This is a genomic window from Photorhabdus sp. RM96S (genome assembly GCF_042879335.1).
Classification (GTDB): Bacteria; Pseudomonadota; Gammaproteobacteria; order Enterobacterales; family Enterobacteriaceae; genus Photorhabdus; species Photorhabdus kayaii.
Genome location: NZ_JBHFKT010000039.1, coordinates 1 through 47064 on the forward strand (window position 1 = coordinate 1; position 47064 = coordinate 47064).

The window sequence follows — 47064 nt, forward strand, 5'->3', positions numbered from 1 at the left end:
ATTAGTTTATTAGTTTATTAGTTTATTAGTTTATTAGTTTATTAGTTTATTAGTTTATTAGTTTATTAGTTTATTAGTTTATTAGTTTATTAGTTTATTAGTTTATTAGTTAAACACCTTACAAAAATCACTATATTTATGATATTCATCTTAATAATAAAATAAAAAATTCTTTATTACTGAAACATAATTAAAATTGACGAAAAATATAACGATGATTAGGTTAGTGATGAAAAAAATTCCTTTTTATTTGGATGGTTACGAAATCTCTTTTGGTCATGCACGTAGAACAAGAATTCCAATTATAAAAATAACTCATTCCAAAAATGGGATTTCCATCAAACCATTTTATAGTGTTAATAGAATAAACTTACTTGAAATAATTCAATATGAAACTGGTTTAAATGATCAATATATTGAATCTATTAATGAGCATTTTCAAGAAGTTAATTATCCTTAATAAGGAAAAATATATTATAATTATTATATGCCCTGTTTGCTGGTAAAATTGCCTAAACAATTCATCAGCAAACTAGTAAAAGGTCTTTATAGATTGCCGGTAATAATACCATTGAAATAGCCCCCCTGAAAAATGTACTTATTAGTCAAATCTACCTTGGTGAAGAATAACTTTTATGCTTACTAATTGTAACCTATTGGAGTAATATACATTTTTCTTTTATTTTTTCCGTTATTTTGCTAATAAAGGAGAAGCTTTATCAATAGATTTAGTGATAATTACCGGATGATGTGAAACATCCAGCAGAAATTAACCCTTGGTTTTGGCCTTTAACTGTTAAATAAATTAAATTTGACATATTCACCTCGTTTATTTTTTCAATACTTCGATGGATACTGTGGTAGGCAGGTCAATATTGTCAAGGGTAAATGGTCTTAAAATAGACAATTTTTTATTCCAAGTACCCAAAATGTTAATAATCGGCCTCCAATCGCAAAACAAAAAGCAGGAAAACATGTATATACCCTATGGATTTCAAGATGGATCGCGGCGGCAAGGGAGCGAATCCCCGGGAGCATAGATAACTATGTGACCGGGGTGAGTGAGTGCAGCCAACAAAGAGGCAACTTGAAAGATAACGGGTATACAATATTGATTGCAATTACCAGATTCTCTAAGATAGTAAACAACAATTGTCTCTATTTTATGGCAAAAATGTCGTCCATTCTCTGAAAAAACAAACAATTAACATCATTGGACATTGAACAACCGTGAAAAATAACAGCGAACAACCCACTTTCTACATCCACGACTACGAAACTTTTGGTCAACATCCGGCCTTAGACAGACCGGCTCAATTTGCTGGTGTTCGTACTGATATGGATTTCAATATTATTGAAGAGCCATTAGTTATTTACTGTTCACCTGCTGATGATTATCTGCCACAACCAGAAGCTGTCATGATTACAGGTATTACTCCGCAAATTGCATTAGAAAAAGGGGTCAATGAAGCGGAATTTGCCCGCCAGATTCATAATGTATTCAGTGTACCGAACAGTTGTATCCTCGGTTATAACAATATTCGGTTTGATGATGAAGTCAGCCGTAATATTTTTTACCGCAATTTTTATGATCCGTACGCTTATAGTTGGCAAAAAGGTAATTCCCGTTGGGATTTACTTGATGTATTACGTGCCTGTTATGCCTTGCGCCCCGAAGGTATTGTCTGGCCAAAGAATGAAGATGGTCTACCTAGCTTTAAGCTAGAACATCTGACTAAGGCAAATGGTGTTGAACATTCACATGCTCACGATGCGATGTCCGATGTCTATGCCACAATCGCAATGGCAAAATTACTCAAAGAAGTACAGCCAAGGATGTTTAATTATTTCTTTCAGTTAAGAAATAAGCAGAAAATTAGCGCCCTCATCGATATTCCCCAAATGAAACCGCTGGTTCATGTTTCCGGGATGTTTGGCGCTGCTCGCAGCAATCTCAGTTTGGTTGCACCTCTTGCCTGGCATCCGGTAAATCAGAATGCCGTTATTATGTGCGATTTAGCCGGAGATATTTCACCATTACTGGAATTGGATGCAGATACATTGCGTGAACGTCTATATACCCGCCATGATGAATTACAGCCAGATCAACTACCAGTCCCGATAAAACTGGTTCATATTAATAAGTGCCCAATAGTCGCCCCCGATAATACTTTGCGAACAGAAGACGCTGAGCGTATCGGTTTGGATCGTGATCATTGTGAAAGAAATCTGGCTATTCTGCGAAATAATCCACAAATTAGAGAAAAAGTTGTAGAGCTATTTGCAGAGGCTGAACCTTTCCCTGAATCTGATAATGTTGATGCTAAGCTGTATGATGGTTTTTTTAGTAGTGCCGATAAAGCAGCAATGAATATTATCCGTGAGACATTACCTCAGAATTTACCTGCACTCGATCTGACTTTTCAGGACCCACGTATTAAAACGCTGTTATTCCGCTATAGAGCCAGAAACTACCCTGCTACTCTAACTTACGATGAACAACAACACTGGTTACGTCATCGTCAAGATGTATTAACTCAAGATAAGCTGAGTGAATATTTCTTTATAATTGAACAACTCTTCACTGAATATCAAGGCAACGAAGAAAAATGCCGTCAACTTAAAGCACTCATGGAGTATGCGGCAAAACTGGTCGGATAATTAAACAGACAGTAGGTAAATATAAAACGGCGAGTCATATATACTCGCCTTTCCGACAGGATAACTCTCTCATCAATCTTTACAGATTTAAACTTTCCTAGTGACAACATGACATTGTCACTACTGAGAATATTGACATTAAGATCTTTCACCCCAATTTTTCAACTTGGATGTTTTCCCAATTCCGGGATTGAGAGTGTTAGTGGGATCAGTCATCCGATAAAAAGCCTTAAGTTGAAGTTTAGCCTGATATAGATGACCCACATTATGCTCTGCGGGATATTCCGCTCCTCGTTTATCAAGCAGCTCTATCATTCTTTCTTTCAATGCCTGTACGTCCACCCCTTTTTTCACAATGTAATCCTGATGAAACACGTAGCACATAAAATGCCCGCAATAAAGTTTGTGTACCAATACATCATCAAACTCTGGGGGTAATTGTTCAAACCATTCACGATCATTGCGGCGCAGAGCGATATCAAGTGACAGGATATTCTCTACTTCGTTACTATGCACCGCTTGATAACGGATCGCTGAACCACCGGCGGAAAAACGATGCAAGAACGCTTTAGCACCCTCCTCCGGCGTACAAGCAAAAAAATCCCCTTCCACCCGGCTAAAATATTCTTCCAACCAGCTTCTGGCCTCTTCAACCCCATCACCTGACATTTTTAATATCAAATGGTGCTCAAAACGATTACGATATTCTTTCAAACGTTTAGGCAAGTGGGAGGGAAGTAAACGACTTAACCCCTGCATAATGCGATCGATAAGATTGACAGGTAAAAATGGAATTCGGTTGAAAAGAGCGTCCATTCTCCCTTTCAAAGTAAAATAAGCCGGCATCTTATCCGTGCCAAGCTTATCAATCATGATGAAAGTATCTTTACCGTAAGTTTCCGCAATATCGAAAATATCCCGGTGCATATATTCACCCGCCACCGGTAAATTATGAAAATTTGCTAATATATGGCGACGCAATTCCGTCAATACGCCAGTTTGGTTGGTACCGATATAAAATACTTGAGACAAAGGTTCTGCCGGAAAAGTATCGAGCCGCACAGCAAACACAACCAACTTACCCGCACAACCTGAAGCTTCAAATAAACGACGCTCGTCAGAATTAAAACGAGATGGAGTATCAGCATCTACGTCACGTACTCGTTGGGCATATTCATGATCAGATGCTTTACGCTGACCCTGTTCTACATCCTGATCACTGTAACGCTGTTCTTCCAGACAAGAGAGAATCTCTTCTGGTGTTTCTCCCAAATAGATACCCAGATGATTAATCAATTCTGGCTTACCACACTCATTAACACGTCCATACAATGCCATTTCGGTATAAGCCGGCCCACGATGAACTAAAGAACCTCCTGAGTTATTACAGATGCCCCCAATCACAGAAGCGCCAATACAGGAAGAACCGATAACTGAATGTGGTTCACGTCCCAGCGGCTTGAGCGCCCGTTCAAGTTGCCATAATGTACTGCCAGGTAATGCAACTACCTGATTATACTGTTTTAAAATCTGAATTTTATTCATGCGCAGCGTGCTAATAATGACTATGTCACGATCGTAATCCTTACCATTCGGAGTAGAACCTTCAGTTATACCCGTGTTGGCCGCCTGCATTAAAATGATTTTATCTGCTTCAACGCAGACCTTAAACACACGCCACTGTTCCACCAGCGAGCCGGGAAATACAACGGCTAAAGCATCTCCCTGGCCGGAGCGAAAGCCTTTACGATAACGTTCAGTTTTATGGGGAGCAGTCAGGATATGAGATTTACCGACAATATTGGTCAGGGTAGTAATGAGTTGCTGATTTTGAGAGGTCTTTGCATCATTCATAGTCTCTTCCTTAATATACAATTACCTCTCAGAGCATAGATTGTTTTTCTTCGTTTACCGTTGAAATTTTTCTTATCTGTAAGCGACCTCGCTGTTTTTTTTCTTAAGCTCCTTTTCGTTAACTATTACGGTAAAATTAGCAACATAGTAAAAATAATGGCGCCAAATTCGGCGCCATTATTCTTTTGCTAAATATTAAACCATTTCAGAGTATTGAGGCATCGGCTGACGGAAGCGACGGGTCAGGAATACCATATAAACTAGACCAATTGCTCCCCAAGTTAGCCCCAATTCCATAGAACTTTGCTCCAGATTCATCCATAGTACGCTAACAGTACAAGCACCTATCACAGGTAATATCAAGAAATTAATGGTATCTTTTAATGTACGGTTACGACGTTCACGGATATAGAATTGAGAAATAACTGATAAGTTTACAAAGGTGAACGCTATCAACGCACCAAAGTTAATCAGAGCTGTTGCAGTAACCAGATCAAAGGTAATCGCAGATAACCCTATGGTGCCTACCAACAATACGTTGATTATCGGAGTCCGCCATTTTGGATGAACATAGCCAAATATTTTCTCAGGAAATACACCATCGCGCCCCATAACATAGAGCAAACGGGAAACCCCCGCGTGAGCCGCCATACCAGAAGCCAAAACAGTGACACAAGAGAACACCAAAATAATGGATTGGAACAGAGTACCTGCTACATACAGCATAATTTCTGGCTGAGATTCATCCGGGTTCTTGAACCGAGAAATATCCGGAAAATAGAGCTGCAAGAAATAAGAAACCGCAATGAAGATAACACCACCGATTAATACTGTCAGGAAAATCGCTTTCGGAATCACCTTACCAGCATTCGGAGTCTCTTCGGACAACGAACTAATGCCATCAAACCCTAGAAATGAGAAGCACAAAATCGTCGCCCCAGTAATCATTGGGATCAAATGGGCATCTTCAGAAACAAATGGTTTCGCATTCCATAAAGTTCCTACTCCTTCCCCGTTGTACACACCGTGGATCAGTAAACCCACAAATACGACCATAATGGCCACCTGAACAATAACAATAGCCGTGTTGAGATTAGCAACAACGTTAATGCCACGCAGGTTAAAAGCGGTCATCAGTAATGCAAAACCCACAACGAAGATCCACGGATCTACGCTAGGAAAAATGGCCTGAAGATAAATTTTCGCTAACAAGATATTAATCATCGGCATGAACATATAGTCCAATAGCGATGACCAACCCACCATAAAGCCAACATGCGGACTAATGGATTTTTGTGCATAAGTATATGCAGATCCAGCAGAAGGGAAACGTTTTACCAACTTCCCGTAGCTCACGGCGGTAAACAGAATTGCGATCAAAGCAATAGCGTAGGATGTCGCTACGTGACCGTTAGTCAAACCAGAAACAATACCGAAAGTATCAAAGATAGTCATAGGTTGCAGATAAGCAAGACCCATCATCACTACCTGAACCAAGGTCAGTGTTTTTCTGAGCTGAACGCGATTATTAGCACCAGTCTGGTTGGTACCTAGTGTGATTACAGTATTATGAGTCATGAGCAAAACCTCCCATAACTCCGATTCGTGTTATGACACTACTTAATCGATAGTTACTGGGAAGACTTCGCTTCTGCCTATAGGCAGTAGAATTAGAGGCTGGATTATATGCAGAGCTCAATGCTCCATAGTCATCGATGCAGCAGCATGTGCCAATTGGCACAAGTGCGAAAGGAAATAATTGCTCCATATTAGCGTTCCTCATTACGGCAACCGATTCTCATTGCGGTTGATCGTGGGCCAATTATCTATCCGGCTCAGAGTCCGGCCTCTGGTATAGTAAAAAATAAGTCATAGCAAAAAAAATAACCGACGCATATAAACGCATCAGTTATTCTCTAGTGGGCGAATTCTGCACTTGAAGACCTGAAATAGCAATACTCACCACACTAAAAGTTCATTATTTTTTACCACACTCATTGATGACGCTATGGAATTTGACGGTGTCATATACATTTTTTTAATGTGGCTAAGTTTTAACACAACACAAAACGGATTTCTATTCAGTTTTACAGGTATAAGCAAAAAACAAAAATCCTCCTTGTCAGCGACAAACAAGGAGGATTATAAAATATACCCGTTATCTTTCAAGTTGCCTCTTTGTTGGCTGCACTCGTTCACCCCGGTCACATAGTTACCTATGCTCCCGGGGATTCACTCCCTTGCCGTCGCGATCCATCTTGAAATCCATAGGGTATAGTTAGTTAGAACGTATTATCAAAAGTCGTAATTAATACCAATGTTATAACGACGGCCATCCAATACTATATCATGGGTGTCTTCAGTCACTTGTTTTTCAAACACGTTATATACCCCCCCTACCAAGCGTAAACCTTCAGCCAGATAATAGCTGACACCGATATCCACAAAGGTATAAGACGGTGTTCCTGTCCCCATAGAGGTACGTGATAAATAATTCGAAGTTTTGCCACGGTAGTTAACACGCGCCCAAGTTTGCATTTCTGGTAAAACCTGCCAGTTTAAGGTTGCATTCACCATATGTTTAGGCATCTTATTCAAAGGCTTCCCTTTGAAGTTACCGCTCTTTTGCTCAGAATCAGTATACGTATAGTTTGCAGCCAATACCCAGTTATCAACAATATCCCAGTTCATCGTCGCTTCTACACCACGCATATTGGCTTTATCAATGTTCACACGGTCACTGATAAATTTATAAGCAGTGCCATCAATAACACATTTGCCCTGAGATTTACCACTTGGATCGGTACAACGACGTAATTCAGTAATTTTATCTTTAAATTCAGTGTTGAATATTGTTAAACCGACATTAAAGTTATCCCGATTGTTCCAGATAACACCAATTTCCTGATTGAAGCTCTTCTCCGGTTTCAAATCCGGATTACCGACGATAATCGCTGGATCACCACCGCCACCCGTAATCTGCCCCCAATTAGATGCTGCCTGACGTAATTCTGGTGAACGATATCCTGTAGAAACGCCTCCTTTAATCGTCCATTGCTCATCAACATGCCATACACCGTACAAACGTGGAGTCCAATGGTCACCGAAGTTTTCGTCTTTATCCATGCGGATACCACCGGTCAGAGCAAAGTCATTGGTCATTTGCCATTCATCTTCAGCAAATAACGCCCAACTCCAACGGTTCAGCTTATTGATATTTTTAGCAGAAGCTAATTGATTCCCTTCATCGCGTAAATCTTCATAACGATACTGACCACCTATACTCAATGAATGATCATCCAACATAAACACTGTATGAGTATTGAACAGATTATCGTAATATTTCATATCACGACCAGGATTACGTGATTCATCACGCTGGAAGTACGTTGTCGACGTTCCAAAATCGTAAACGCCATTATGGGTGATAGAGTAATTATTTCTTTTATATCGACTTTGACTATTACCTGGAGATCGCCAACTACTTGTCTTTGTTTTCCCTACAGTAGAATCACGATCTTGCTCATAACGTCCCGCTTCAAAATCAAAAGTATTCTGCTCATCGGGAGTGAAAGAGAAAGTGGCTGAACCATTACGCATTTCCTGTTTGTTAAACCCACCGATAAATTTATCTTCATTACGGTGAGAATACAGGCCGCTCACTTTCAGCCCTAATAATCCATCAATAATTGGACCTGACGTATACACACTACTCTGATGACTATTACCTGATTTAGAACGCTCCTGCAAAGTGCCATCAGCGCGGAAGCTGGTTTTCCACTCTTTCTGTGCCTTACGGGTAATGATGTTAATCACCCCTCCCATCGCATCAGAACCATAAAGAGAAGACATAGGACCACGAACAACCTCGATACGTTCTATCGCGGCCAATGGCGGCAACCACCCCTGTTCAATCCCAGAATTATCACGGTTTGGACGAGTACCACGGGTATCAACACGCTTACCATCAACCAGAATCATTGTATATTGAGACGCCATACCGCGAATACTGATATCACTGCTGCTAGCACCACCTGTAACAACGACACCTGGCACATCTTTCAGTGCATCAGTCACATCACGATAAGCCTTAGTTTCCAATTGTTCACGGCTCACCACAGAAATAGACGCTGGCGCATCTTCAATTTTCTGTTGAAAACCAGCTGCCGTAGTGACAAGAATAGTGTCATTACTGCTACTAGCCGCAAAAACTGGGCCAGATGAGATTGCAGCAATAATACCTAACGCGATTTTTCTTTTATTAAAAACACCCATTCCCGATTCTCCAAGAGATATAATTACACTTTATTTATCTATAAAAATGGATAATCAACATGTGCTCAAATAACGAGGATAAAATATTTACCTCTGTGTGGTTTTATTAGTTTGCTTACATCTTATTACCATAAGACATAAGACAATATTTTTTATTAATTACAACAATCCATCTTATTAACTTATTCCATTTACTATTCTTCGCAGTAAAGAATGAATCTCAGCATTAACCAGACAAAAACTGTAGCTTTCAAATATGGCTTAGCTTTTAAATCCATAGGGTATATACCCGTCATCTTTCAAGCTGCCTCTTTGTTGGCTGCACTCACTCACCCCGGTCACATAGTTACCTATGCTCCCGGGGATTCGTTCCCTTGCCGTCGCGATGCAACTTGAAATCCATAGGGTATATACGACAATGCACATTCTGATTTTTGTACGCATTCTGCGCCTACACTTTATTAAAAATATATATTAAACAATAAGTTAAAATGAATTTTCTCTCACTAGCTTTGAAACTAATCCATCAACTAATACCTGAGGAATACCCTGAGAACAACGTTCAATTCTGCCTTTGACACCATAAACCTGTGCCAGACTATCTGGCGTAATAACCTGCTCAGGAGTTCCCTCGGCAATTAAATGCCCTTTTTGCAACATTAATACATGGTCACCATGACGCAAAGCGATATTAATATCATGCACAACGACCACAGTAATAATATTCCGCTGATAAGTTTCTTGTGCCACCAACGCCATTACGTGATATTGATAATTTAAATCCAGCGCACTAAGTGGTTCATCTAATAATAATAATGCTGGTTTACGAATTAACGACTGTGCTAATCCGACTAATTGTTTTTGACCGCCAGATAACTGATCTAAATAACATAACGCCAGATGCTCAATCCCCAACTGACGTAACAGCAACATCACTTCTTCTTCGCTGGTTTCAGAATAACGCCCTCCGGATGCCCGTTGAGCAACGATAATTGACTCCAGTACATGCAAATGAACACCAGCAGGTAAGCTTTGTGGTAAATAAACCACATTTTCCGATCGCTGGACAAAACTCATCTTCATCAAATCTTGACCATCAAGCCAAAGCTGGCCTCTTGCACGATTTAAACCAGCCAAAGAACGCAAAAGTGTTGATTTACCGCTACCATTTGGCCCCAACAATACTGTAATTTTCCCACGAGGCAACGGAGCAACATTCAGATTTTCAATAACAGAATGTTTCGGATAACCTGCAAAAAAATTGTTAATGGTTAATCCCGGATTCATATATTCGCCCTATGACGTAAGATTATGCTAAGGAAGAATGGAACCCCAACTAACGCAGTAACGATCCCAACAGGAATAACGACACCCGGGATCAAGTTTTTCGAGGCGATGGACGCCATAGACAGCACCAGTGCACCAATCAAGGCACTGGCTGGCAAATAGAAACGATGATCTTCACCAAACATCATGCGGGCAATATGTGGCGCAATTAAACCGATAAAGGCAATTGGCCCAACAAAGGCAACTGCTAAAGCAGCAAGAATACTGATACGCAATAATGTCCCCAGGCGCAGACGACGAACATCAATACCAAAACTGATTGCACGATCTTCACCCAAGCGCAGCGCTGTCAGCTTCCAAGAATTCATCATTGAAATAGGAAAAACGGCGGCAAACACCAACAACATAACACCCAGTTTTATCCAGGTTGCTCTGGCAAGGCTACCCATTGTCCAAAGTACCAGCCCCTGAAGGGTATCTTCCGTTGCAATAAACTGCATCATGGAAACCAATGCTTCAAAGGTAAAAACTAATGCAATGCCAAATAATACGACCCCAGACGTAGCAACTCGTGTCCAACGAGTAATCGTATCCAGCACCAATGCTGCCAACAAGGCGAAAATGAAAGCATTCGCAGAAATGAACCATTGATCAGGCACGCCTGGAATACCAATACCAGACACAATCGCCAACGCAGCACCAAATGCAGCCGCCTGGGCAACCCCTAAAGTAGAGGGACTGGCTAATGGGTTATTTAAGATCGTCTGCATTTCCGCGCCAGCCAACCCAAGGGACAGGCCAATCACTACCGCCATCAGGGCATAGGGTAAACGGATATCCCAAACAATTACCCGTGTACCCGCATCCACACTCTCTGGCGATACTAAAGTCTGCCAGAGAGATGACAAAGATAAACCTGATGGACCTATCGTAAAATCTAATACCAGTGAAACACCAATAATCAGCACGATGAAGACCATCATCACAATACGGCGGCGTAAAATATATTGGTAATGGGCTTTTACACTGCTGTCATCTAATTGTTGTTTCACCATTGGCATCGGCTCGGTAGTGGCACTCATTATTCCCGTTACCTGACTTACTGATTATTTTTCACTGATCCAATAAACCCCTGATGGATCAACTGCCAGGAATTTACTGTGTAATTCATTCAGTGTCTTCTGCGGATCTAAATCTGTAAATTTCTCAGGATAGAACCATTTAGCAAATACCTGAGTCGCTACCACATTATAGGGAGAATTGTAGTAGTTATGCCAAATCGCATAGTCTCTGCCCTCTTTGACCGCAGTCAACGAGCTGATACCTTTACGTTCAGTCATTTGTTTCAGACTGGCTTTTGCTAGTTCAGGCGTAGATTGCGCTCCCAGTTTTACACCAGGTTCATTACTGTCTGGCGCTTTTGCCCCACTAGCAATGTAAATATAAGGGTCAACTGCAATAATTTTTTCGAGGTTCATATTACCAAGTGCGCCTGGCAGAACACCTTTAGCAATGTTTTTACCACCAGCCAAATCGATAAAATTACCCATATTGCCATTACCGGCAGTCGCACAGCAGTCTTCAAAAGCACCCGCTCTCAAGTCGATAAATACTGTTGGTTTTTTCTCTTCCGAGATTTTATTGGTGATATCAGTCACCAGTTTTACATTTTTCTCGTAAAAATCGGCATATTCTGTCGCTTGTTTTTCACGATTTAGTACTTTACCTAGCATACGAATGCTCGGCAGCGTATTCTTTAACGGCTCAGTACGAAAATCAACAAATACAACCGGAACACCTGCCTTTTCAAGTTGGGCGACCAGTTCGCTGTTTTTACCAGGACCATGACCAGACAAGCCAAAAATGGCGATATCCGGATTGAGGGTTAACACTTTTTCAGAGCTGACACTATCAGCACTGGTGTTACCAATCAAAGGAACCTTATCAATCTCAGGGAATTTAGCTTTATAGACGGCGTAAGACTGTGGGTCCAGTTTGCGGAAATCACCTTGCCAACCCGCAATACGGGCCAGTGGTTTATCACCTTCAAGTAAAGCGATAGCGTGGAACAAACGGCCTTCGCCCAACAAAATACGATTTACATTCTCAGGAACTTCAACAGTACGACCAACTATATCGGTGACCGTTTCAGCCCATGATGCGAAGCTTGCCATGACTGCCGAACCCGCTAACAGGCCGACACTGATACTCTTTGCTATGGATCGCGACATAAATTTCATTTTGTTAGCCCTTTCATATTAATAATTATGGTACTAACAATAGGACAAATGAGAATACTTATCAATATGATCTACACAAATTTTGGTAAATTACGTGATTAATTGCATGAATTAACACTATGAAAAATAAAAAATACCTATTTGATCACAAAATGAGTGTATTCTTTTAATTTCTTATCAAAAACGGCTTATCTACTCAAATAAATAAAACATTAAGATAATAATAAATTAATCGTGAATCGAATTAAAAAAACCATAAAACCAAGCCGGTAGGAATTTTTTCAAAGATTCCTACCGACCTGTTAATCACGATTTAACGTATTTACATTCACTGATTCGTGATATCAGGAAATTTCATCTCGCTATATTTGATAAAGTGAGTTTTCCTAACTAATTTGTAACCAAACCAAATCAACAGGAATAGTGGAATACCAATATAAGTTGCAGTTACACCATACCAGTCAATTTTATCTTGTAGAAATGCCTGATAATTCTGTCCTAATGTGATGGTTAGACACAAAACAAACGCAAAGATTGGACCAACCGGGAAAAATCCTGAACGATAAGGTAATTTACTTAAATCCAACCCCTGAGCTACATAACCACGGCGGAAACGATAATGGCTAATAGCAATCCCCAACCATGCAATAAAACCGGTCATCCCAGAAGTATTCAACAACCACAGATAGACGGTCTGGTTACCGTACATTGAACTGAGGAAACACAACGCAGCAACCACTGTCGTTGCATACAAGGCATTACGCGGTACACCACCTTTGGATAATTTGCCAAAAATCCTCGGTGCTTTACCCTCTTTTGCCAATGTGAACAACATACGAGTCGATGCATACATACCTGAATTACCCGCAGACAGCACAGCCGTCAAAATAACCGCATTCATCATAGCTGCGGCGGATAACAAACCAGCGTTTTCAAATACCAACGTAAACGGACTAACACTAATATCACCGACCTCATTACGCAGTAGGCTTGGATCAGTATAAGGAATAATCAAACTGATAATCAGGATCGCAAAAACATAGAATAGCAGAATACGCCAAAATACCTTACGTACAGCACTGGGAACATTTTTTGCCGGATCTTTTGACTCACCCGCCGCAATGCCAATTAGCTCAGTTCCCTGGAAAGAAAACCCAACTATCATTGCCACGCCAATCATGGCAGAGAAACCACCGGCAAAAGGTGCATCACCAATAGTCCAGTTATGCCATCCAGCACCTTCTGCCCCTTTCATGATGCCGGCTATCATCAGTAATCCGACCACAATAAAAACAATAACCGTGCTGACTTTAATTAAAGAGAACCAGTATTCAGCTTCACCAAATCCTTTCACTGAAATAAAATTCAGTAGGAAAATCAGCGCGAGGAATAACGCACTCCAGATCCAACCCGGCATATCCGGCAGCCAATAACCCATAACCAATTGGGCAGCAACCAAATCCACCGCGATAGTCACCGCCCAGTTGTACCAGTAGTTCCAACCCAGAGCGAAACCAAACCCTTCTTCAACATATTTGGAACCGTAAGTTGAGAAAGAACCGGAAACGGGCATATAAGCGGCCAGTTCACCCAAACTGGTCATCAGGAAATAAACCATCAAGCCAATTAATGCATAGGAAAGTAATGCTCCGCCAGGCCCTGCTTGTGAAACTGTCGCACCTGAAGCCACGAATAACCCGGTGCCTATTGATCCGCCAACGGCAATCATCGCCAGATGCCGAGCTTTCAATTCACGTCGCAAATGTTGCGTTGCTGGTTTCAGGGAAACACTTTTTTGTTGTTGAGACATTCTGTTCCTGTTAGCTGCAAATAAATCTGATGGCGGATTGTAACAAATCCTCACTATCAAAATAGCGAGGAAGCACTGTTATAAGATACCTTCATAATTTAGAGAAAATTATAAGTAACACAGCTAATTTTGGATTTTAAACAAAACGTAAAATTTACCGGCAGTAACTGAGCAATTTTTGCAGTGCGATAGACATATGCTTTTGCCGATGATGAATCAGGTACAATGTTCTGAAAAGTCTTAATTCTGGCACTTTTAACTCCAGTAAAGTACGATTTTGCAATTGCTCTGCAACGACTCGTCTGGACAAGCAACTGATGCCCATACCAAATTTGACCGCATGTTTTATCGCTTCAGAATTTCCCAATTCCATCAAAATCTTGAACCCAGGTAAATGGGCAAACAACAGATGATCCAGCACTTCTCTTGTACCCGATCCCCTCTCCCTTAATATCCATAATGCCTTAACTAAATCATCCAATTTTAGATCCTGTTTAGCTAGCGGATTTTCAGGAGAAGAAAAAATAACCAACTCATCCTCCATCCATAGTTGAGTTATCAATTCAGGACTATGACAGGAACCTTCTATCAAACCAAGATCAACACGGAATTCCAGCACAGAATTGATGACATCCTGCGTATTACTGATATTTAACTCTAGCGGCGTATCAGGAAAATCCTGACGATAATTTGCCAGCATTTCCGGCAACATATAATTACCAATGGTGCTACTGGCAGCGATACGTAGCGCTCCTAACTCCTGTTTGAATAACTGCTGAATTTCCCCTGCTTGCTCTAGCAATGCCAACGCCTTGGGATAGAGTAGACGACCATGTTCATTCGTCACCAATCGCTTTCCTACCCGATCAAAAAGCTGTACGCCAAGTTGGCTTTCCAGATCCGTTAATGAGGCACTCACTGCGGACTGAGATAGTGCCAATTGCTGAGAGGCTTGCGTCGTTGAACCGCTTTTCAATACCTCAGTAAAAACTTCCAACTGCCTCAATGTGATGTGCATATTGCCCCGCAAAATATGGTGTCAGTCAAAATTAGCTTGTTTTAATTTTATACGGCAATAGACAACTTAACAAAAATCCACTTTCTTACCAATTTTTTCGATTATATATAAAAACATTATCAATTTTACTGATAAATTAGTCTGCTATATGCTTATGTTTAAAACATATAAGCAAAGTGAGAAACCTCTATGTCTGACATTCGTGCCAAAAAATTCAGCAAACAATCATCTATTCCCGGTATGAAATTAATATTTGGGTTAATATTAGCGGCAACACTTACTGCAATTTCAATATATGCTGGCAATATTCCGTGGTTTATTAATATGGGACTGGGCACATTAACACTGGCGATCCTTGCAGGGATCATTGCCGGTAATACTGTTTATCCTTTACTCAAACCTTATTGTGATGAAGGTATTCATTTCTCAAAACATTATCTTCTGCGGGCAGGTATTATTCTTTATGGCTTCCGTTTGACATTTCAACAAATTGCCGATGTTGGCATTACCGGCCTTCTGATTGATGCTGCTATGTTGTCTTCCACTTTCTTTATTGCAATGTGGCTAGGCAAATCACTCTTTGGATTAGACCAGCAAACGGTGATACTAATTGGTGCCGGCAGCAGTATCTGCGGCGCAGCAGCTATTATGGCAACAGAGCCAGTAGTGAATGCCCCTGCCAGTAAAGTTGCTGTTGCGGTATCGACAATTGTCATCTTTGGCACTATCGCTATTTTCATTTATCCGTGGTTTTATCAACTCAATGAGCTTTATCAGTGGTTACCACTTACTCAGGAAACTTTCGGCATCTTTACTGGTTCCACCCTTCACGAAGTTGCTCAAGTTGTTGCTGTTGGGCATGCTATTAGCGATCAAACGGAAAACGCAGCCGTTATCAGTAAAATGATCAGGGTTATGATGTTGGCGCCATTCCTGTTGTTATTATCCCGTTACATTAGCCGTGCCCACACTAAAAATGGCAGAAACCATCAGGAGAAAACACCAATGACTATCCCCTGGTTTGCGGTGATTTTTATTGCAATAGCAGGTCTTAACTCTTTCAATTTACTACCTGCTGCAATAATTAATTCTCTGATTAATGTTGATACTATTATGCTTACTATGGCAATGGGGGCACTGGGTTTAACTACTCATGTAAGTGCCATCCGTCAGGCCGGATTTAAACCCATTTTATTGGCTCTAATTTTGTTTGTATGGCTGATGGCGGGTGGTCTTTTGATCAATCTTGGCATTCAACATCTGTTTGGCTGATCAGAATCCACCCGGAGAAATTTTATTTCAACAGCATATACCTTATGGATTTCAAGATGCATCGCGACGGCAAGGGAGAGAATCCCCGGGAGCATAGCTAACGATGTGACCGGGGTGAGCGAGTGCAGCCAACAAAGAGGCAACTTGAAAGATAACGGGTATATAACCTTTCCGTTCTTAAGGTTCATAGAGTGATTGAACAATGCCATAATGACGTAAAGTAAGAAGGAGAAAAATATGAAATTTGTTGGAGCACATGTCAGCGCTGCCGGTGGAGTTGATCAAGCAGTTATCCGGGCGCACGAACTAAAAGCGACCGCCTTTGCCCTATTTACAAAAAATCAGCGCCAGTGGCATGCTCCACCTTTAGCCGCTGACGTTATCGATAAATTTAAAGAAAATTGTGAACGTTATGGATATGGTAGCCGACAAATTCTCCCTCACGACAGTTATCTGATTAATCTTGGTCACCCAGAAATTGAAGCACTGGAAAAATCCCGACTGGCTTTTATTGATGAGATGCAACGTTGCGAACAATTAGGGATCGATTTATTGAATTTCCATCCTGGCAGCCATCTCAATAAAATAGATGTGGATAAATGCCTGGCGCGTATTGCGGAATCTATCAATATTGCTCTCAATAAAACCCAGGGAGTCATTGCTGTTATCGAAAATACGGCAGGTCAAGGCACTAATCTGGGTTTCAAATTTGAACATCTGGCAGCAATTATTGATGGAGTTGAAGATAAAAACCGAGTGGGTGTCTGTATTGATACCTGTCACGCCTTTGCTGCTGGCTACGATTTACGTACAAACGATGCTTGTAAACAAACTTTTCAACAGTTTGAAAAAATTGTTGGCTTTCAATATTTATGCGGAATGCATTTAAATGATGCCAAAAGTGAATTCGCCAGCCGTGTTGACCGACATCATAGCCTTGGAGAAGGAAATATTGGTAAAACACCTTTCAGTTATATTATGAAAGATGCTCGTTTTGATGGTATTCCACTCATCCTTGAAACAATAAACCCAGATATTTGGCCACAAGAAATTGCCTGGCTGAAATTACAACAAAATTAATTATTCTTTAATTAAAGCATTATCTAACGGGTATCAGTTCAACTTTAGCCATCATGGCAGCTAATTCAGTACGATTGCTGATACCAACATTAGGCTGGCTAACGGCAAGTGCAGATACAGCGGTCGCCAATCGCAACGTATGTTCACTGGATTCCCGCATCAGCAAACCATAAACCAAGCCACCAACCATTGAATCACCAGCCCCAACAGTGCTGACGACTTTACAATGTGGTGGTTTCGCCAACCATGCTCCAGACGCATTAACCCATAATGCTCCCTGCTCACCCAATGATATGACAACATGAGCAATTCCCTGATCCCTAAGTTGATGTGCCGCTATGATGATATCGGATAATTCAGGTAACAGACGCCCCGCCCATACTTCAAGCTCATGGCGATTCGGCTTCACTAACCAAGGGGATGCTTTTAACCCTGCAACCAATGCTTCACGGCTGCTGTCAAAAATAATGCAAGGACAAAGTTGACGTAGACAGGTCATCCAGTCGGTAAACGATTCAGCAGAGACACCAACCGGTAAGCTACCACTCACAACAACCATATCAAACTGTCCAAGCCATGAAAGCGAATCATTAACAAATCCCGACCATTCAGCTTCGCCGACATAAAAACCAGTGAAGTTAAAATCTGTCACTTCACCGCTTTCTTCTGTTAATTTGACATTAATCCGTGTTCTGCCTGGTACTAAATGAAAACGATTTACCATACCATTTTCATTGAAGAATTGTTGAAATCCTTCCTGATTTTCCTTACCCAAAAAACCACTCACCGTGACATCAATACCTAAGTCACGCAAAACCTTAGCAACATTATTGCCTTTCCCAGCAGCATGTAGTCCAGCGGCTTGCACTCGGTTGATCGCCCCTTTGACGATTTCCGGGCACAATCCTACCAAATCATAAGCAGGGTTTAGGGTGATAGTGGCAACTCTACGGCTCATATTTGCCTGATGTCTCCTAAATAAATAATCATCATCATTACTACGCATTTTCAGTTCTATTTATATCACTTTATATCACTAAAATTGAATCGTTTCAGTTAAATTCCGTACTTTATTGATCGTTATTGATCGTTGTCTTAAATTGATTTCCAGATAAGAATAGCATTGAATTTTTCTCAAAAAGAATTGCTAATTTATTGAAATTTAGATGAAAGGAATAAACCAAATGTCTGTCATTGTGGGTGTTGGCGTAGTTATTGTGAACGAATATGGTCAAGTATTACTCGGAAAACGTAGCAGTAAACATGCTCCATACTGGTCAATCTTTGGTGGTCATGTTGATGACGGAGAAACTTTTGAGCAATGTGCAATCCGTGAAATTGAAGAAGAAACGGGTCTGACGATTCAATCACCAAAGGTCTACGGTATTTGTAATAACCTTCAAACTTACCAACAGGAAGGAAAACATACTATTTCAGTATGTTTACTGGCAAAACATCCAGGTGGTGAACCAAAATTGATGGAACCAGAAAAATGTGAACAGTTTATGTGGGGCGATCCCGATAATCTTCCTGAACCTCATTTTGAAGCTAGCCGGAATGCAATAAAAATGTGGCAAGAAAATAAATTTTATTTTACCGAATGAACTAACTTATGTTAGTTCAATTTCAAATAATCCTTTATGACATCTATTTACACTCTATAGACAAAAATGTATCTTTAAGCTAGTACAAAGAAACAATATGCCAGCAGGAGTTAATATGTCCATCGAGACACCCCAGAGTTTAAAGCGCCCTCCCATACTGGGTGGTGCAATGATCATTGCCGGAACTGCTGTCGGTGCAGGAATGTTCTCTACTCCTGTGGCAACTTCCGGTGTCTGGTTTACTGGCTCCATTATTCTGCTGGTTTACACATGGGTGTGTATGTATTTTTCCGGCTTGATGATACTAGAAACCAACCTGAACTACCCATCAGGTGCAAGCTTCCATACCATGACTAAAGATTTACTCGGTAAAGGATGGAATGCAATCAATGGCATCTCTATTGCATTCGTACTTTATATATTAACCTACGCCTACATTTCAGCGGGTGGCTCAATTATTGCCCATAATTTTAAAAATATTATTTCGATATCACAGGCAAATGCTGGCTTTATTTTCGCGTTTATCGTTGCATTTATTGTCTGGTTATCGACTCAAGCTGTCGATCGTTTGAGCACAATTTTGATCGGCGGTATGGTTATTACTTTTTTTATGTCCGTTGGTGGCATGTTTACCGAAGTGAAATATGTCATTCTGTTTAATCAGACGGATGCTATATCAAATGACACGACAACAAGTTATATATCTTACGCTTTAGCCGCTCTGCCCTATTTACTCGTTTCATTCGGATATCACGGTAACATCCCAAGTTTAGTAAAATATTATCATAAAGATAGAAAAGCCGTTATTCGCAGCCTGTTATTAGGCACATTAATCGCATTAGCTATTTATATCCTGTGGCAATATGTCATTCAGGGAAATATTCCCCGCGAAGCATTCAAACAGATTATTGCTGATGGCGGGAATATCGGTGATTTATTAAAACACATGGATAATACAACAAACAGCAAAACCGTTCACCAGCTTCTAAATGCCTTCTCTTATATGGCATTAGCAAGTTCATTTCTTGGTGTCTCCTTAGGGCTATTTGATTACATAGCCGATTTTTTCGGTTTTAAAGATAACAGCCCCGGCCGGTTAAAATCTGCATTAGTGACATTTATTCCACCAACAGCGCTAGCTTTACTGTTCCCCAATGGTTTTCTATATGCCATTGGTTTTGCTGGATTCGCTGCAACCATCTGGGCTGTCATTATTCCAGCACTCATGGCCCGGGCAAGTCGCCAGCGCTTTCCTGAAGCCAGTTACCGAGCGCCAGGAGGGAAATTCCTCATTGGGTTCGTCATTCTGTTTGGTTTGATAAATGCTATAGCTCATATTTTGTCCTCTCTTGATTTATTACCTGTGTATCGTTGATATATAAAACATTCTTACTACAACCCCAATGTAAAAAAACAGTGGGGTTTTTTAATCCCTACTTGCCTAATGTCTTGACTGCGAGTAATTTTGTCGCCGATTATTCTCTTGTGGTTTTATGGAAGGTTACATATGGCTAAAGCCAATGAAATTAAACGCGGTAGCGCCGTCAGTTATAATGGTAAGTTACTGCTGGTTAAAGATATTGATATTCAAGCACCAAGCGCCCGGGGAGCTAGCACATTATATAAAATGCGCTTTACTGATATCCGCACCGGTCAAAAAGTGGAAGAACGTTTCAAAGGCGATGATATCCTTGATACGATCAACCTAACTCGTCGTAGCGTTAACTTTTCCTACATTGATGGCGATGAATATGTTTTCATGGATGATGAAGATTTCACACCTTATCACTTTAAAAAGGAACAAATCGAAGAAGAGTTGTTATTTATTCCTGAAGGTGGCCTGCCTGGTATGCAAGTTCTGACAATAGAGGGGCAAGTCATTGCCCTTGAGCTACCACAAACAGTCGATATGGTTATTGAAGAAACAGCACCTGGAATTAAAGGCGCTTCAGCCAGTGCACGAACAAAACCAGCCAAAATGAGCACCGGACTTACCGTGCAAGTACCTGAATATATCAGTAGCGGGGAAAAAATCCGTATTCATATTGCAGAACGCCGTTATATGGGGCGTTGCGATTAATAATATTAGCTAATTCTGAGTTACCCGGTATAAAACAGGGTAACTCACTTTTTATTTTATTCCATTCATTAAATCAGTCAGCTACTTCCCATTAACATTTGGGCATAATTTAAATTCCAAAATAAAATATAAATCTGTCACTCCTTCATTTTAGCAATGACAGATAAAATCCCGACTCTTCTTCAATTAAACATTGAATAAATAACATGTAAAACTTTTCTTAACATCAATTATAGAAAATTGTAACAACGCCAATTTTCTCTTTTCCTTTTATCCATTTAATCTCTGTTATCCCTATTTGGTGTGGTAAATAAAAATAAATATCATTTTGCAAATCGAGCTTTTGTCGTTGGGTAATCTTATGTCCTTTTCGCCAACAAGTGGTGTCAGCCCAGTTATCACGCCAATCAAAACGACACGGTGATTCAACGATCGCACCAGAAAAGCGAATAACCCCTGTATTTGATGTTGTTTCTGGTTCACTATTGACAAGACCAGAAATCATTAGGAAAAAACAACCCATTATAACCCGAAACATAGACATAAAGCCCCCTCCATAAAACAGCATCATTCGCTGCGATTTCCAAAAATGAAATCAATCTAGAAATCGGAAAAATTTCTGAGTCTATGTATTGGTAACGGCTATTTTCATTGTTTATTTATGATTTTTAGCGATTAAAACTGATTAAGATATTTATATCTTACAATATTAGAATTATCAGAAGTAATTTTCAATAAATTAAGAATTTACAACCTTAAACACCCCAACATCACTCAATAAAATCCATGGAATTGAACAGGAATAGTTACCAAAGTAGATAAACAACAACAAATTAACTTATGATTAAGAACTGTGACATTATTACTCAATATTTGTTATATTAACCTACATAATTGTAAGTTTAGTTACCATTTATCTTATTTTTAACAAATAGGTCTCCCATGACACGCAGTCACCCATTTGCCATATTTATACTGAACCTGTTAGGTATCACTTTATTTCTCTCCTGGTATTTACCAGAGCATCATGGTTTCTGGCTCAAGATCGACTCTGCAATCTTCTACTTCTTTAATGAGAAATTAATATCAGGCTCAACATTCACAGAATTTGTAGCATTTGTGAATATCAGGGCCTTCGATGTCATTTCACTTTTATGTATGGGATTGCTGTATTACAACACTTTTCGTAAACAGAATTACGATGGCAAACGCAGATTATTCATGATTGGTTTGGTCATGATAATAAGCGCAATTATACTTAACCAAATCGGTCATCTACTCCCTGTTGTCCGTCCAAGCCCAACATTAACCTTCGATCATATCAATCGTATTAGCGAAATGACCAATCTGGTAACAAAAGATGCATCAGGCGATAGCTTTCCAGGTGATCACGGATTAATGCTCCTGATTTTCAGCTGCTTTATTCTTCGATATATCTCAGGCAGAGCATTCTGTATTGCATTACTCATTATGGTAATATTTGCGTTACCTCGCATCATGGCAGGAGCTCACTGGTTTACTGATATTGCAGTCGGTTCTTTATCTCTGGTGCTAATTGGAACAAGTTGGCTATTATTAACACCATTAAGTGACATAATGATTAACTGGTTGGATAAGAATCTACCGCAAATTGGTCGCCCAACTTAAGATCTTTCCCATAAACTCTATTTTACTGAATCATATCGGGAAGGTATTTAACCTTCCTAATAGTTCATAAAACCCACATAAATTAGCAACACTCCTGATCTCTCCCCTTTAGAAATCTAATTTTTTGTAAATTATGTCATTAAATACTCGCCTTTTCCTGATTGTTTCTGTACTCTCGATCTGGATAACATTTATTGTAAATATCGTTATAAAACGTGGCATCAGACGCGTTTTTTCACCAAGCGCGTTGTTTACTCATTGTTTTTTCTAACACCAGGCTTTGAAGCGTTTGATATTTTTCAATAATAGCGACCAACTAAGGTAAGGATAGCAAGGGAAAACAAAAATAATGGTCAAGTCTCAACCGGCACTGAGATACATTACGCGGCTGATACCCGCGCTGTTCGTAGCGATCACCTTATCCGCGTGCAGCTCACCAGATTCATCAAGGTTTCGTAACACACAAACTGATACGCATGCAGTAAATGGTAAGAACGGCTTCTTACTTCAAGCGTCTCAGGATGAATTCGAAGCACTCGTTCGTAATCTGGACATAAAATCCAAAATTCTTAGCCAATACAATGGCTGGAAAGGAGTTGCCTATCGACTCGGTGGCAATACTAAACGCGGTATAGATTGTTCTGCCTTTGTTCAACGTACTTTCCGTGACCAGTTTGGCATGGAACTACCACGTTCAACATTTGAACAACAAAATATTGGCAAAAAAATCGACCGTTCAAGATTACGCCCTGGCGATTTAGTTTTATTTAAGACAGGTGCCCGTACCAGGCATATTGGCATCTATGTTGGCAATGACCAATTTGTTCATGCCTCTACTAGCAATGGTGTAATCGTTTCCAGGTTAAGCAGTACATACTGGAGCAAACGTTATTATGGTGGTCGCCGGGTCATCAGCAATAATATGGCACCTAACGGCTAAAAATTTTTCCCTTGCCCGCAAAAAAGCGCTCCCATTAAAGGAAGCGCTTTTCGCGTTTATACCCGTTATCTTTCAAGTTGCCTCTTTGTTGACTGCACTCACTCACCCCGGTCACATCGTTCGCCATGCTCCCGGGGATTCGCTCCCTTGCCGTCGCGATGCATCCTGAAATCCATTGGGTATATATCAAAATGGATAAAGCGCTGTTATCTTTTCAGCAATGGCTGCGCCAAGTGTCTTCAAACGACACATAACCGCACTTTCGTCTTCACTATTAATAAATAAGCACGGCTGACCTTCCAACTCAATCACAGTGCTTCCAATTTGCATATCAGCAAGTGATTGCTGTAATTTTTGCATAATATTCCACGCAGCCCCGTCTTCGTGGCTGAGTAACTTCAACCCCATCAGGCTGCTTTCTGCATTCACTTCATCAACCGGAAGCGGCTCAACTTTCATACCCACAAAACCGGGTGACCACTTGTAACTTTGCGGCAGCCGATGTACTACCGAAAGCTGAATATTATTCACGAATCATTCCTACCTGAAAGAACATAGATACAAAAGTTAAAGTTAGCGGCTATCTTCAGGTGTTCTACTCGCCAAAACCGAATAACTAACCCCAAAAAAGGTAAACGAAAAGTTAAATTTGTGTTTATAGTATTACATTAATTCCAAATTTCACCTTAGAAAAAGTGAGATCAATCTCTCATTTCTCATATATTTATACTTTTTTTAAAGAAAACTCAACTAATTTTTATGCAAAAACCCAACTTTATGTTTAATGATTGTTTACATATTTTATTTTTTCAACTCAATACCTTAACATAAAAATCAAATAAGAACTGTAAAAACAAATAGATAACAATGTGTTTTATAAGGTATAATTAATGAAAACCTAATGATAACGCCGTTTAATATTTTTTAATTTAACAAAAATACAACAATGACTTATAACTACTATCAATGCATTAATAACAATTTATTCACACGGAAAAACATTTCGGAATTTCCTTATAGTAAAAAGTTAGCTTCTCAGCTCAATAGGAATATAAAAATCAGCAAATACACAACAGCGATAATAAAAAAATAAACTCCCTTGCCGTCGCGATGCATCTTGAAATCCATAGGGTATATTATGCATAACCAATTTTTCAATTTTCCTGAATATTCAGGAAAAATATTCTCTTTACTAACATTATCGTTTTTAATGATAATGTTAGTAATACAGAAAATGCAGCTAATACTACAAAGCTATTACAACCTCGTTACTTAATGGCAAATCTTAGAATAACAAAAAATAGCATAATTTTTTGTTCTAATTGGTTATCTTTAATAAAAGAGATTAAATCTTACCCTTGTCAATCAAGAATATATCAACGAAAGTAGACATATATTTTAGAATAAAAAAAACCTCAACAATCTCACATAAAATTATAACCAGACAACATCATCAAAAATATTTTTCGCTTATTCTAATTTTCTTTTGAAGGAAAAGGCTGCACATGAAAACAGCCTTCTGTTTTTATTTATCGCCGCTTTTTTGCGTATATAATAAGCAACACAGCCAAAATAACAGATAAAACCATAGAACCAACCATTGGCCAGGCATTACGTGCAGGTAACATAGCAAGTAATATACTAACCAAAGCACTAATACCAAAACGAACTGTACCTGCCAATGAAGACACCGTTCCGGCCATATGTGGATAATCATCTAAAACCACTGCCATGACATTGGATGTAATCATTGCAATACCACATACATAAGCTGCAACACCGATGACCAGAGCAATAAAGCCAAAATCGAGCGCGGTAGACAGTAACAACCAGATCCCCATCATAAGCTGCACACTCAAACCAAAATACATCATCTTCAACGCACCAAAACGCCGGACATAGCGACTATTTATTGTCGTCATCACAAACAGAAATACGATGTTAAGCGCAAAGTAATAACCAAAGTGCTGGGGCGAAACACCATTCAACTCAATATAAACAAATGGCCCTGCACTGAGAAAAGAGAACATTCCCGCAAATGAAAAACCGCTGGCAAGCATGTAGCAAAATACACGACGCTGGCGAAATAACATAATAAACTGGCTTACGGTTGTACGAAGATGAAATTTTTGTCTTTTTTCTTTTGGCAAAGTCTCTCTTATAAAGAAAGCGACAAGGAATACAGCAATAACAGAAGCCACCGCAATACTCCAGAAAATCGCATGCCAGGTGAACCAAATCATTATCATGCCACCAAGAATTGGAGCAATTAATGGGGCAATGGTCATTACCAATATCACAAAAGACATGCTACGCGAGAATTCGTCTTTGGTGAACAGATCTCGCATTAGCGCATTAATGACAACACCCGCTGCGGCGGCGGAGAATCCATGCAAAAAGCGCATATAAATAAAATCATCGATATTCTGAACCATTGCACACGCAGCTGAAGCTAGAGCAAATACAGTAACCCCACCCAGAATAACCGGCTTACGCCCCAAACTGTCAGCCATTGGACCATATACCATCTGACCAATGGCAAAGCCAAGAATATAACTGCTCAGCGTCATCTGAACCTGTCCGTTATCTACACCGAAATCCTCGGCAACAGTCGGCAAACTCGGCAAATACATATCAATGGCAAGGGGCATTAACATAGAAAGTAGCCCAAGGATTAAAATCAGTCCCAAATAGGATGATCGTTGTTGTTGCACGTATATTGCTCCAATAATTTAAATAATTAACTAAAACCAGGATTAAAGAAGAGTGACACTGGCAATTTCTTGCTCAGTTAATGATCGGTACTCTCCTGGCTCCAGTTCAGGAGCTAAGATGATTTCACCGATTCGCTCACGATGAAGCGAGGTTACCCGATTACCTACCGCTGCAAACATACGTTTTACCTGATGATAACGCCCTTCACTAATCGTCAGACGGGCTACTTGAGGCTCCAGAATTTCCAGCTGGGCGGGTTTTGTCACTGTTTTTTCACCATTAAGTTGCACACCTGCAAGAAATTTATCTGCCGTTTCTGCTGCAACTGGACATTCAAGTGTGACTAGATATGTTTTTTTACAATGATGTTTCGGGGAAGTAATACGATGAGACCATTGACCATCATCAGTTAGCAAAACCAGACCCGTAGTATCCATATCCAACCTACCCGCGGTATGTAATTTATGCGCTACCGGCTCATCAATAAAATAGAGCACCGTTGGATTTATCGGATCATCGGTGGAACAGACATATCCCTGTGGTTTATTTAGCATAAAATAACGAGGCCCTTGCTGCTGTTCCAATAATGAACCATCAAACATGACCTGTTGCTCTGGAGTTAATTTATAAGCTCCCGTTTTTACAATCTCATCATCAACAGTGATACGCCCCGCACGCAACTCGCGCCCTACGTCATTCCGACTGATACCAAGTTGTTGTGACAAAAATTTATCCAATCGCATGGATGAAGACACCTGTATTAATTAATTTAAAAATGAATGTGATCCTCTACTATTTTGGCACTACCTTGGCACTACAACACAGAGCCACCAAAAAAGAAGATATGAAATGAGCCCAAAATATTTCAAAGCTAATCATAACTATGTTTACTATAAACAACAATTATCTATTTATTATAACCAGTCATAGTTTCACTCAGTCAGATAATTATCTTACTTTGACTTCCGTCCACAGAAAATTGATAAGGAAAATGTTACTCTTTTGCGAATATTTTTCGGTTGCGAAACGATTATGACTTTTACTTTACGTCCCTATCAGCAAGAAGCCGTGGATGCCACCATCAATCATTTCCGGCACCATCATGAGCCCGCGGTCATTGTGTTACCAACTGGAGCAGGTAAAAGCCTGGTTATTGCTGAACTGGCAAAATTAGCTCGCGGGAGAGTATTAGTATTGGCTCATGTAAAAGAATTAGTTATACAGAATTACAGCAAATACTGCGCATACGGTTTACCCGCAGATATTTTTTCCGCAGGATTGCAGCAGAAGCAAAGCACAGGCAAGGTGGTGTTTGGCAGTGTACAATCTGTTGCCCGCAATCTTGAATATTTTGATAATCAATTCTCTTTGCTGATAATTGATGAATGCCACCGTATTAGTGATGATGAAAACAGCCAATATCAGCAAATTATTCATCACCTTCGGCAAAATAATCCACAACTACGTATTCTCGGCTTAACGGCGACACCTTACAGACTGGCTACCGGCTGGATATATCAATATCACTATCACGGCATGATCCGTGGTGATGAAAGTCGTTTTTTTCGTGATTGCATCTATGAATTGCCCCTGCGTTATATGATTAAACACAGTTTCCTGATCCCGCCAAAACGGCTAGATATGCCCGTTATGCAATATGATTTCAGCCAAGTTCACTCTAGTCAGCAAGGCATCTTCAATGAAACTGATTTAAATCACGAAATCAAACGACAAAAACGCATCACCCCCCATATTATCAGACAGGTTATTGAATATTCCGCTGATCGCAAAGGTGTTATGCTTTTTGCTGCAACTGTCGAACATGCCAAAGAGATTTTTCAATTACTCCCTTCCGGCCAAGCCGCATTAGTCAGTTCTGATACATCAACCGCTGATCGTGATCTGTTTATCGAAGCCTTTAAAACTCAGCGATTGCGCTATATGGTTAACGTCGCCGTATTGACAACTGGATTTGACGCTCCCCATGTTGATCTGATAGCTATTTTGCGCCCTACTGAATCCGTCAGTTTATATCAGCAAATTATCGGTCGGGGTTTACGATTATTTCCCGGCAAAAAAGATTGCCTGATTCTCGATTATGCAGGAAATCCTCACGATCTCTACACACCAGAAGTTGGCAGCAATAAACCGGATAAACAGAGCCAACCGGTTCAAGTATTCTGCCCTATCTGTAACTTCGCTAATCTATTTTGGGGAAAATGCACCTCCGACGGTGAAATTATTGAACACTTCGGTCGCCGCTGTCAGGGTTGGGAAAAGGATCAATGCGGCAAACGCCATCAATGTGAGTTCCGCTTTCGTTTTAAACTCTGCCCTCATTGCAATGCAGAAAATGATATTGCAGCGCGGCGTTGCCACAGTTGCCAGGAAGTGCTGGTTGATCCCGACGATATGTTGAAAGCCGCATTGAAGCTCAAAGATGCACTGGTACTGCGTTGTGGTGGCATGCAACTCATCTCTGAAACTGACAGTAAAGGCGAATGTCTGAAAATCATCTATTACGATGAAGATGGTGCTGATGTTTCGGAACGCTTTCGGCTGACAACCCCTGCCCAACGACTAGCCTTTGAGCACCAATTTCTCCGTCAGCATCAACGTGCCCCGGCAATACCTTTTGACTGGAAAACCGCCTCAGATATCGTTCGCCGGCAATCTTTATTACGCCATCCAGATTTTGTTGTCGCCCGTAAAAAAGGCCGATTCTGGCAAATTCGTGAAAAGATCTTTGATTACCAAGGGCGTTTTCGACGAGCAGATGAATTGTATTAAGATGAATTGTATTAAAATGAACTGTATTAATAGGTTCAGATTGACCTATTCCATTTGCTGTAACTACCATTTTTCGCTAGAATGCCGCCCGCTTAACACGGTGTTACTATGTTAGTTACTATGTTAAATGTTAAGCCAAATCTCGAACCTGCTGCTGGGTCGCCTGTAGCAGGATTTATTTTCTTCTTGAAGAGAAAAAATAATGTTTACTATTAATGCAGAAGTACGTAAAGAGCAGGGCAAAGGTGCGAGCCGCCGCCTGCGCAGAGCTAACAAGTTCCCAGCTATCGTATACGGTGGCAACCAAGAGCCAGTTTCTATTGAACTGAATCATGATCAGGTTATCAATATGGAACACCAAGCTGAATTTTATAGTGAAGTTCTGACCTTGGTTATCGACGGTAAAGAAACTAAAGTTAAAGTGCAGGCTGTACAGCGCCATCCGTTTAAGCCAAAACTGACGCACATTGACTTCCTGCGTGCTTAATTAGCCACAGCCGAGCTTTTCGGGACGCCGAGTAAATAACGCCGCAAATGCGGCGTTATTTATTTCTTAGCATCAATGACCACCACGATGACGCTGTAACTGATCTCGTAAATTTGGCGGCGTGCCTTTAATCGTTAAAGTATCCGTTGCCGGATCCCAAAAAATTCTTTCACCAAATAACATTGCATCAAAATTGATTGTTAATCCGCCACCACTACCGGCAAATTTAGTCAACTGGCGTAACGTACTGCGATCAGCCGGAAAACTCTCTTCCAGCTCATATCCTTGTTCCTGTGAAAACTGCTGAAAATTCTGCTCTCCAAATGTAGGTAATTCCTGAGACAACGCCTTAATCTCAATTTCCTCTCCCGCCTGCAATTGATCATTACAATAGCTGTATACTTGCTGACGATAGGCTTGACGCTCATTCTTATCAAGCTCACCAGATTCACAATAATCATCAACTGCTTGTAGCAAGCCTTTATTCTGAACTTTAGCATTCATACCTTCACTAGCAGCGAGAAAATCCATAAAGAAATCTGAAACTTTACGCCCTACCCGGCCTTTCAAGAATGTTAAATAACGGCTTGATTCAGGATTAGCCTCCCACTCCGTCAAATCTATGCGAGCAACAATATCTGCATGAGGAATATCCAGATAATGCGTAGTATTTAAATCCAGATTATCGTTAACAGACATACTGTTACAGCTATTAAGTACGGCAATCAATAAATACTCTACCGCCAAATAGCGATACTGACAAAACAGGACCGTCCCTCCCTCGGCAAACGGATATTTTGCCAGTTCATCCCTCAAACGTGCCGTTGCTGCACGACTGAACCCAAGAAAATCTTCATCACCTTTACGCTGATGTTTGAGTGCTTCTGCCAATTCACTCTCTTCATTAAATAAGCCGTAAGCTTTACTTTTTGCGCTGTATACTCGGTGTAATTCAGCCATCATATCTTCCACCACTTGATCGGTGGCGAGCAAAGAATCACGCAGCATGACATCTAATGTCTGTTCATCACGCTTGATTAATTGATGCAAGGCAATCTGGTCTATTTGCAGACTCATTCTTTCTACTCCTTTCGGCTGACTTCACGCATTTTTAAACACGCATTCAAACACCGATAACAAACGACTGCAATAAAAAACCCCCAAAAGAAAATAACATTTCATCATCTGCCACCAACTATAATTTGCTGACAGATATCAAAAAATTGCTAAAAGTAGGCTATTACTGCAACATAATCTTAACCGTAAATTAATTTGCCACAAAAGAGCAGAAAATCACGCATCTATACGGTAAGATAATGTGCTTTGTTAGTTCAGGAAGTTTAAATCTATGCCACAGTCATCTCGTTACAGTGACGAACACGTTGAACGTTTACTAACAGAACTCGTCAGTGTTCTAGAAAGAAACCGTACCCCGACAGACCTTTCTCTAATGGTGCTGGGCAATATGGTGACAAATTTAATCAATACGAGTATATCTCCTGCACAGCGCAGACATATTGCTGACTCGTTTGCACACGCGCTTAAATCTTCCGTAAACGAAGATAAAGCCCATTAATTTTTAACTAAAGACCACAACGTAAACAAAATATGGTGACTAGCCGTCAGCGTTATCGTGAAAAAGTTTCCCAGATGATTAGCTGGGGGCACTGGTTTGCCCTGTTTAACATCCTGCTCAGCCTTGGACTGGGTAGTCGTTATCTGTTTGTTTCTGACTGGCCGGGCTCACTATTCGGTCGAGTTTATGCTCTGGCTAGTTGGCTGGGGCACTTTAGTTTTATTGTTTTTGCTGCTTATTTGCTGGTTCTGTTTCCACTGACATTTATTTCCATGTCGCAGCGCCTGCTCAGGTTTCTTTCAGCCATTTTCGCTACTGCCGGACTGACACTATTAATATTCGATATTGCCATATACAACCGTTTCCACCTTCACCTTACACCTTTAGTTTGGGATTTAGTCATCAATCCTGATCAAGGGGAACTGGCGCGAGAATGGCAGCTAATGTTCATCTGTATCCCGGTCATTTTTCTGATACAGATGTTATTTGGCACCTGGAGTTGGCAGAAACTACGCAGCCTGAATCGGCAACGATTTGGTAAGCCACTGGCTGCCGTCCTGATTTTGGCCTTTGTCGCTTCCCATCTGATGTATATCTGGGCTGACGCTAATTTTTATCGTCCGATCACCATGCAACGTTCCAACCTACCGCTCTCCTATCCAATGACTGCGCGTAAATTTCTTGAAAAACATGGTTTGCTGGATCAACAAGAATATCAGCGCCGCCTTATGCAACAGGGTGATCCTGCTGCGCTGACAGTGGAATATCCACTTAATGATCTGACTTATCTGAATAAAGGAAGCGGATACAACCTGTTAATACTGGTAGCTGATAAGCTGGATAATGAAGATATTACCGAGAATATGCCTGCGCTCTCTCATTTCAGAGAAACCAACATTCAGTTTAATCAACATTTCAGCACCGGGATTCAAAATGATACGGCCCTATTCGGGTTGTTTTATGGCATTTCTTCTGGTTATCTGGATGGAATACTGGCTGGACGTAAATCATCAGCCCTGATTAATGCCCTGACTCATCAGGGATATCAATTCGGCCTATTCTCTTCCGTAGGATTTGACACTCCGCTTTATCGTCATGCATTACTTTCCGACTATTCATTACCTATTGAGGTCAACCAAAGCAACCAACTCACCGTCGAACAATGGCAGCAATGGCTGAATTTACCCAATACTAACGCTCCTTGGTTCTCCTTCTTAAGGCTAAGTGGCTTGGATAAAACAGATGCAGTAGGTAATGCGGCTGCTCTTGATAGTCAGATTAATACTGTACTAGAGACACTAAAAAGCAAAAATGCACTGAACAATACGGTCATCGTTATTACCGCAGAACACAGTGAACTTGCCGCGACACATCCACCTAAGTGGATAAATAATGGCAGATTCAATCGTGCTCAAATGCATGTTCCACTGCTGATTCATTGGCCAGGAACACCATCACAGACAATTAGTAAACTGACAAGCCATCAGGACGTCATGACAACATTAATGCAACGTTTGTTGCACGTCAGCAATTCTCCTGATGATTATTCTCAAGGCGAAGATCTATTTGCAGCACAGCGTGATAACCCGTGGATAATTACCGGTGATGATGGTTCCTTGATCATTACAACCAGTGAAAACACCTTGTTCTTGGATAAAAATGGTGAATATCACCTATATGACCTGGAAGGCAACGAAATCAAAGATGCTAAACCCAATCTGGCACAACTGCTACAGATACTAACCGAGGTTAAACATTTTATAGCCAACTAAATGCTTAAAAATCAATCGGTCACAAAATTCAGTACTTGCTTTTAGATAAAAAATCAGTACTATAATAGGAATTATCGGCATGTAGCGCAGCTTGGTAGCGCACCGTCATGGGGTGTCGGGGGTCGTAGGTTCAAATCCTATCATGCCGACCAAATTTCCCTAGAAAAACCAACCTGTTAGGGTTGGTTTTTTTATGGCTGGGGGTTGGTGTAAAATGGGTGTAAAACCCCGACTTCAAACTTGGCATTCATAGCCATTAACAAACCAGTTCTTCTCACCCCAAAACATAAAATTACCTAATTATTACTGTTCTCACTTCGGCACTTCCGGCCACGCAACATCAGGCGCTTTATTCACATCTACACGAGTAAGCAGTACTCTGTATTTTCTCCACTCAAGCAAAGCTTCTTTCTCGGCATCTGTAGCGACTTCTAAATCAACAGAGTCCTGTAGCAGTGAGATTGTTTCATTTGCTTGTTGTAACAGTGCTGCTTGCTGTTATGTTTTGCTTCGTTGATTTGATGAGACCTGAGTAAGTCTTTATCCAGCCTGCTTGGATTGCTAAACCATCTTTACCCAATACGGCTGTTTCATGTTCTAAAGAGTATTTCTGTTCTGTCATTATACTGCTCTCACTATGTAGTTAAAGGCGACGTTGCGGGGACGGGTTTCAGCCCCACCCACTGAGTTTGTATCGATAGACCTGTGATTGATAATTGAACCACGAGTATCAGCAGAAACGGGAAAGGAGCCAGACGTGGGATCAAACCCCCTTTGCCCCCAAGTTCGCTCAAAATAATGGTTGTGTGACTTAAAATCATCGGCCTGGATTGACAGCAAACTTCGCCTTGAATCAACACCTCTCTCATCATCCCACCCGCGAATAAATTCTCCGCGCAAATCGGGCAGCTGCCCAGATGAAAATACAGACGCCAGAGCAGGATAAGCCGCTTTATCGAACTTCGCGCCATTGCATTTCAGCCAGCCTGTTGGCGGCGTTGCGAGCGGGTACGGAACAGGAACACCAACCGGAAGCGTAGAGCCCTCCCCTAAACCCAGGTTTTTCACAAACTCATTTTTATTGGGGATATCTGCGCCGTTTTGCGTTTTTGCCAGTCTGTTGTTGGCATTATCATTTACATCGGAAACAAGTTTCTGAGTTGCAGTCAGAGTATTACTATTGCCCACCACATCCGTAAGCTGAACAACACCCTTTTGTGTTAATGAGGCATCGGGAACTTTTGTTGTGGTTTTTTGTTCCAAAGCTCTATTTAATTGTGCAGTGAGTTTAGCTATATCCCCATCATCGAGAACATCCTCACCAGATTGTGTCGAGATGAAATCAGCCAAGACAGATGATATGGTTGATGATTGACGTAATGCCTTATTTAATAAGTGAGTGGGAACATCATTTGGTGGAAATCCAGTCAGTAAATCCTTACTTTCTTCATATAATCTCTGACTCACGACATTCGCATTATTACTAATAGAAAAAGCTTTAAAATCATTCTTCTGACTCATATATACTCCTTAAGTTAAATAATATTATTTTATAGACGACTTATCACAATTCAGTCTATTTCAATAAAATAATAATAAAATACCCTTATAACTCAGAAAGCTGATTATTTTTATATAATTAAAAGAGTAAAAAACCTAATATTTCTCAACCAAAGACACCACACTAAATCTATTTATATTTAACATCCGAAATCATTTTGCCATTTTATTGCTTACTGAAATATTTTTATATTTCATATCTCAGAATGATATTTTAGTGCTGTAATTACATTATCAACAAAATCACTGTCTGAATGGCCTGAATAAACAGGCCATTTTCATCACTTAGGCACTTCCGGCCACTCAATATCAGGCGCTTGTAACACATCTACACGAGTGAGCAATACCCGGTATTTTTTCCATTCGAGTAGCGCTGATTTTTCTGCTTCTGTTGCCATACCTATATCAACAGCATCTTGTAACAATGAGAGTGTTTCATTTGCCTGTCTTAACAGTTCTGCTTTCTTCCGTTTTGCTTCCTCAATCTGATGGGATTTGAGAAGGTCTTTATCAACCATCCACTCTTTACCATCCCATCTATCGTAATCGGTATCAGGCTTCTTAAATGTCAGAATTTCCGGTAGCTCACCCAATTCAATAATTTCTAGTTGTGCGCGAGTTTGCTTGTTGTAAACTATTTTCCCTCTGTGGTCAGGGACAATTTCCCAACACTTACCGTCTTCACTGCGACAAATAGCCATATCATCAGAATCGGAAAAATCTGGCGCATCAGGGTAAGAACGCGCTGATAAACCCACACCTTTTGCGACATACTCAAAATTAGTTCCAGCAAATTCTCTCGAATAAGGATTAACATGATAAACCTTTATCCAGCCGGCTTGAGTCGCTAATCTGTCTTCACCTAATATGGCAATTTCTGAATCTAAGATAGATTCTTGTGTCACTATTATTCCCGCCTTGACGACGTAGTTAAATGCGATATTACGAGGTCTTGACACTCCTATATAATCCTTACTCGCTTCCCCGAGATGAGTCTTTTCAATCCATTTAACTCTTGTCGAAATATTGCTACTTTCGGGAACATCCCACTTCAATTTACCACGATCATTGAGTGAAAAGGTAAGAATATTATCACCAGGCGCATAAATTTCCTGTACCAAATAAGACCCTTCTTGCCATGATAATAATGAACGAGATGGATCTACCCCTCTTCCATCATCCCAACCCCGGATAAATTCTCCCCTTAGATCGGGTAATCTACCGTCAGGATAAACTTCTGCCAACTTCGGGTACTGTAATTTATTGAAAAATGCACCATTACAAGTGAGATAGCCGATAGGTGGATAGGGCAACGGCCAAGGAATAGGAGAACCAACAGGAATTTCATTAGCTGTTTTAATCCGATTATCTATCTCTTCGCGGGTATACTCACGTAATGAATTTATTACTTCCTGAACAAGCTTCTGTGTAACCACTAATGTATCGCTATTGCCAATCACATTTGTAAGCTGGACAACACCTTTTTGTGTTAATGAGGCACTGGGAATGTCTGTTGTAATTTTTTGCTCTAATGCTTTATTTAATTGCGCGGTTAGTTTGGTTGTGTTCCCATCATCCAGAACATCATTGCCAGATCGTACCGCGATAAAATCAGCCACGGCAGATGATACCATTGACGCTTGACGTAATACTTTATTTAACAAGTGAGTGGGAACATTATCGGGTGAAAATCCAGTCTGCAAACTCTGATTGACCTCATATTCTTCTTGACTCACTACATTCGCATTATTATTAATAGAAAAAGCCTTAAAATCATTCTTAGGATTCATATACTTTCTCCTTAAATTACATAATATTCTTTTATACCCGTTATCTTTCAAGCTGCCTCTTTGTTGGCTGCACTCGCTCACCCCGGTCACATAGTTTTCTATGCTCCCGGGGATTCACTCCCTTGCCGTCGCGATGCATCTTGAAATCCATAGGGTATATACCGAATGAACTTCAAGATGCTTGAGATGTCAGATATAAAAACATTTAAATTCAACAACATAATCGTTTTTCAAACATGCACTTTGAAGTATCTTGAGTATATAATCAATATATTGAGTTATTGCAAAAATAATCCCCTTGCAATTCACACCAATTAAAGTCTAGTTCAGAAAAAGAATAATGCAGTGTTCTTATTACTTATTAAGGTTAAATATTTTTGTATCATTACCAGCAATAAGCACCCCAATATTTTGGAATCGAAAATATACATCTAGAAATTATTTCGTTCTTATTCCTTCTATATATTCCTACAATTCTCCCTACTTAGCGTTCCACACTGAATCTTTACCCTAACACCTAATCTACCGTGTTCAAGAATATCGTATGGCTCTCCGTCTTCATAAGATACACGCTCGTTATTTTCATAAAGGTCGGAAGCCCAAATCCTATCATGCCGACCAAATTTCCCTAGAAAAACCAACCTGTTAGGGTTGGTTTTTTTATGGCTGGGGGTTGGTGTAAAACTCCGCTTGCCTGACTTCATTTATTTTCTATTTAATATATTAATTAATAGAAATTATAATTAATCGTTATAACCAATTTCCCGACCTGCAAATTTTTTGTAGGTACATACAAAAGCCCCATATGAACTACCCCTACCAAAGAAGATGATCTATACCCGTCATCTTTCAAGTTGCCTCTTTGTTGGCTGCACTCACTCACCCCGGTCACATAGTTATCTATGCTCCCGGGGATTCGTTCCCTTGCCGTCGCGATGCATCTTGAAATCCATAGGGTATATAAACCAAGTTCTGAGTGGGAACCAAGGCGGACAAGGCGCAATGTATCCGCATCGGGTTTCTGATAAATCAGTATCAAGTCAGGCTTAATATGACAATCTCGAAAATCCTTCCAATCACCAGAAAGAGCATGATCGCAATATTTCGGCTCCAACAAGCTATCAGAAGCCAATAATTCAACCACTTGCATCAGTGCATCATCAAGAATTTCACGATACCGACCTTTCTTTTCTCTCTTGTAATCTCGCTTGAACTGGCTTGCGTAATCAATCGTCCTCATTGAGATCGGCCATTAAATCTTTCACTGTGGAGAATGATTTACCGCAACCTTTGCGAGCTTCTTTCATTGCGGCTATTGTTGTCTCGTTGGGTATCAAAGGCTCAAAAGGTAACACTTTTTCTCTTGCTACTCGCGTTAACATCATGCGAACGGCATCTGATACAGTCAGCCCCATAGCAGCCAGAACCGCAGCCGCCTCTGCTTTGATCTCCCCATCAATACGGGTTTGTACTAATTGGTTTGTAGCCATGTAAAGAACTCTCATTGAATTACATTGTAATGCAATTGTAATGCAATGAATGTCTATAATAACTAATGAGCAAGAAACAAACCTGCTACGATGGCGGGGTTTCGTTAAAGCTTTTCGACTCTGACTGTTACACCGTTTTCGAATGTCATTAAAATTTGTCCCTTAGATGGCAAGTCAGAAATCATCGAACTGTGATAACTTCCCGTCTTACGAATTGCCGGTAATACTTCAGCATTATTCTAAATACATTAAAGTTAAAATCACAACCTGAATTTTTTCTAACTCGCAATTCCCCCCTCAGGAGACTAATTATGTTTTCAACTCTTGATTTTCTCAAAGTTATCAGGAAATATTTAGCCTGATGCTACACAACTGTGAATAATCTGAGCACATCTATTTAGCCCCGCGCTGCGGAATTGGATAAGTTCTTCAAGCATCGCTAATTTGATATTGAGATTAAAAAATCCGAGTCCTGTTAAATACAGAACTCAGACTTTAATAGCAGCTTGACTTAAAACATCCCGTTTTTGGTATCAATTAGAAGATAAGAGGTGTTTACTTTTGCACTGTTCAATACCCTATTGCAAACCAAAATAAAAAGATTTATTTCGAGTATATTCAATAATAAAATCCTGTTACAAACAATTATCTTGCAACAATATTATGTGCTGATTTTAAGTCAGACTTATGACCTAATGTTAACAAAACCATTATAAGAATAATCTGTTTATTCAGGTCAATGTCATTATTTTGGCTGTTCCGGCCATTCAATATCGGCAGCCTGTAAAGTATCAACCCTGTTCAGCATTACTCTATATTTTTTCCATACCAACAGAGCCGCTTCCTCTTCTTTAGTCGCAATTCCTAAATCAACAGCATCTTGTAATGGTGCTATCTGCTGGCTAGCTTCCACAATAAATTGTTGTTTTTTACTTTCAACATACTGCTGCAATTCTTCTTTTGTTGGTGGAGGAATATCGGCCCATTCCGGTAAACCATTTTGACCTGCTACACGATATTTTCCTTCTGGTACATTACTGACAGCATATTCTTGATAAATATCAATACTAACTTCCATAATATCATCAGGCAATGAACCAGAAGCAATATAATTTTGTTTCAATTCTATTGGGTAGAATGCATTTGTCTTTGCACTATAAAAATACATAATTAATATCCTATCGCCAAATATCTCACTAAATTATTTGATAGCTCGTGTATAGAATTTCTGCACGTCACAATAAATTGACTTGCAGAAATAGGCATAGCAGCAACCCCAGATCCATAATTACCAAAATCAGGATATGTTGCAACAATCTGAAAACAAGCATTAGGAAATGGGATGGTGAAATTTCTGTAATCATTTATATTCATAGAGCCGCTTGCTTGCCCCCACTGAATAATTATTCCAGTATCACCACATTTCCACCAACCGTTCACAACCTTGTTAGCCGTATTCACATTAAGATTACAACATTTCGCAATTTTTTGTTCTAACACGCTTTTGAATTGTGTGGTGATTTTGGATACATTACCGTCATCCAAAACATCAGTGCCAGATTCTGTCGCAATAAAATCAGCTATAGCAGATGATATGGTTGATGTTTGACGCAATACCTTATTTAATACGTGATTAGGAATATACTGATTATCTGGAAACCCAACTGGCAAATCCGGATATATTTCATAGCCTTGCTGACTAAGTACATTAGCATTATTACTAACAGCAAAAGCTCTAAAATCATTTTTGGCACTCATATACATTTCCTTAAATTAAATGACATTATTTCATAATAAACATATTGAACTATCACTAAAGATGATTTCTCACAATTCACATCAATAATAGTCTAGTTTATAAAAACAATAATGAAATATTTTTATAACTAAAATGAGTAACTATTTTTATATAATTGGCAACAATAAATAACCAATGCATCGCAATCAAAAACATCCCAAAAATCATTATATTCAATATTGAAAACTATTATTTCCCATATCTTTCTTTTTCCTTCAATTCTTTTTCCTTTAAGTCAAGAATATAACTATTACAATATTTTAATTATAACACTAACAAAATGGCCTGAATAAACAACCCATTTATTCAGGCCCGTTAACGGCGATTTTCCCTTGTCATTTTCCATGTTATTCATATATAGCCAAAATCCATATTTAAATTCTGGCTATATTCTTATAGCATTCACTGAAAGATTACTACCTGAATTAACATCGGATGAACCAATAAATAAGTGCTAACTTAACACTCTCAAAATAATAATTTTATACACCTAAATAAATTATCGGTATCATACTAATGTTTAATGGGCGGTTTTCGTCTGCCGTTGGTACTACTCTTGATGCATCAAAAGTGGCATGTGAGAATTTTGCATATTCATCAGGAGCATTCTTCCTCGCAAGGCTATTTTTAGAACTCGCATTAACACCATAAAATACTCCGCTGGCACGAGCAATAAGCCCATCATTCCACAATCCTACATCACCTGTAATATTTCTAATTGCATCGCCCTGTATCACACCAGGTGTCAATCCAGCACGCGCAAATACCCCTCGCCCCTCAACAAACAGATTAGGAAGGTTGATTTTATCGCCATTCTGTTTGATTCCCCATGCTGCCTTATATGCATCAGATAAATTATTTAATGCACTACCAACAGCCGAATCAATTGGGTAAACAGCACCATTCGCAATATACTCTCCTTTAGCTAAATCTGATGCCGGATGTGCAGATAAATAGATATCACCCGGTCGCTTAGCGCCAACATCAATCGCGGAAAGTGTAATATCCTCAGTCAATGCCTTCCCGTTGATTTTCCTATTATCAGGTACTCTGCTATTAATATTTACAAGTAATGATTCGACTATTCCCTTAATTAACTTTTGCGTCACAGCCAATGTATCACTATCACCAATCACATCAGTAAGTTGAACAATACCTTTTTGGGTTAATGAGGCATTGGGAATTCCTATTATGGCTTTTTGTTCTAAAGCTTTATTTAATTGTGCGGTGAGTTTAGTTACATTACCATCATCTATAACATCCTGACCAGATTGTTCCCCAATGAAATCAGCTACAACCGCGGCTATCGTTGATGCTTGACGTAATGCCTTATTTAAGATGTGTGGCGTCATAGAATAGGGTGGAAACCCATCTTGCAACTCTGTACTCGCTTCATATCCTTGCTGATTTATTACATTAGCATTACTATCAATAGCAAAAGCTTTAAAATCATTTATGACACTCATATACATATCCTTAAATTAAATAACATTGTTTCATAATAAGCAGATTGAATTATCAATAAAAACGAAATATTTTTATAACTAAAAGGGATAACTGTTTTATATCATTAGCAACAACAAACAATCCGATATATACTCCGCTGGCACGAAAGATAAACCCATCATGCCACAATCCTATATAATCTGTTTATTCAGACCATTTTTCATTATTTCGGCTGATCCGGCCATTCAACATCAGGAGCCAGTGAAATATCAACTTTGCTCAACATTACTCTATATTTCTTCCATTCCAGTAGAACTGCTTTTTCTGCTTCGGAAGCAATACCTAAATCAACAGCGTCTTGTAGTGGCGCGACAAGATTATTAACTTTAGTCAATAACTGAGACTTATCATATTCTGCTTGCTGTATTAACTCCTCTTTGGTTGCAGCATGAATACTATCAGATCCTGCTTCCCTATTCTTCCCAACAGCCTTGTCAGAAGGTTTATTCAACGAGTTATATTCTTGTGCCCAAGGTGTCCACGGATTATCGTGAAATTGGCTACGCGTATATACTCGACTGCTGTTATAAACAAAATAACGTTGAATAACGCCTGCCGCTTTCAACACAATAAGCGAACCCGCAAATGGCTCAGGGTAATTCGCGCCATTTTTGGCATGAGCATTATACTCTTGATAATAAATCCCGGGTATTTTATAACTATTTAAATCCGCGTTATCACCTAAATTAATCGACTGCCCGGCGAAGATATCTTGAGAAGTAATATTGATATCCGCAGCCAAAGCTTTTCCATTAATTTTGCGGAGTCCTGTGATATATCGAGCATCAGACTCTGCTTTTGCATATACTCCAACTTCTCCAGCAGTAGGTCTATTCAGTGTGTTATATTCTCTAGCCCAAGGCGTCCACGGGCTTTCATGAAATTGACTACGTGTATATACCCGACTGCTGTTATAGACAAAATAACGTTGAATAACCCCGGCTGCTTTCAATACAACCAGCGAACCAGCGAACAACTCAGGGTAATTATTACCATTTTTGGCATGAGCATTATATTCTTGGTGATAAATCCCCGGTATTTTATAATTATCCAAATTGGCATTGTCACCTAAACTATGCGCCTGTCCAGCAAGAATATCCTGAGAAGTAATATTAATATCCTCAGTTAATACTTTCCCATTAACTTTTCGGGTATTTGGTATTCTGGTATTAATACTTTCATGTAACGAATTTATTATTTCCTGAACCAACTTTTGCGTAACCGCTAATGTATCACTATTACCCACTACATCGGTAAGCTGAACAATACCTTTTCGTGTTAATGAGGCATTTGGAACTTCTGCTGCAATTTTTTGCTCTAAGGCCCTATCTAGTTGATCGGTAAGTTTAGCTATATTACCATCATCCAAAATATCATTGCCAGATTGTGTCGCAATAAAATTAGCTACCACAGATGATATTGTTGACAATTGACGTAATACCTTATTTAACAGATTAACAGGAATATTATCTGGCGGAAATCCAATCTGTAAGCTCTGGTTTTCTTCATACTTTACTTGACTCACTACATTAGCATTATCACTAATAGAAAAAGCCTTAAAATCATTTTTGGCACTCATATACAATCCTCAAATTGAATAATATTATTTTAAGAGGAAATTCAAAAATAAAAACATCTATTTTTGCATTACAAATTACATATCAATATCCTATTGCAAACCAAAATGCAGAGCTTTCAGTCTCGTATGCCCAATAACTAAATCCTGTTACAGACAAATGTCTTGCAACAACATTATATGATGATTCTAGGTTAGATTTATCACCTAATGTCAACGAAACATTTACACAAGCATTAGGAAACTGAATAGGAAAATTAACTGGTGTATCATGTGCTGCCCAATTCACAATCCCCCACTGATAAATCACCCCGGTATCCCCACATTTCCACCAACCATTCACTGATTTCAAAGCTGTATTTTTATTTCCTTTAGCATTAACTAGGTTATCTACTTCTGCTTTTGTATACCCGCTAATAACCCTGTCAGAAGGTTTATTCAACGAGTTATATTCTTGTGCCCAAGGTGTCCATGGGTTATCGTGAAATTGGCTACGCGTATATACTCGACTGCTATTATAAACAAAATAACGTTGAATAACGCCTGCCGCTTTCAACACAATAAGCGAACCAGAAAGCGGTTCAGGGTAATTGACGCCATTTTTAGCATGAGCATTATAATCCTGATAATAAATTCCTGGTGTTTTACAGTGATCTAAATTTACATTATCACCTAAACTAATTGCCTGCCCATTCAAAATATCCTGAGAAGTAATAGTGACATCCGTAGCTAAAGATTTTCCATTCACCCTGCGAATTCCCGCAATATATCGAGAATCAGATTCTATTTTTGTATATGCGCCAATCTCATCAGCCGTAGGTTTATTCAGCGTATTATATTCTCTAGTCCAAGGTGTCCACGGATTATCATGAAACTGACTACGTGTATATACTCGACTACTATTATAGACAAAATAACGTTGAACAGTCCCTGCCGATTTCAATACAACAAGGGCACCGGCGAGAAATTCAGGATAATTAAGGCCATTTTTGGCATGAGCATCATATTCTTGATGATAAATTCCCGGTGTTTTATAGCTATTTAAATCTGCCTTATCACCTACACTAATCGCCTGCCCACCTAAAATATCCTGAGAAGTAATAGTGATATCCTCAGACAATGATTTCCCATTAATTTTTCGGGTATTGGATACCTTAGCATTAATACTTTCACTCAATGAATTTACTATTTCCTGAGCAAGCTTTTGCGTAACAGCTAATGTGTCACTATCGCCCAGCACATTAGTAAGCTGAACAACGCCTTTTTGTGTTAATGAGGCATTTGGAATTTCTGTTGTGATTTTTTGTTTTAAAGCCTTACTTAATTGCTCGGTAAGTTTCGCTATATCGCCATCATCCAGAACATCACCGCCAGATTGTGTCGCAATAAAATTAGCCACGACAGATGCGATTGTTGACGATTGACGTAATGCTTTGTTTAGCAAATGACTAGTAATATTATCTGGTGGAAACCCAGCCTGCAAACTCTGATCTTTCTCATATTTCTCTTGACTCACTACATTAGCATTATTACTAATAGAAAAAGCCTTAAAATCATTCTTAGTACTCATATACACCCCTTAGATTAAATAGCATCATCTATACCCGTCATCTTTCAAGTTGCCTCTTTGTTGGCTGCACTCACTCACCCCGGTCACAGAGTTATCTATGCTCCCGGGGATTCGCTCCCTTGCCGTCGCGATCCATCTTGAAATCAATTGGGTATATAATCAATATATTGAATTATTATTAAAGTAATCGTTCATAATTTAAAGCAGCCATAGTTTAATTCATAAAAATAATAATAAAACGTTCTTCTAACTTAGAAGAATAATTATTTTTATATCATTAGCGGTAAGAAAAAAACCCAACAACTTTCATCTGTAAATATATTCAAGTCATTCATATTCAATATATAAATTATTTCAACCCGTCATTACTTATTTTTATATTTCAACTTCAGAACAAATAAAACCACAGTATAAATGGCCTATTTATTCAGGCCACTTTCGTTACTTTGGCTGTTCCGGCCATTCGATATTGGGAGCCTGTGAAGTATCTATCCTGTTCAGTATGACTCTGTATTTCTTCCATGTTAATAAAGCATCTTTTTCAGCTTCTGTGGCAATATCTAAATCAACAGCATCTTGCAGTGGTGTTACCTTCTTATTTATAGTGAATAAAAGTTGTTGTCTCTTATTTTCTGCGTCGTTAATAACGACTTGCTGAATATCATTTTTCCATCTTTCTTCATCATCTTTCGAAATTGACCATTCTCCTAGACAACGCTTTATCAATACTATGTCAAAACCATATGACTTTGTTTTACTAGTATCCAATAGCCATCCAATGGACCCAACGTGACCGGAAACCAGTGTTTAGCGCACCAATAGTTGTTGCTGTAAAAGATACCTGCGTAATATCACCCACTTCAACAAAACAACGATGCCCGATCGGAGATAAAGATTTTCTTTTACCATCAGTTGTCGCAACCACAGTTGTACACGCATGAGGAAAACTAATAGGGAAATTCACCAGATAATCACCATCACCCTGTAAAATACCCCACTGACAGATTATTCCTGTATCACCACATTTCCACCAGCCATTTGCAGATTTTAAGGCTGTATTTTTATTACCATATCGCGCATCACATTCAGATTTAGTATAACTCCCCACATCCCCAGCATTCAGGCTAATATCATTCGACAGTACTTTCCCATTCACCTTACGACTATTAGGTACTCTGGTATTAATATCTCCACGTAATGAATTTACTATTTCCTGAGCAAGTTTTTGTGTCACTGCCAATATGTCACTATCACCAATAACATCAGTAAGCTGAACAACGCCTGATTGGGTTAATGAAGCACTGGGAATTTCTGTTGTGATTTTTTGTTTTAATGCCTTATTTAATTGCTCAGCAAGTTTAGCTACATCACCATTATCCATAACATCATCGCCAGATTGTGTCGCAATGAAATTAGCTACAACAGATGATATAGTTGACGATTGACGCAATACCTTATTTAATATGTGCAGGGTCATAGAAGATGGTGGAAATCCAGTTTGCAATTCCAGACTCTCTTCATATCCTTTCTGACTTATAACATTAGCATTACTATCAGTAGAAAAAGCTTTAAAATCATTCTTAGGACTCATATGTCCTCCTTGAGTTAAATAACATCATTTTATAATTAACATATTAAATTATTGTAAGGATGATCTATCAAAACTCATATCAGTTAAAGTCTAGTTCAAAAAAATAATAGGATTTTATTTTCAATTAAAGTATTGACTATTTTTCCATGATTGGTAGTAATAAATAACGCAATATTTAAAAAATACTCTTCCTAGATTCCTATGATTTTTTCTGATAATGCTTATTGAATTAATTAACTAAAGAAATAAGAATGACTTATTATATCGTAGAGATATTTTTAACATACCAGTAAGCTCATTTTTTACTTTTTCCCTAATCTTTTATTGGATCAAAGTACTCGCTAATCTTTGGAGGAAACCCAAAATACAAGATTGTTTATAGCGTATAACACAGGTGAATGAAAATAAAGATTCGCTCATTTTACCACCTAAAACATCGATGCAAAATTATTTTAATCTTTAAAATAATTTTTAAAAACTGCTTGACTCTGAAGTTTTTCTGATTAAAATCACCGCCACAGTTTAGATTTTCGTGAAACAAATCACATTTTATCAATAAAGAGAGTTCATCATGAAATCTGTTACATCTTTCATATCAAGTGTTCATCGTGTTGTTGTCTACTTGTCAACACCCCGCTTTCTGTAAGTTTGTTTTTTAACCGATGCGTGAAAGGCCAGTTTTCAAGCTGGCTTTTATGTGCGGGACTTAACCCCCGGCCAAATTAACCGGCTAATCCATTTTTTTATTTCCTGATTTCATTTCAACTTTCTGCTAATGGTTAATGGACTTCAGTGAATTTTCCTTTGGAAAAGGAAAGGTGTTAAGGTAATAGCAACTCACCTTTCCTCCTGACAATACACTTATTTAGTTTCGCCGAATCCATTTGTTATTAATAATCCAATACGTTAAAAATTCACTTCTTCAACAAAGCAACTTCATCCGCATTTTTCTGGCACAACAGAGGGGAACCTCTAAAAACTTTTCACAGCCACAAAATTGAGTAAAATGTAGGCACAGTACATCTCTGCAAGGTAGCGCTGTCATGATACCGCCTCGTTCTGCTTTAAAAAAAGA

General features: G+C 39.4%; 43 protein-coding genes, 1 tRNA gene and 2 pseudogenes. 15 read left to right on the top strand and 31 right to left on the bottom strand.

Features of this window, described 5'->3' with window-relative positions:
• Positions 1-229: 229 nt before the first annotated feature.
• From ACGF49_RS19370 to sbcB, 3 genes are all read left to right on the top strand, one after another.
• Entirely contained in the window at positions 230-460 is a 231-nt protein-coding gene (locus tag ACGF49_RS19370; protein WP_113041906.1) for a hypothetical protein, read from the top strand.
• 588 nt (positions 461-1048) lie between these two features.
• Entirely contained in the window at positions 1049-1192 is a 144-nt protein-coding gene (locus ACGF49_RS19375; protein ID WP_158536529.1) for a hypothetical protein, read from the top strand.
• A gap of 38 nt (positions 1193-1230) precedes the next feature.
• The gene (gene sbcB / locus ACGF49_RS19380; protein WP_113041908.1) at positions 1231-2661 is read left to right on the top strand and encodes an exodeoxyribonuclease I; all 1431 of its coding nucleotides are present in this window, start codon (positions 1231-1233) and stop codon (positions 2659-2661) included.
• A 138-nt stretch (positions 2662-2799) separates the two neighbouring features.
• Here sbcB and dld read toward each other — a convergent pair whose 3' ends face one another.
• The 9 genes from dld to yieE form a co-directional block, all read right to left on the bottom strand.
• Positions 2800-4515, bottom strand: coding sequence for a D-lactate dehydrogenase (dld, locus tag ACGF49_RS19385; protein WP_113041909.1), 1716 nt, complete (start codon positions 4513-4515; stop codon positions 2800-2802).
• Between the two features lie 195 nt (positions 4516-4710).
• Positions 4711-6093, bottom strand: a complete 1383-nt coding sequence (locus tag ACGF49_RS19390; protein ID WP_228902704.1) for an APC family permease — start codon at positions 6091-6093, stop codon at positions 4711-4713.
• Between the two features lie 717 nt (positions 6094-6810).
• On the bottom strand, positions 6811-8790 hold the full coding sequence (locus ACGF49_RS19395) for a ligand-gated channel protein (protein ID WP_113041911.1): 1980 nt from the start codon (positions 8788-8790) through the stop codon (positions 6811-6813).
• A 261-nt stretch (positions 8791-9051) separates the two neighbouring features.
• Complete coding sequence (locus ACGF49_RS19400; RefSeq protein WP_387492353.1) at positions 9052-9234, bottom strand: hypothetical protein; 183 nt, start codon at positions 9232-9234, stop codon at positions 9052-9054.
• 42 nt (positions 9235-9276) lie between these two features.
• Positions 9277-10077 (bottom strand): ABC transporter ATP-binding protein, encoded by an 801-nt coding sequence (locus ACGF49_RS19405; RefSeq protein ID WP_113041913.1) that lies wholly within the window; start codon positions 10075-10077, stop codon positions 9277-9279.
• Positions 10074-11159: an iron ABC transporter permease gene (locus ACGF49_RS19410; RefSeq protein ID WP_113041914.1), complete on the bottom strand. Its 1086-nt coding sequence runs from the start codon at positions 11157-11159 to the stop codon at positions 10074-10076. Before ACGF49_RS19410 ends, ACGF49_RS19405 begins: the two co-directional genes overlap by 4 nt.
• A 24-nt stretch (positions 11160-11183) precedes the next feature.
• Positions 11184-12317, bottom strand: coding sequence for an ABC transporter substrate-binding protein (locus ACGF49_RS19415; protein ID WP_228902706.1), 1134 nt, complete (start codon positions 12315-12317; stop codon positions 11184-11186).
• A gap of 328 nt (positions 12318-12645) precedes the next feature.
• On the bottom strand, positions 12646-14127 hold the full coding sequence (locus ACGF49_RS19420) for an amino acid permease (RefSeq protein ID WP_113041916.1): 1482 nt from the start codon (positions 14125-14127) through the stop codon (positions 12646-12648).
• A 154-nt stretch (positions 14128-14281) separates the two neighbouring features.
• A complete protein-coding gene (gene yieE, locus ACGF49_RS19425) occupies positions 14282-15145 on the bottom strand; it encodes a DNA-binding transcriptional regulator YeiE (protein ID WP_113041917.1) in 864 nt (287 codons plus the stop codon).
• Between the two features lie 189 nt (positions 15146-15334).
• Between yieE and ACGF49_RS19430 the strand changes: the two genes are divergently transcribed.
• The gene (locus ACGF49_RS19430) at positions 15335-16417 is read left to right on the top strand and encodes a YeiH family protein (protein ID WP_387492357.1); all 1083 of its coding nucleotides are present in this window, start codon (positions 15335-15337) and stop codon (positions 16415-16417) included.
• Between the two features lie 237 nt (positions 16418-16654).
• A complete protein-coding gene (gene nfo / locus ACGF49_RS19435) occupies positions 16655-17497 on the top strand; it encodes a deoxyribonuclease IV (RefSeq protein ID WP_228902666.1) in 843 nt (280 codons plus the stop codon).
• 19 nt (positions 17498-17516) lie between these two features.
• Here the strand turns inward: nfo and fruK are convergent, their stop codons facing one another.
• On the bottom strand, positions 17517-18455 hold the full coding sequence (gene fruK / locus ACGF49_RS19440) for a 1-phosphofructokinase (protein WP_113041920.1): 939 nt from the start codon (positions 18453-18455) through the stop codon (positions 17517-17519).
• Positions 18456-18681: 226 nt separating this feature from the next.
• Between fruK and ACGF49_RS19445 the strand changes: the two genes are divergently transcribed.
• The 3 genes from ACGF49_RS19445 to yeiP all read left to right on the top strand — a co-directional run bounded on the left by ACGF49_RS19445 (position 18682) and on the right by yeiP (position 21181).
• Positions 18682-19101 carry an NUDIX hydrolase gene (locus ACGF49_RS19445; RefSeq protein ID WP_262978120.1) on the top strand — a complete coding sequence of 140 codons (420 nt, stop codon included), beginning with the start codon at positions 18682-18684 and terminating at the stop codon, positions 19099-19101.
• A 115-nt stretch (positions 19102-19216) separates the two neighbouring features.
• Complete coding sequence (gene mtr, locus ACGF49_RS19450; protein WP_113041922.1) at positions 19217-20476, top strand: tryptophan permease; 1260 nt, start codon at positions 19217-19219, stop codon at positions 20474-20476.
• A 132-nt stretch (positions 20477-20608) separates the two neighbouring features.
• Entirely contained in the window at positions 20609-21181 is a 573-nt protein-coding gene (gene yeiP, locus ACGF49_RS19455) for an elongation factor P-like protein YeiP (RefSeq protein ID WP_112878518.1), read from the top strand.
• 226 nt (positions 21182-21407) lie between these two features.
• Here yeiP and ACGF49_RS19460 read toward each other — a convergent pair whose 3' ends face one another.
• On the bottom strand, positions 21408-21752 hold the full coding sequence (locus ACGF49_RS19460; RefSeq protein WP_228902665.1) for a hypothetical protein: 345 nt from the start codon (positions 21750-21752) through the stop codon (positions 21408-21410).
• Between the two features lie 371 nt (positions 21753-22123).
• Between ACGF49_RS19460 and ACGF49_RS19465 the strand changes: the two genes are divergently transcribed.
• Complete coding sequence (locus tag ACGF49_RS19465) at positions 22124-22828, top strand: phosphatase PAP2 family protein (RefSeq protein WP_113041923.1); 705 nt, start codon at positions 22124-22126, stop codon at positions 22826-22828.
• Positions 22829-23177: 349 nt separating this feature from the next.
• Positions 23178-23768: a bifunctional murein DD-endopeptidase/murein LD-carboxypeptidase gene (gene mepS / locus ACGF49_RS19470; protein WP_113041924.1), complete on the top strand. Its 591-nt coding sequence runs from the start codon at positions 23178-23180 to the stop codon at positions 23766-23768.
• Between the two features lie 34 nt (positions 23769-23802).
• On the opposite strand, the gene ACGF49_RS19475 is transcribed toward mepS, so the two are convergent.
• The 4 genes from ACGF49_RS19475 to rsuA form a co-directional block, all read right to left on the bottom strand.
• On the bottom strand, positions 23803-23958 hold the full coding sequence (locus ACGF49_RS19475) for a hypothetical protein (RefSeq protein ID WP_158536531.1): 156 nt from the start codon (positions 23956-23958) through the stop codon (positions 23803-23805).
• A complete protein-coding gene (locus ACGF49_RS19480; protein WP_387492363.1) occupies positions 23955-24299 on the bottom strand; it encodes a YejG family protein in 345 nt (114 codons plus the stop codon). The genes ACGF49_RS19475 and ACGF49_RS19480 overlap by 4 nt, the downstream gene beginning before the upstream one ends.
• Before the next feature lie 998 nt (positions 24300-25297).
• Positions 25298-26482 (bottom strand): Bcr/CflA family multidrug efflux MFS transporter, encoded by a 1185-nt coding sequence (locus ACGF49_RS19485; RefSeq protein WP_113041926.1) that lies wholly within the window; start codon positions 26480-26482, stop codon positions 25298-25300.
• 42 nt (positions 26483-26524) lie between these two features.
• Positions 26525-27226, bottom strand: a complete 702-nt coding sequence (rsuA, locus tag ACGF49_RS19490; RefSeq protein WP_112878522.1) for a 16S rRNA pseudouridine(516) synthase RsuA — start codon at positions 27224-27226, stop codon at positions 26525-26527.
• Positions 27227-27515: 289 nt separating this feature from the next.
• On the opposite strand from rsuA, the gene ACGF49_RS19495 reads away from it, so the two are divergent.
• On the top strand, positions 27516-29273 hold the full coding sequence (locus ACGF49_RS19495) for a DEAD/DEAH box helicase (RefSeq protein ID WP_113041928.1): 1758 nt from the start codon (positions 27516-27518) through the stop codon (positions 29271-29273).
• Positions 29274-29475: 202 nt separating this feature from the next.
• On the top strand, positions 29476-29760 hold the full coding sequence (rplY, locus tag ACGF49_RS19500; RefSeq protein ID WP_113041929.1) for a 50S ribosomal protein L25: 285 nt from the start codon (positions 29476-29478) through the stop codon (positions 29758-29760).
• A 72-nt stretch (positions 29761-29832) separates the two neighbouring features.
• Here rplY and yejK read toward each other — a convergent pair whose 3' ends face one another.
• A complete protein-coding gene (yejK, locus tag ACGF49_RS19505) occupies positions 29833-30837 on the bottom strand; it encodes a nucleoid-associated protein YejK (RefSeq protein ID WP_113041930.1) in 1005 nt (334 codons plus the stop codon).
• Between the two features lie 271 nt (positions 30838-31108).
• Between yejK and ACGF49_RS19510 the strand changes: the two genes are divergently transcribed.
• From ACGF49_RS19510 to ACGF49_RS19520, 3 genes are all read left to right on the top strand, one after another.
• Positions 31109-31336: a YejL family protein gene (locus ACGF49_RS19510; RefSeq protein ID WP_011147091.1), complete on the top strand. Its 228-nt coding sequence runs from the start codon at positions 31109-31111 to the stop codon at positions 31334-31336.
• A 32-nt stretch (positions 31337-31368) separates the two neighbouring features.
• The gene (gene yejM / locus ACGF49_RS19515; RefSeq protein WP_113041931.1) at positions 31369-33108 is read left to right on the top strand and encodes an LPS biosynthesis-modulating metalloenzyme YejM; all 1740 of its coding nucleotides are present in this window, start codon (positions 31369-31371) and stop codon (positions 33106-33108) included.
• Between the two features lie 75 nt (positions 33109-33183).
• Positions 33184-33260, top strand: a tRNA-Pro gene (locus ACGF49_RS19520).
• A gap of 160 nt (positions 33261-33420) precedes the next feature.
• Here ACGF49_RS19520 and ACGF49_RS19525 read toward each other — a convergent pair.
• From ACGF49_RS19525 to ACGF49_RS19595, 15 genes and pseudogenes are all read right to left on the bottom strand, one after another.
• Positions 33421-33594 (bottom strand): tail fiber assembly protein, encoded by a 174-nt coding sequence (locus tag ACGF49_RS19525; RefSeq protein WP_387492378.1) that lies wholly within the window; start codon positions 33592-33594, stop codon positions 33421-33423.
• On the bottom strand, positions 33575-33730 hold the full coding sequence (locus ACGF49_RS19530; protein ID WP_387492368.1) for a hypothetical protein: 156 nt from the start codon (positions 33728-33730) through the stop codon (positions 33575-33577). The genes ACGF49_RS19525 and ACGF49_RS19530 overlap by 20 nt, the downstream gene beginning before the upstream one ends.
• Positions 33730-34629, bottom strand: coding sequence for a tail fiber protein (locus ACGF49_RS19535; protein ID WP_387492370.1), 900 nt, complete (start codon positions 34627-34629; stop codon positions 33730-33732). Before ACGF49_RS19535 ends, ACGF49_RS19530 begins: the two co-directional genes overlap by 1 nt.
• A 320-nt stretch (positions 34630-34949) precedes the next feature.
• A complete protein-coding gene (locus ACGF49_RS19540) occupies positions 34950-35573 on the bottom strand; it encodes a tail fiber assembly protein (RefSeq protein WP_387492380.1) in 624 nt (207 codons plus the stop codon).
• Positions 35574-35801: 228 nt separating this feature from the next.
• Positions 35802-36458 (bottom strand): annotated as a pseudogene (locus ACGF49_RS19545) (tail fiber protein); the annotation flags it as partial.
• A 967-nt stretch (positions 36459-37425) separates the two neighbouring features.
• Positions 37426-37698: pseudogene (locus ACGF49_RS19550) on the bottom strand (type II toxin-antitoxin system YafQ family toxin); the annotation flags it as partial.
• The gene (locus tag ACGF49_RS19555; protein ID WP_113041932.1) at positions 37685-37948 is read right to left on the bottom strand and encodes a type II toxin-antitoxin system RelB/DinJ family antitoxin; all 264 of its coding nucleotides are present in this window, start codon (positions 37946-37948) and stop codon (positions 37685-37687) included. The pseudogene ACGF49_RS19550 and the gene ACGF49_RS19555, both read right to left, overlap by 14 nt.
• Positions 37949-38693: 745 nt before the next feature.
• The gene (locus ACGF49_RS19560; RefSeq protein WP_113041933.1) at positions 38694-39116 is read right to left on the bottom strand and encodes a tail fiber assembly protein; all 423 of its coding nucleotides are present in this window, start codon (positions 39114-39116) and stop codon (positions 38694-38696) included.
• Between the two features lie 2 nt (positions 39117-39118).
• Positions 39119-39706, bottom strand: coding sequence for a phage tail protein (locus tag ACGF49_RS19565; protein ID WP_113041934.1), 588 nt, complete (start codon positions 39704-39706; stop codon positions 39119-39121).
• A gap of 522 nt (positions 39707-40228) precedes the next feature.
• Positions 40229-41212: a tail fiber protein gene (locus tag ACGF49_RS19570; protein WP_113041935.1), complete on the bottom strand. Its 984-nt coding sequence runs from the start codon at positions 41210-41212 to the stop codon at positions 40229-40231.
• 203 nt (positions 41213-41415) lie between these two features.
• Positions 41416-42831 (bottom strand): tail fiber assembly protein, encoded by a 1416-nt coding sequence (locus ACGF49_RS19575; protein ID WP_262977540.1) that lies wholly within the window; start codon positions 42829-42831, stop codon positions 41416-41418.
• 82 nt (positions 42832-42913) lie between these two features.
• A complete protein-coding gene (locus ACGF49_RS19580; RefSeq protein ID WP_387492374.1) occupies positions 42914-44398 on the bottom strand; it encodes a pyocin knob domain-containing protein in 1485 nt (494 codons plus the stop codon).
• Between the two features lie 24 nt (positions 44399-44422).
• The gene (locus tag ACGF49_RS19585; protein WP_267479184.1) at positions 44423-44545 is read right to left on the bottom strand and encodes a hypothetical protein; all 123 of its coding nucleotides are present in this window, start codon (positions 44543-44545) and stop codon (positions 44423-44425) included.
• A 294-nt stretch (positions 44546-44839) separates the two neighbouring features.
• Positions 44840-45166: a tail fiber assembly protein gene (locus ACGF49_RS19590; protein ID WP_271866410.1), complete on the bottom strand. Its 327-nt coding sequence runs from the start codon at positions 45164-45166 to the stop codon at positions 44840-44842.
• Positions 45156-45989, bottom strand: a complete 834-nt coding sequence (locus ACGF49_RS19595; RefSeq protein WP_271866412.1) for a hypothetical protein — start codon at positions 45987-45989, stop codon at positions 45156-45158. Before ACGF49_RS19595 ends, ACGF49_RS19590 begins: the two co-directional genes overlap by 11 nt.
• Positions 45990-47064 lie beyond the last annotated feature (1075 nt).

Excerpts from the sequence above, each read along its gene's own strand:
- ACGF49_RS19370 (WP_113041906.1), top strand. The coding sequence starts at position 230 with ATGAAAAAAATTCCTTTTTATTTGGATGGTTACGAAATCTCTTTTGGT.
- dld (WP_113041909.1), bottom strand. The coding sequence starts at position 4,515 with ATGAATGATGCAAAGACCTCTCAAAATCAGCAACTCATTACTACCCTG.
- ACGF49_RS19390 (WP_228902704.1), bottom strand. The coding sequence starts at position 6,093 with ATGACTCATAATACTGTAATCACACTAGGTACCAACCAGACTGGTGCT.
- ACGF49_RS19395 (WP_113041911.1), bottom strand. The coding sequence starts at position 8,790 with ATGGGTGTTTTTAATAAAAGAAAAATCGCGTTAGGTATTATTGCTGCA.
- ACGF49_RS19400 (WP_387492353.1), bottom strand. The coding sequence starts at position 9,234 with ATGCGTACAAAAATCAGAATGTGCATTGTCGTATATACCCTATGGATT.
- ACGF49_RS19405 (WP_113041913.1), bottom strand. The coding sequence starts at position 10,077 with ATGAATCCGGGATTAACCATTAACAATTTTTTTGCAGGTTATCCGAAA.
- ACGF49_RS19410 (WP_113041914.1), bottom strand. The coding sequence starts at position 11,159 with ATGAGTGCCACTACCGAGCCGATGCCAATGGTGAAACAACAATTAGAT.
- ACGF49_RS19415 (WP_228902706.1), bottom strand. The coding sequence starts at position 12,317 with ATGAAATTTATGTCGCGATCCATAGCAAAGAGTATCAGTGTCGGCCTG.
- ACGF49_RS19420 (WP_113041916.1), bottom strand. The coding sequence starts at position 14,127 with ATGTCTCAACAACAAAAAAGTGTTTCCCTGAAACCAGCAACGCAACAT.
- yieE (WP_113041917.1), bottom strand. The coding sequence starts at position 15,145 with ATGCACATCACATTGAGGCAGTTGGAAGTTTTTACTGAGGTATTGAAA.
- ACGF49_RS19430 (WP_387492357.1), top strand. The coding sequence starts at position 15,335 with ATGTCTGACATTCGTGCCAAAAAATTCAGCAAACAATCATCTATTCCC.
- nfo (WP_228902666.1), top strand. The coding sequence starts at position 16,655 with ATGAAATTTGTTGGAGCACATGTCAGCGCTGCCGGTGGAGTTGATCAA.
- fruK (WP_113041920.1), bottom strand. The coding sequence starts at position 18,455 with ATGAGCCGTAGAGTTGCCACTATCACCCTAAACCCTGCTTATGATTTG.
- ACGF49_RS19445 (WP_262978120.1), top strand. The coding sequence starts at position 18,682 with ATGTCTGTCATTGTGGGTGTTGGCGTAGTTATTGTGAACGAATATGGT.
- mtr (WP_113041922.1), top strand. The coding sequence starts at position 19,217 with ATGTCCATCGAGACACCCCAGAGTTTAAAGCGCCCTCCCATACTGGGT.
- yeiP (WP_112878518.1), top strand. The coding sequence starts at position 20,609 with ATGGCTAAAGCCAATGAAATTAAACGCGGTAGCGCCGTCAGTTATAAT.
- ACGF49_RS19460 (WP_228902665.1), bottom strand. The coding sequence starts at position 21,752 with ATGATGCTGTTTTATGGAGGGGGCTTTATGTCTATGTTTCGGGTTATA.
- ACGF49_RS19465 (WP_113041923.1), top strand. The coding sequence starts at position 22,124 with ATGACACGCAGTCACCCATTTGCCATATTTATACTGAACCTGTTAGGT.
- mepS (WP_113041924.1), top strand. The coding sequence starts at position 23,178 with ATGGTCAAGTCTCAACCGGCACTGAGATACATTACGCGGCTGATACCC.
- rsuA (WP_112878522.1), bottom strand. The coding sequence starts at position 27,226 with ATGCGATTGGATAAATTTTTGTCACAACAACTTGGTATCAGTCGGAAT.
- ACGF49_RS19495 (WP_113041928.1), top strand. The coding sequence starts at position 27,516 with ATGACTTTTACTTTACGTCCCTATCAGCAAGAAGCCGTGGATGCCACC.
- rplY (WP_113041929.1), top strand. The coding sequence starts at position 29,476 with ATGTTTACTATTAATGCAGAAGTACGTAAAGAGCAGGGCAAAGGTGCG.
- yejK (WP_113041930.1), bottom strand. The coding sequence starts at position 30,837 with ATGAGTCTGCAAATAGACCAGATTGCCTTGCATCAATTAATCAAGCGT.
- ACGF49_RS19510 (WP_011147091.1), top strand. The coding sequence starts at position 31,109 with ATGCCACAGTCATCTCGTTACAGTGACGAACACGTTGAACGTTTACTA.
- yejM (WP_113041931.1), top strand. The coding sequence starts at position 31,369 with ATGGTGACTAGCCGTCAGCGTTATCGTGAAAAAGTTTCCCAGATGATT.
- ACGF49_RS19530 (WP_387492368.1), bottom strand. The coding sequence starts at position 33,730 with ATGACAGAACAGAAATACTCTTTAGAACATGAAACAGCCGTATTGGGT.
- ACGF49_RS19535 (WP_387492370.1), bottom strand. The coding sequence starts at position 34,629 with ATGAGTCAGAAGAATGATTTTAAAGCTTTTTCTATTAGTAATAATGCG.
- ACGF49_RS19555 (WP_113041932.1), bottom strand. The coding sequence starts at position 37,948 with ATGGCTACAAACCAATTAGTACAAACCCGTATTGATGGGGAGATCAAA.
- ACGF49_RS19560 (WP_113041933.1), bottom strand. The coding sequence starts at position 39,116 with ATGTATTTTTATAGTGCAAAGACAAATGCATTCTACCCAATAGAATTG.
- ACGF49_RS19565 (WP_113041934.1), bottom strand. The coding sequence starts at position 39,706 with ATGAGTGCCAAAAATGATTTTAGAGCTTTTGCTGTTAGTAATAATGCT.
- ACGF49_RS19570 (WP_113041935.1), bottom strand. The coding sequence starts at position 41,212 with ATGAGTGTCATAAATGATTTTAAAGCTTTTGCTATTGATAGTAATGCT.
- ACGF49_RS19575 (WP_262977540.1), bottom strand. The coding sequence starts at position 42,831 with ATGAGTGCCAAAAATGATTTTAAGGCTTTTTCTATTAGTGATAATGCT.
- ACGF49_RS19580 (WP_387492374.1), bottom strand. The coding sequence starts at position 44,398 with ATGAGTACTAAGAATGATTTTAAGGCTTTTTCTATTAGTAATAATGCT.
- ACGF49_RS19595 (WP_271866412.1), bottom strand. The coding sequence starts at position 45,989 with ATGAGTCCTAAGAATGATTTTAAAGCTTTTTCTACTGATAGTAATGCT.